Below are 57,671 nucleotides of genomic sequence, written 5' to 3'. Positions count from 1 at the left end.
GTAGGACCATCTCTACGGTACGGCGGCATGGTACTTGTTAGGAAAACCGGTCATGAACGGCAGTTGAGCGAGGGGCTCACAGCGACGTCGGCGCCGAACCCCGAGCGCCCCGGCATATGGTCGTGAACCGCTGCTGCCGCCCAAACCTCCACTTCACTTCAACTGTGTCGGCCCTAACACTTGCCTCCGAGCCCGCGATTGAGTCGCCCATAGCGGCTCATCATGTGGTCACCGCCGGGACAGCGTGGCCATAGCCGAAAGCGCCGGATTCGCACGTTTGTCACAGCCGGCAAAGTTTTTAATAAGACTCCAGGACAGCACCGGTTTGACTTCGCCGATTTGCGGCCTCGTCGCCCGAGACCTCTAGCCGGAGTTCGACGGCGTTGACAATACTGACCAGCCTCACCACAGTTGCCGCCGCAGCGATGGTGGGATCGAGGTTGTCGTCGATACCGTCCCAGATATTGTGCGGCAGCGATTTCTAGTCACATTGTTCCGCGACTACCAGCACCCACACTATGCCTTCGCAACAAATGTCGGTCGGGAACTCTCCACCTTCGGATAACCGGTCGCGTCATCAAAGGAGAGGCCATGACCAGAGAGATAGTCTTTGAGACCCCGGCGGGAATATTGAAGACGACCGTACGGCGGCTGTTGTGCGCAGGCTACACCGGGCGCACCAGGAGCCTGGTGGACGCACATATCGAGGAGCTCAAGGCGCTTGGCATTGGCACGCCGCCACACATCCCGATGCTTTTTCCCATCATTTCCTCGCTGCTCACCCAGGCCGAAGCGACCGAGGTCGTCGGGCCGAACACTGCGCCGGAAGTTGAGTATGTGCTGTTCCGCGAAGGGGGGCTCGACTATGTGACGGTGGGCAGCGACCAAACCGACTCGGTGATGGAGGGCAAGGCAGCCTGCCTTGCTAAAAACCTCTGCGAAAAATCCATTGCGCGGGTGGCTTGGCCGCTCTCCGAATTGCTCGATCACTGGGATGCGCTCGAGCTCAGCCTGGTCTGCAACGGCACGACCATGCAGCGCGGTCAGGTGGCTGCCATGTTCACGCCGGAGCAGCTTAGGGATTTTGTCAGCCAACATGATGGCGCGGAGCACGAGAACCGGATGATCTTCTCCGGCACCCTGGAAACCCACGGCCGTTACCCGGGCGGTGTCCAGGACCTCGAGCTCGAACTTCGCGATCCGGTCCTTGGCCGCAGCATCCGCCATGCCTACCGGGTGACCCCGCTGGACGAAATCTTTCCGGCGCCGGCCGAGAGCACCCGTTAGCGAAGGCACGGCCATGACCACCAGAGTCAGTCGATCATTGCGCAGCCAGCGCTGGTTCGGCCCCCTCGACTATTCCGCCATGGGAGCACGAGGACTTTTAAAAAATCAGGGGTGGCCGGAGGACCTATTCGACGGTCGCCCGGTGGTCGGAATCTGTAACACATGGTCGGAGCTCTCGCCCTGCAACGGCCACCTTCGCGACCTCGCCGAAGCGGTGAAGCGTGGCGTGTGGGAGGCTGGTGGATTCCCGCTCGAGTTTCCCGTAAGTAGCGTCGGGGAAACCCTGGCGAAGCCTACCGCGATGCTGTTTCGCAACCTCATCTCGATGGATGTCGAGGAGAGCATCCGTGCCCACCCAATGGACGGCGTGGTCTTGCTGTGCGGCTGTGACAAGACGACGCCTGCGCTCCTGATGGGAGCAGCGAGCGTCGATCTGCCCGCAATCGTGGTTTCAAGCGGGCCGATGCTGAGCAGCCGCTTCCGCGGCCGCAAGGCAGGCTCAGGCACGCATGACTACAAGGTGTTCACCGAATACCGAGCGGGCACAGTCAGTGCGGCCGAACTTCTCAACTTCGAGTGCATTGTGAACCGCTCGGCCGGCACCTGCATGACAATGGGGACCGCATCCTCAATGGCCTCAATGGTCGAGGCAATGGGGCTCAGCCTCACCGGCAACGCAGCAATCCCGGCAGTCGACGCGCGCAGGCGCCGACTTGCGCAGCTCAGCGGCCGTCAGATCGTGACGATGATTCATGACGACTTGCGCCTTTCGAAACTGCTGACGCGTGATGCTTTCGAGAATGCGATCATGGTCAACAGCGCCGTCGGCGGCTCAACAAACAGTGTCTTGCATCTGCTCGCTATTGCTGGCCGTGTCGGCGTCGATATCACACTAGACGACTGGGACCGCCTCGGAGCAGCAACACCGCTTTTGTTGAACCTCATGCCTTCCGGTGACTATCTGATGGAGGACTTCTTCGAGGCGGGCGGACTGCCGGCGCTCATGTCGGAAATCGCTGACAGCCTGCACCTTGCCGCCCCGGGATGTTGTGGTCGTACGATCGGTCAGCGCATTGCTGGTGCATGCAATTCTGATCCCGATATTATTCGACCTCGAAGCAAGGAGCTGCGACCATCCGGCGGCGTGGCGGTACTGCGAGGAAATCTGGCGGAGCGCGGTGCCATCATCAAGACCACCGCTGCAACGGACGGTCTGCTGAGCCACCGGGGGAAAGCCGTAGTGTTCGAATCGCTCGAGGATCTCGAGGCCCGTATCGATGATCCGCATCTCAACGTTGGGCCTGACGATGTCCTGGTGCTCCGTAACTGTGGCCCGCGCGGCTTTCCTGGCATGCCGGAAGTCGGCGCCATACCGATCCCCAGAAAGCTTCTGGCGCAGGGCGTGCGCGACATGGTGAGGCTGTCTGACGCGCGCATGTCGGGCACCTATTTCGGCACAGTGATACTACACATTGCGCCAGAGTCGGCGGTCGGAGGCACACTCGCGCTGGTGGCCTCCGGCGACATCATCGAGCTCGACGTAGAGCATCGCAGGCTGCATCTCGACGTGGGAGAAACTGAACTCGCGCGGCGGCGTGCCTTGTGGCAGGCGCCCCAGCCTCGCCTGCACTCCGGTTATGAGTCCCTCTACGTAAATACCGTCACCCAGGCCGACGAGGGGTGCGACCTCGACTTTCTGCGGGGCTGTCGCGGAGCTGATCCGCGCTGGGGCCTTTAGCTTCAAAACGCATTGCTCAGCGCCAGAACGAACGGCTGCGGTGATGCCGATAACCGCGAGAAGAGTTTGCGCAATCGGTCGACCCGTCCTTGGTTTCTCGATCGACGTTATGACCGGTAACATCCTCGTTTCGGGCAGGCCACGCGATGAGCTCTAGGTGGATTTCGTCAATGATGCGCAATGGCCTGAGCTGTTTGCCGGCAAGGTCTGCGAAGCGCCGGTCGAAATAGACGAGAGGCGGATGAGGCGACTGTCGACCGTCTTGTGGGGCCCTTAGTCACTCGGCGCGTGCCTCCACCGGGTGACCTAATCCGCATAAGACGGATCGTCTCGATCCAATTCACGGACCAAAGCTTCCCATTCCGGCACACCGAACGGCTTGCCGCCAAAGCCGGTATCGACCTCCTGCGCCATCGCCAGGATTTCGTCCTCAGGGGGGAAGATCAACTCGCCGCCGGTGGCTTGCGCAGCGATTTGGACGTCGCAGGCTTTGTCGAGATAATAGGTTAGTTGGAATGCCTCTGGAATCGTGCTGCCGACCGTAAGCAGGCCGTGATTTTCCAGGATCAACGCGATGTTCTTGCCAAGGTCCGCCCCCAAAGCCCGGCAATCATCATCGCTGCCGCCAAAGTGCCGGTAGGCGCTATATCCGATCCGATTGTGGAAATAGAAGGCAAATTGACTGGCAGGAAGAAGGCCCGACTTCAACATCGAAACCGCCACGCCGGCCCGGGTATGTGTGTGCAGCGAGCAGAACACGTCGGGCCGCGCTTTGAAGATTGCTCCGTGGATGGAGAAACCCGCCGCGTTCACATTAGAATGCGATCCTAAGTATCGACCTTGGGCGTCCACCGTAACGAGATTGGAGGCACAGATCTCGTTGAACAGAAGTCCGTATGGGTTCAAGATAAAGCGGTCCTCGACACCCGGCACACGAGCGGCAATATGAGTATTGATCGTATCCGTCATCCTCAGTCGATACAGTATTCTGTAGCAAGCCGCGAGTTGAACTCGGGTTGCCCATTCCGCGTCCGAGAACTCAAGTCTGGGTTTGTCGTGTTGCATCAAGCGATCCCCTTTGCGGTTACTGATGGTGCCATCCCAAGCAATTCGTAAGCGAAAACTCTGGGCGGATTAGTTGGACGCAGTTCGGATAGACCTTTAGCCAAGCGCCGGAGTTACGACTTTCCGTGGCTGTGGGATGGCAATGCTGCTGCGCATGTGCGGCATCAGCCACCACTCGATCTTGGACATTGCCCATTGGATCATCCACACGAGCAGAAGGTAAATCGCAGCGGCCAGCATCAGCGGGGTAAAGGGATCAAATGTTTCCGTGTAGATCAGCTTTGCCGTTCCGAGCAGATCCAAAATGGTGATTGTGCTGACAATTGCTGTGGTCTTCAGGAGCAGTATGAGCTCGTTGGTATAAGCCGGCAGGGCCAGCCGGAAGGCGCCCGGGGCCCTGACCAGCCAGAACGTCAGTACCTTTGACAGACCAAGCGATAAGCTGGCGTCGAGCTGCTCCTTCGGCACGAGTTGAAGCCCCGCCCGGAAGATCTCAGCCTGATAGGCAGCCGTATTTAATGTAAGGGCAAGAATGCCGCAGAACCACGGATCCTGGAAAAAGTACCACGCCCATGTCTGCCGAAGGGTCTCCGACATGGAGAAGGCGTAATAAATCAGAAACAGCTGCACCAGGGCGGGAGAACTGCGAAAAGCGAAAACATAGCTTGCAGCCAGAAATCTGATTGGCTTGCTAGATGAAAGGCCGCCGCCGATCGCCACCATCAGGGCGATCGGCAGGCTGAGAAGTGTGCAGGCGGCCATGATCACGAGCGTGTCCAGCGCGCCATGCAATAACCTCGGCAGCATATCGGCGACGGCCTCAAGCATTCCGAGCTTTCCCAAGGTCAGGCGCCCGCGCCCCATAACCTCGCCTTGTCCAGCCTTCGATCATATTTATCCCCAGCATCGAAAACCAGGTCATCAGCGCATAGCCGATGAGGACGGCGAGAAAGAACGGGAGGGGAGACCGGGTGGCCGCGGCGCCCAGATACGCAGCGCGGAGAAGGTCCACGACCCCGATCACCGACACAAATGATGTATTCTTCAAAATAGTAAGCCAGAGATTGGTAAGCCCGGGTAGCGCGATCCGAAGCGCCTGTGGCAAGACGACCAACAGGAAAGCTCGCGGCCTTTTCAAGCCAAGCGCACTGGCCGCGTCGGTCTGGCCAATCGGAACTGCGAGGATGCCGCCGCGGAACACTTCAATGGCGTAAGCAGCAGTCACCAGCGATAGAGCGACTGTTCCGGAAACGAACGGGCTAAAATCAATATACCCGGTGAAGCCGACCGGTCGTAACATGGCGGCAATGGCAAGGCTTCCCCCGAAATAGAGAATCGAAATAATGAGCAGCTCCGGCACCCCGCGGAAAACAACGGAATAGCTATGTGCCAAATAGTAAGCCGATCTGCTCTTGGAGACCTTCATCAGCGCGCCGAGCAGCCCCAGGACGATTCCGATCACGTACGAAAGAACCGCAATCGCAAATGTGATCTGCGCCCCGAAGAACAGTTCGTCGCCCCAACCTGTCGAACCAAATGTCAACAGCTGCGAGATCTCTGTCACCGCTCCGTCTTTCAGATTCTGCGTCAGGGAGGGCGGCGCACGCTTACTCTCGGCTCAGGCTGAACGGGAAATACTTGTCGTTTATTTTTTTGAAAGTTCCATCCGCATACAGGCCCTTCACCGCCTCGTTCAACACCCCGGCAAGTTCAGTATCGCCGGTCTTCACCGCGATCCCGACGCCCTGGCCGATCTTAAGATCGCCGATGACCTCGAAATCCTTGCCCTCGGGCTTACTCAGAATGCTGCCATAGACAATCGGCATCTGCTCGAACCATCCGTCACAGCGCCCGGCAACCAAATCAGTCCGAATGGCATCGGCGCCATCATAATATTTGATTGCAACATCTTTCAGGTTTTCCTCCAGATATTTTAGGCCACCGCTGTTCTTGAACATACAGAGCGTGCGGCCCTTCAATCCCTCCGGGGTCATCTTCATGTTGAGCCCCTTCCGGGCGATGAAAGCCCAGGGCGCGTGGTAATAGGCATCGGTAAACAGAACCACCTTCTTGCGTTGGTCGGTGATTGTCATGGACGATATGATCGTCTCGCATTTTCCTGCATAGAGCGCGGGAATGATGCCAGTCCACTCCTGGATCACCGGATCGCATTCCCTTCCGATCTTGGTGCATATCGCGCTCGCGATATCGACGTCAAATCCTTCCACGGCTCCGGCCGCGGTCTTGTAAGAGAACGGCGGCAAGTCCGCCTCCACGCAATAACTCAATGGCGCTGCGATCGCGCTGACGCAACCAAGCGCCAGCCCGCAGGCGACCACCGACCAAGTCAAGGCAGCCTTAAGTTGTTTCATTATTACTCCCTCGTGCGTTGTGATCGAAATTGACATGGCGCGGCCTCAGGTGGACGCTTCCATTCCAAACAAAGCCTACAATCTCACGCCACGCCACCAAATCCGGGCAACGACCTCAACGGACGAGGTTGGCATCCACACTTAAACAATATCTCAAGAAGATATATGGTGTCGACGCCAAAAATAGTGTTCATACCAAAATGATCTTTGTGCAAAGAGCCGTCGCCAGAGGACAACCGTGAGTCCCTCCCGAATTGAATTCGCCGCCGATTATCTGCTGAAAGTGCGTCGGGACGGCGGCAAGATCACTGACCTTCCGATCACTTGCCGGCCACAGTCGCTCGTCGAAGCATACGCGATACAGCGAAGCTTGCTGCGAAAGTTGGACACCGAACCCGCGGGCTGGTTCGTGGCGTTAACCAACGCCGATATGCAGAAGGTGCACGGGGCGACAATGCCTATCTATGGCCGTATCCTGAGGTCCAATGTTTTGTCCAGCCCTGGGAAGGTGCCGCTCTCCAGCGCCACGCGGTCGGCCACCGTCGAGGCGGAGTTCGCGTTTAGAATGGCTTGCGATCTACCTCCACGCGCAATTCCCTATTCTGAAGCGGAGGTGTCAAACGCGATTAAGTCGGTTATTCCGATTCTCGAGTTTGTCGACAGCCTCTATGAGAGCTTAACGGCGGTGGACGTTACCTCGCTGGTTGCCGATAACGGCGCGGATGGCTTCATCGTTCTGGGAAAGGAGACCGAGGAGCCTGCGTTTTGTGAACTTCTGGAACACCCGGTGCGCCTTACAATCAACGACCGATTCGTGGACGACGGCGCGATGGGTAACCCGATTCGCGACCTCGCATGGCTCTGCAATGACTTGATGTTGGGCGGTTCGCACCTTCGTGCCGGCGAAATCATCGGCACCGGAAATTGCCTCGGCAGTTACAGTTTTGGCAAGGCTGGGGATGTCGTCAATGCTGACTTTGGGCGTCTTGGTTCCGTCACCGCCGTATTGGGGAGCTAGATCGATGGACACTTGTCAAGAAGAGAGAAATGAGGCGTCGCGCCGGTGACACGCATGAAGAAGATCACAGGGGTAATCGCCGCCACCGTGACCCCTTTCGACTTAAGTGGGGACATTAATTTCTACGTCTATGACGCGCTGCTTGATCACATCGCCTCACAAGGGGTGAAGGCGATCGTACCCGCCAGCCTAACGGGGGAGTTCTTCAGCCTGACTTTCGAGGAGCGGACCGACCTTATGCGGTTCGCCGCGCGACATCGGCAGGCGGAGACCGTCCTTATTGCCTCAACGATCAGCATGAAGCCGGCGGAAACCCTTTCGCTCTGCAAACTTGCCGAGGAACTGGACTACGCGGCGCTGATCGTTGCGCCACCAGCCTTCTGCGCCCCGTCGCGCGATGAGATCGTCGCCTACTATCGCTGGATCGATCAGAATGTTGGTCTGCCAATCATCATCTACAACTTCCCAAGCAGACTAAATGCGGATGTCGACCTTCAGGTTCTGCAAGCACTTGCCGGTTGCAGAAATCTCATCGCCTACAAGGATACCAGTGGCGACATCGACCGGATGCATCAGGTGATCCTCTGCCCCGATCCCCAACTGGAACTGGTTTGCGGGCTCGATGCATTGGCGCTGGAAAGCTACGCCTGGGGGGCTAAGGCTATCCTCGGCGGAGCGGCGTGTTTTCTCGGCCGCCAGCACAACCGGCTCTTCGCTACCTGCGTGGAGGAACGGGACTTCGCCGCAGGCAAAGATCAGTTGCGCGCAATGTTGCCCCTGGTCTCGCTGATGGATCAAGGAGGGAAATATGTGCAGATGTGCCGGCTCGGATGCGAGCTGGCAGGCATTCCGGTCGGGGACGCTCGCAAACCGCTCCTGCCGCTTTCCGGACAGCAGAAATATGAGTTTATGAAGGCCTTCGCCGCGGCCACGGGAAACGTTGATGGGCAGCTCCTAGAGACGTTCGAGCGCGACCGGCCAGACCGCGCGCCGGGCGCAGCTGCAGATTGACCGCGGATGCGCCATCAAACTCCATCCGGCCTTCGCCAACGGAAGAAGGAGGCCAGGAGAAAAGAGATCCTTCAGGCTTCGAGCCGACTTTTTCGGCAGCACGGTTATACATCTACGTCCATGGAAGCGATTGCGGCTGCCGTCGATATATCGCCAAACACCATTTACAACTACTATCGAACCAGAGGACAGCTGTTGATCGCGCTGATCTCGGCGTCGGACGAATCTTTCTTCGCAGGCCTCTCCACGGTGTCGTCGCGGGCGGACCGCGCGGTCGATTGCATGGTCGAATTTCTGGAGTCGTTGGCAGCCCATAGCCTCGCCGAGATAGACCAGAATACCTGGAGGCATGCCATCGCCCAGACGATGGCGCATGAGGGTAGCGAAGATATCGGCGCGGATATCCGAGGTATCAACAAACGGCTGAAAATGTTTATCGAAAAAGAAGTCAAGAATCTCAAGAAACTTGGAAAATTACCTCCGGATGCCAAACCAACCCCCCTGGCCAGCATGCTGTTCGATTTTCATAGGATTATCTTCATTCGGCTTATTACGTCGGACGACCTGCCATGGAATTCCTATCGAGCAGTACTGCGCAAATATGTAGAAGCCGCGCTTCACGTGAAGATTTCACCTTGCGGAAATGAGTGATCATCATGCCCGTCCGGCTGAGTTTCAAAGGACGCCACCCGGCCTCGATATCGGATCTCCGGGCCTTGGCGGCGCGCCGGATTCCGCGGATGTTTTTTGATTATCTGGATGGCGGTACCGGCGCCGAACTCGGCCTTGCTACCAACAGACAGGCGCTGGACGCGGTAAAGCTGGTCCCTCGATTCCTGGGAAGCAACAGCCCATGCAGCGGTTCGACGACAATATTTGGACAGCGCTATTCGATTCCGCTCGGGGTATCGCCGGTCGGTGTGGCTGGCTTCGTCTGGCCCGGAGCCGAGCTGATGATGGCGCGACTGGCTGGCGAGTTTTGCGTTCCGTTCGTGCTCAGCATGGTCGCGACCGCCTCGATGGAGGATGTATTCGCTGCTGCAGGTTCGAATGCCTGGCTACAGGTCTATCCCACCCAAAATGGTGAGATCCTCTCCGACATCGTCCGGCGCGCCAAGGAAATCGGCTATCAGGTTCTGGTCGCCACAATCGATTCTCCGGTCATTTCGCGACGTGACCGGGACATCCGGAACGGCTTCGGCACTCCATTCGGCATAAGCCCTCGGACAATCTGGGATTTCGCCGTTCGCCCAGCCTGGCTTGCCGAAGTCTTCCGGAATGGGATACCCGAATGCGCGCTGTTTCGGCCATATGCACCGAGAGACGCCGGGACGTCTTTTGAACGGGTGGCTTTCGCCGAATCGCAGGTGCAGGTGGCGAGCTATACCGCAGATGGTTTGAGGCGGCTGCGCGAGATGTGGCCTGGCCGACTTGTGGTCAAGGGAGTGCTGTCGACTGAGGATGCCAATGTCTCGCTCGAGGCTGGAGCGGATGGGCTGATCATCTCAAACCACGGCGGCAGACAGCTGGATGCGGCGCCGGCCTCCATTGACGCGCTACTAGGTCTCGCCGAGCGCTTCGGTGCGAGATCGACCCTGATGCTCGACAGCGGCATTCGCAGCGGCCTCGATGTCGTCCGCGCCGTCGCGGCGGGCGCAGAAATGAGCTTCTCCGGGCGCACATTCTATTACGCAATAGCAGCTCTTGGAGCGGCGGGCGGCAGGCTGGCCATCGAACTTTTGACCGATGAGTACAGGCGCAATCTGGCGCAGCTTGGATGCTCGCCGAGGGACGCGCTCGTTGGCAGCGCGATTGTTGCCCTGGCCATACGCGGCGCCCAATCGGATCCGAGCACTGGGTAATGGCACTGTCGACTGAATGCAGCGATTTAGGATGTGAGGTATGAGGCGTGGCTACCGAAGGTAAAGTTGCAATCGTCACCGGCGCCGGGTCGGGGATCGGTCGGCATGTCGCACTTGCGTTCCTGCAGGACGGATATTCGGTGGTTCTTGCCGGCCGCCGCAAGGACGCATTGCAGGAGGTAGCCTCAGAGGCAGCCGATCTCGCCCGAACGCTTGTCGTTGCAACCGATGTTTCGGACCCAGCCGCTGTGAAGGCGCTCTTTGCTGAAGCCTTTCGAGCCTTTGGAAGAATCGATGTCCTGTTCAACAATGCAGGGATCAGTGCAGCTCCAATAGCGCTTGAGGATCTCACCCATGAGGAATGGGAGGCGGTGGTAAAGGTGAACCTAACCGGGAGCTTCCTGTGCACCCAGCAGGCCTTCCACTACATGAAAATGCAACGGCCAATGGGGGGCCGCATTGTCAACAACGGTTCAATCTCCGCCCAAGTACCGCGCCCGAACTCGGCCCCCTATACGGCCACTAAGCATGCGATCACCGGCCTCACCAAATCGACCTCTTTGGACGGCCGAAATTATAACATCGCATGCGGCCAGATCGATATCGGCAACGCTGCCACGCATATGACAACCGCGATGCAGGAGGGAACCCTGCAAGCGGATGGATCGACCCGGGTAGAGCCCACCATCGACCCGAAGCATGTCGCTCAGGCGGTGCTCTATATGGCAGGCCTGCCGCTCGACGCCAACGTGCAGTTCATCACCGTCATGGCGACCGGAATGCCATTCGTTGGGCGTGGATGACCGACGGCGAAGCCTCATAGCGGCGAGGGCACTTCAAGCTTAACGGCTAAATAGCCACCCTTATATCGTTGTTGGCTATCCGATCTCTGCGTATTCGGCACCGAAACCGTCTATTGCCACATGGAAGGTGAAATTTACTGTAGTTTCAATAGGTTCGTAGCCGATTTCACGGGTCAGTTGAAAGGGCTATAGAGTAGATGTCGTGCCTATCGGTATCTCGCGCGGCCCACCGAGCGACATCCGAACTCAAGAGCGTGTTGAAAAGCATGCGTTAGGTCTACTTCTCCGCGCCCTTCTCTTAGAAGCTGACAGTCTCCTCACGGCCCCGATGCGGTTACGGCAGATCAGCGTCTCAGATCTGAAGACTTCGCGGTCGACTTTAGAACCGGGCCGCTGACGTTCGAACCACTCACTTCGGCGAAGTTGGCTTCACAATTTTCTTAGTAAATCACACTCCCTGTATGATATTGCGCATTATATAAATGGAATTTCTTAAAGATCCCGGAAGAATCTCTGCGCTTTCGCTCATTGCCTTTCCTTCAGTAAAAATCACCAGAACCATTGGCGGCAATCCAGGAATTATCATGCGGGCAGCGTCGTGTGGGCGATAGCTGGATCGTGCCTCGCCTGTCCAGCCAGCCCAGCCGGCTTTCGACCACAGCATTGAACCGGGTGGCAAGCGATTGCCAAAAATAGCCCGTGACCTGTGATAGCGGCCGGTTTTGATGGGGTTTTCCCGTGAAATTGGATGGCCATGCGAATCAAGGGCGGGAGCCGTCAGCGTCTCATGGCAGGGACGCCTCTCGCCCCCGGCATCACTGCTGGATCGTCGACGTCACGGATCTGATCACCTCGGTCGCCATCGCGAATTCCTTGTCACGGCTTTCAATGCCGTGGCGGTGGGCCATCCAGTCGAAATCGGTATAGGCGGCATATACTGGGCCGTCCTGCGACTGGTAGACCAGCACGCGGACCGGCCAGTCGAGACCGGCGGTGAGTTTGGCGGTGATGAAGGTCGTTCGCAGCGCCGGGTTGCCGACATCACGAGGCGCGACGGACTCACGCTGTTGCCCGCCGCGTTGCCCAGCTTGGCCTGGTCGATGACGCCGAAGAACTGGACGCCCTTCTTGCCTACGTCACGCTTGATGCGCGCGACGGTCCCGGCGACGGAATAGCGGCTCTTGACGGTGACGATGCCGTCCTGATCATCCGCGCTGGCATTGCCGACCAGCGACGGTACGGCAAGGGTCAGGACGAGCGGGGTGGCGGCAAGCGCCGATCTGAAGTCCCGGTCCTGGCCATTGGCGGTTTGGACCTCTCCAGTGCCTTGCTCCTGGCCTCCGCCGAATTTGCCGTACACTACGCGATCGACCACGCCAAGGCCGAGATTTCGGTGAGAAGCGGCACCGGACCGAATTCCTCCGCTTATTGGGCTTTGCACGGCGCCGACCAGTTGCTTCACCACTTGACCTATGCGGCGATGATTCTCGCGGCGTTTCTCGTGAACAACACCAAGTCTAGATGTTTGATCCCGGACTTTGAGGGTGGAATCTTTCCCTTAGAATGGAGGGTAGCACTATAGGACAGGTTCGCCATGGCAGCACCACGACGACTGAAGCAATCCGTCGCGCAATACAGAAAAGCGAAGAGAGCCAGAGGACACTTCAATGTGCCCAGCTTCGGTCGTTGCTGAATGGCAGTTCTAGCCTGGATGAAGCACTTGCATATCTTCGCAAAGGGGACACGCTAGTGGTCACGAAGGTAGACCGACTGGCACGCACCACAGCGAACCTGTGGGGCGTGGTGCAGGGGTTGGAAGCGAAGGGTGTCAGCCTACGCATACTGAACCTCGGCGGCGAGACAATCGACACTGGCAGTGCCACTGCGAGGCTGATCCTCAACATATTCTCTGAGTTTGCTCAGTTCGAGCGCGAGATGATGCTGGAGCGACGCGGGAGGGAATCGCAAAGGCCAAAAGGTGAGGGCAAGTACAAGGGTCGCAAACCCACTGCACGAGCGAAGGCCACCGAGGCTCGCGCTCTATACGCTCAGAAAAAAACACACACTGAGATAGCCAAGGCTCTCGGGATTAGCCGAGCCTCTGTATATAGAGCGCTGGCAGAGGTGCAGTAGAAGCCAGAGGGTCGAATATGGGGCCGGTTGCTGACTATCCGGTTCTGGTCGCGAAATTGAGAAAGCTGACGTTCGGCCAACGACCTCAACTCAGTCATATGAGGAGTGCGAGGGCCATCCCACAAGCGGTCATAATTACATCGCCCTTCGATCATGAGAACGAAGAAAGAACTTCTTGTCCCGCGAAGTCAAGTCGACCGTGGCGGAATGGCTTCTGCGCCACAGTAGAGAGACGCCCGAGCCCGAGATCAGGCAAAGGTGCCGCGATCCCGCCGGCTCGCTCCAGCAGGTGAGCGCCGATCCTCTGGGTGCAAACAGCGAGGTTGCTTGAAACTGGCATGGGTGCTTACCAAGAGCACCCACACCGATGGCTCCGCACCGAGGAGCAGAGCCATTGGTTGCAAGTCGGCTCACAGCTACATCACAGCGAATATCGCTGTTGTGACGCTCACTCCGAGGATGGTGACGACCAACAACGTTCCTTCCACACGACGGAGAAATCGATCATCCAGGTCGTCCCGGTCAGGCAGAGAACGCATATTTTCCTCCTTTGAATGTATTGATAACAATTCAGGGAACAATATAAACCACCTGACGCGTGCCTGGATCGACCAGAACACGAGAGTTGTTCACGTATGCGTAGCGATAATTATAATTTGGAACGTCATACAAAGTAACGTCGCCAGGCAGGCTTGTCCCTATGGTCACCGTGCCGTTGAGCGGATAGGCCGTGGCGGGTGCCGATTGCACATACTGGGTGACTTGCAAGGGTGGATTGATCACCGCGCCAACGGCAGCACCCGCGACGCCCACAGCCGTATTGGCAATCCCCGCGGCCGCTCCAACGGCCCCACCCACCACAGCGCCGACGGGCCCACCGACGGATCCTCCGGCGGCGGCACCGGCAGCGGCTCCGTCAACCGGGCCGGGTCCTGTATTCAACCACTGGCCTCGCTGCGCGTAGAAGGGACGATCCTGATAATACTCGTCCCAGTATGTGGCTGTGTCGTAAGTAACGGTCGGCACCTCCACAGTACTGGGCGCCTCCGGGATCACGGCTCGAACATCTGTGGTCTGGTAGGCAAGATATCGACCATACGCCCAGCCGCGGGCGCCATCGAAGGTGACGTCGCACCAGCTCCTGCCCTGAAGACAGCCGTGGAAGATGACACTCTGCTGCGCGGGAATGGCAGTAACCACGGGGAAAGACGGATCAGGTCCCGCACGAAGGTTCAAATCCGCCGTCGTGAAAACCTCTGGTGACTGTGCGCTGGCCGGCAGCGACAGGGAGCCGAGAAGCGCCAGGGCCGTAATTGCAGTTCTGCTGTTCATTAACTCTCTCCTTCTTCGCCGTGGGAGCCCGGTCCGACTTCGGCGCCAGGGGTCCACGAACAGTTTTGTCGAAGGAGAAACGATCGAACCGGACGTCTATTCCCGACCCAATGATGTTTTTGCGAAATCACCTGAAGCTCGGTTTTTGGTTCTGCGTCTGCGTTAAAAATACACCCCGTGTGGAATAAGACCGAAGTCCAGCCGTTCTCCCAGCACAAGTCCTTTGAAGGAGAACGTTATGATCTCTCGGTTATTGACGAGTGTTGCAACAGTTGTGCTGCTCGGCACCGCCACGGTTTCAGCGCAGACACCTGTACAGAGCCCAAGTTCAGGCGGCGCCGGTGCGACACAGGGTGGAGCGTCCGCTCAAGGCTCCGTCCAGCAGGCACCGAGTGGTTCCGCCGGAACCCAGGCGCAGGGCGGCGCTACCAAGGGCACGATGAACAATCAGGGTGACGTTAACTCCAAGGCCGGCGTCGACGCGCAAGCCGGCACGGGTTCACAGACGCGCCAGACTCAGACGAAACAGGGCGAACAGGACCAGTCTGGCAAGAAGCGCCAGCAGAGTGCCACGGAGACAGACGGTACGCGAGGCAAGGATAAGACGAAGGACGCTGCCGGCGCGTCCCAATCGACAAAGGAGCGCTCGACCGAAACGACCTCGCGCGGGAGCGATGCGGACGACAAATCCAAGTCGTCCAGCAAGGACAACACCAAGTCTGAGGCGAAGGAGCGGAGCGCGAAAGCCGAAAGCCGCGACGTCAAGATCACCACGAAAGAGCGGACGGTGATCAAAAACACGATCGTGGAATCTGGCGTGAAGCCGGTGTCGAATATCGACGTGAACATTTCCGTCGGCGTGGCTGTGCCGCAATCCGTGGTTCTGCACCCGTTGCCGCCTCGGATCATCGAGGTCGTGCCAGCCTATAGATCCTACCGCTACTTCGTGCTCGCCGATGGCCGGATCATCATCGTCAATCCGACGAGCTACGAGATCGTCTACGTGATTGCCTGAGTCCCCATTTGAAAGGTTAAGCTTATGAAAATGAAGACAATTTCGACTGCCGTCGCGATGTTGATCGTAGGTGCTGGCGCAGCCGTGGCACAGGCCACCGTAGTCGTAGCCCCCGAACAGCAGACCGTCGTTCGGGAATATGTCACCAAGCATCGTGTATCCCCGGTCACCCTGCCTGGTTCCGTGACCCTGGCTGTCGGTGCGACTCTGCCGGAAGACGTGGAGCTGCACAGCTTCGAAGGCGTGGAAGGCGTCGGTGAATATCGATACGTGGTCGTGGGCAATCAGACCGTTCTCGTCCAGCCCGGCACGCGCAAGGTAGTGCAAATCATCGACTGATCACTCACCGGCCAGTTCGAGCGAGGAGCTGTTGGATCCAACAGCTCCTCAACTCGTTTCTGGAACTCACGGTCACCTTCCAGAGGATCACGCGTGAAACTGAGACCAATCCTCGTTTTCACCCTTGCTGCCGCCATGACGGCGGGGTTCCCCGGCTCTCTGCGCCTGCCGATCCCCGGTTCTGGCGGCGGCCTCTCGCTCGATATCGGCGCCAGCCCCGCCGAAGCGAAAGGCGGCAAGGGTGGAGGCAAAGGCGGCGGCCAGGGAAAGGGTGGCGGCCAGGGGAAAGGACAGGGAGGCGGCGGCGCCGGAAAGGGCAGCGGGGGGAACGGCAATGGCGGCGGCTTGGGCAAGGGGGGCAAGGGCGCCGGTGTAGGCAAGGGTGGCAAAGGCGCCGGAATGGGCAAGGGTGCCGGGAAAGGCCAAGGCTCAGGCAGCGGCAACGGGAACGGCAATGGCAATGGTGCAGGAGCAGCCGGTGTCTCTGCCACAGGCGCGGCAGGCACAACGACGGCACGCGGCCGTGAGGCAACGACCAGCGCCGCCACCAGCTCTCCCGCCCTGTCGATCAGCAGCGTCGCCGGTTTCTCGACGAGCCTCAGTTCGGCGTCCATAAATGCGGATGCGGCCTCTGGAGCGTTTGGTCCCGCGCGCGGAGGGCGGGTCATGTCGGTGGCGGACCGAGCTGCCGAGCGCCAGGGTCGTCCATTGCGGGCCGACAATGAAGTGGTCGCGAGCAATCTCTCGGAACAGGACCTCACGCGCCTTGCGAGTCGGGGCTTCACCGCCCAGCAGCAGACGGCCGGACAGCTTGGCCACAAGCTCGTCAAACTCCGTCTGCCCCAGGGGATGAGCCTCGGAGAAGCGCAGCGGGAGATCCGCACCGCCAATCCCACGGCGGGCATCGAAGACAATTCATTCTATTATCCGGATCAAGGTCCTCCCGAATGTGTCGGCCGGGGCTGCTTTCCGCGGTATCAAATCGCCTGGAGTCAGCGGTCCATCGAGAGCTGTGCGGCGCCGGTTGCCATTGGCATGATCGACACGGCCATTGATCCCGGCGCCTCGGCATTACGGGGGCAATCTCTCGAAATCATCAAACTCTCCCACAGCGATTCTGCATCCTCCACCGACCACGGGACAGCGATCGCAGCCCTCCTGATCGGGCGCGGCGGCGGCCCTTCTCCCGGCTTGCTTCCAAACGCGAAACTGGTCGCGGTGGATGCGTTCAGACGACAGCCGGGGATTGATGATCATGCCGATGTCGTGGGCTTGATCTCTGCTCTGGAGGCATTGGTCGAGCGCCGCGTCGGCGTCATTAACATGAGCTTTTCCGGTCCCCCGAACCCGGCGCTTCAATCTGCCATCAAGGAAGCCGCTGCCCGCGGCGTCATCTTCGTGGCAGCTGCAGGAAATGGCGGACCGGGTGCACGAGCATCATACCCAGCCGCCTACAATGAGGTCATTGCCGTCACTGCGATCGATCCATCGTTCAATGTTTATCCGTTTGCGACGACGGGCTCCTATGTGGATCTGGCAGCGCCCGGGGTGAATATTTGGACGGCGCAAGCTTCGCTGGAAGAGCAAACCCGCAGCGGAACCTCTTATGCCGCTCCCTTCGTCACGGCTGCCGCCGCGCTGCTCGCGGCAGGCCAAAGGTTCGATTCAGCCAGCATTCCCGTCAAGCTGAAGACGCGGGCCCAGGATCTGGGAAAGGCGGGACGTGACGACATCTTTGGTTTCGGATTGCTGCAGATGGCGGGTCTGTGCGACGAGCTCATCGCCTCGACTGATCAGGGTCTCACCCCGTCCTCTGTCCGGATAACCGCCGCGGGCGACTAGAGCGACTGCTCAGTCTCGGTTGACGCGGAGAAGTTCGCCTTCCTCGGCCGTGCGGTCGAGAGGAGCCCCGGCCCCGATGCTCTGCAAGAAAGCCTCGACGGGACCATTGTCACCGCTGGCGGGCTTATAGTCATTGGTGCTGCCCTGACGGAGATCGACGAGGGCGAGGGTCCAGCGGCGTTGATCGAGACACGCAACCGCTTGTGCGTTTGACGAGCCGCCCTCGAGACTGAACCAGCGGCACAACGCGCCTGCTTCGGTCTTGTAGCTGGCGAGCGGCCGCAAGGTGCCGAGCGCTGTCGCATCCTGCGATCCTGTGGGGAGGCGACTAAGCTGATCCTGGATCTCGCTTGCTTCGAGCCCGGCGAGAAGCCCCACTTCCGGCGTCCTGCCGACATAGGTTCTGTCGATCGCTGCGCCCACGGCACCCCCTAGGACCAATGCCACGGCCGCAGCGATTGGCCAGAAGGTCCTTCTATTCGGGGCATCATCATTCGCCGGCGGGGTGGTGAGCGGCTGGTTCGTTTCCGGCAAACTGTTCGGCGATGCGAGACGCGTTCGGATCGCTGCCTCGAGAACGGCGGGGACCGGATCGGCGGCCTGCGACGCATAGACGGATTTGGCCGCCCGACGACTTTTCACAAAGCCGAGGATCCGCCGCGCGATCTCTGGGTTCTCGCCGACTGCACACTCGACGTCCTGTGCCACGGAGGGTTCGAGCTCACCGTCGGCATAGGCCATCAAGATCTCGTCGCTGAAATCACCCTGCGACATCTGTTTTTCCATCCTCAGGCCTCACTTGCCGTCAATCGGTTCCTGTCAGCTTTAACAGCTGCTGGCGCGCGCGGGCGAGACGGCTCATGACTGTACCGATCGGAACGTCGAGAATTTCCGAAGCCTCGCGATAGCTCATTTCATCTCCACAGATGAGCAGGAGAACTTCTTGCTGCTCATGGCTGAGTTTCTCAATCGCCTGACGGACATCTTCCAGTTCGAACCGCGCCATGATGCCCCTTTCACCATCCTCCACCATCGCCCCTTCACTAGTCTCCGGATCCAGCGGGACCTCCCAGGCGTTCTTTCGGATTTGGTCGATCCAGTGGTTCCGCATAATTCGAAACGCCCAGGCATCAAAACGGGTGCCCAAAGTCCATTTTTCGGCAGATGCCAATGCCTTGAGGCAGGCACTTTGAACCAGGTCATCGGCAGCTGCAGAAGACTTGCACAGCACCAGCCCATACCGGCGAAGCCGGGGCAGCAAACAAATCAGCTCTTGTCCAACATGCTGTCTTGAAGCTGGCGTCGAGACACCGTCCAGGTGGGTCCCGTCTGCGGCCTTGTTCCCGAGGGATCGCATGCTGCTCCTTCTCTGTGCCTGAGCAATGGCTCGGATGTGGAGCTAATCGCGATGCATGCTTGAATCGTTCCCAGCAAATTGCAGAACAAACAGCATTCGCCGACAGGGTTCAGCAGGGTCTCGTCGAAACACTTTTATCCTGCGTTTGGGGGCCGTCTGCCTCGGCGCTCGCTTCATCGCCCTCGGACACTTTTCGTCTCGGCAACTCCCGTATCAGTCGGCGAACCTCCGCGAGCGCGCGGCTTCTTGAAAACTGTTTTTCATTTCCCGGAACATCAACTGTCATCTCATCCTCCGCGGACAGGCCAATGTTCAGAAAACGAACCAGGATCAGAAATATTCCCCGCCGAGGGCCGAAAGGGAGCTTTTCCAGACGCTCACGCGGCCACGACGTGTTGAGGTGCGACCGGAGCACGGCGGGCCGCACGGATCGTCTCGAGATTAAGCAGAAGTGATCGTCCCCCGACGGATGCCGGGGAACGCTTGCCGGCGGATGCCATTCAACCTTGGGACAGTTCACCAGCCGAAGGACAATGAATGAGCAATCGATACATGTTAGCCGCTGTTGTTGCCGTGGCCTTTACGGCGATGCCGGCGCGTGCCGCCGACCGGCCACCGACGGCCGACGAGCGCTCGAAGATCGAAAGCGTCTTGAAGGCAGAAGGCTTCCAGCGCTGGGACGACATCGAGTGGGACGATGACGGGTATTGGGAAGTCGATGACGCGGTCGCCCAGGACGGACGAGAATATGATCTGAAACTGAATGCAGAATACGCGATCATCGTTCGCGATCCCGATTGAGGCGGACCGAGCGCTTTCTCATGGCGGGCGGGTCCTGTGCGTGAGAGAAGCCGACCTTCCCAGCAAAAGCCAGCCTGTGATTCTCTATGCTTTTGGCTTCGCGGCCACCTTCATGTCCGCCGGCCGCGCGCATGGCGGCCTGGCTCAAGGCCAATGCGTGTTTGTGGGATGATTTCGTCGTCATCGGATATGAGCCGGGCTTGGGTGGCGCGGCGACCGAGCTGCGTGTGGTCCAGCGGGGCGAGGATGGCGTCCTGCACTAGGCAGGCGGTGTCGGCAGCGGGTTGTCAGAATGGCTGTCGAAGGGTCCCAAGGCACGATTGGACAGGACCACGAACGCCAGGCCGGTGATCAAAGGGGCTGCCCAGAAGGGCAGCGTCTGTTTCGGACTGCTTTCGCCATCTCAGATAGTGCTTCATACAGTATCGCAAGACGAGTCAGTCGACTCTGGGGCAGAGAATGTTAGGCGCGATACTATATAATCTGGCAAATCTGGCCCATTTTCGGGACCGTGAGACCAGAGCTCAGTTTTGGCCATATGCAATCTTTGTCTCCATTCTTGCCTTTATTGTTTCGGGAATCGTTATGTCGACAGCCCTTGACGGCAGCTTCGATCGATTCCAGCGTTTCGCTGCAGAGAACCCGGAGCTCGCAACCATCCACTCTGGACCCGCGGGGACCTCTATAAACATCAAAGGCTATCACCCGGAGTTGATGCCAGACCTGAACCTTATTCTCTCGACATTTGGGATCTCTGTCTTGGCCTTGGTTGGACTGCTTGCGGCAGCCGTGACACGACGGCTTCGAGACAGTGGCAGGTCAGGTTTTTGGGGCTGTTTACCCTTGCCGTTTTTAGCCGCTGCTTTCGTCCTGGTTCCAAATCTCTTACCGCCAGACGATTTCAACCTCACTGTGTTTATTTCGCTCTTTATCAATAACATTTTTTATTTGGGTGCCCTGGCGGTTCTGGTGTCATTTCTCGCGCGTCCGAGTTCGGCTTCCAGTGTCAGCAGAGAAGTTTAAGGCAGAAGATCTCTCTCTGCAGCTTCTCATCGCCAAGAAAAAGTGGGTGCGACCAACACGTCTACTCAGCGAACAATTTACGTTGCCTAAGCCAAAATCGCCGATTGGTCCGGCAGCGGTTCGACCATCAGCAATAGTCGTAAGTGAAGAGCGCTAATTTCTCTTTGGGTTCATGGAAAAGCAGAATGCTGTCTGCCCCGGCGTCTCGGTAGTGTCATGCTGGAACGTGCCAAAAGGCCCTGCTCAATTAAGTGTTGCAGGGGGTCCTCACAGCTCCACATTTTCTGCTTGTAATCCAAGAGTCTGATTGCCTTCGGATCCATACCACCAGTACCAGTGACGAAATGGCATGGGGGCTCAGGTGCGTAAATTATTGATGGGAGCATTCGCTGCTCTGCTGCTTACGGGTTGTGTTACAACCCAAGATAAAATTGTCAGCCGCGATCAATTCCTCGCCGAGGCCACTCGGTCATACACTGGTGTGTCAAAGGAACAGGTGATCCGGGCAGCTCAAGCCGTCCTCCTGCAGTCGGATGACGCAGATGATTGGGACTTTGGCTACACCACCAACGGCTTTACCGGCACCCGCAAGTACTTTGTGTACGCAGTCATTGCCGCGACCAGTGGCCGGGAGAAGTGGGAGTTCAACACGGAGCAGGTCGGCGGAGCAGTACAAGCCTCTCTGACCGTGAGTGACTTGGCAAATGTCGGCACCTATGGGACCTCTGTCGTCGAGATTAATCTCAATCGGATCTTGCTTCAGCGCCTGTTCTGGAAACGCGTGGACTATGTGCTCGGCCGGCGGCCTGATTGGGTGAGCTGTGATGAAGCAATGGCAGAAGCGCAGGCGGCAAAGGCTGATCCGGAAGTGCTGAGCGGCCTGTGCGGATTTACGAGCGAAGGCAAGAAGAATCCACCACCTCAGCGCATCGTAAACGTGACCAGCTAAAACAAACCCTTCCGTCCAGGACGCAATCAGAAGCCGCTGCCAATTGGATGTTCAAAAACGCGAAGTCGCCACATACTGCGGCTCGTGTGTCCTGTTGGTATGGGGGTTGAGACATGGGCTCGGCGGAGAAGACCCGCCGATACGCAGCGAACGCGTCGGGTTTTGGCGGAACTGGGCGCCTGCCCTACATGAACATGAAGGACCCAAGTGTTCCAGCGTCGGCGCGGCACCAAACGGAGCATTCCGGTGCACGATGGTTAGCACTTACGGAAACCATGCAAGAGGAGCAGTCTCCTGAACCGCCGACGCGTCCCTGTATCTAGTCGCACAGCCACTTTGCTTGAGAACGAATTGCGGAACCGTCTGCCGGCACCTGCAGCAGCCAGTACTTTCATCGTAAGAGACAATTTTTACTTTAGACCCTCAGATTTCCTTGGGGTCGTTTTATTTCGACTACCTAGGCATTAGTCAGTGGCAAATGCCACACCACTGGATCACAGGTTTCTCTATTACTGGGCGTCGCTGAGATTTGGAATGCCTTGCTGATCCACGATCGTGCATTGGCATATCAACGGTTTTGTTCTCATGTTAAGCTGCAGCTTGTTCTAGAGGGTCCTGGTGTTATGGGCCAGCTCAACTCAGATCCCCCGCTGCCCGCAAACACTCGAGACGCGGACGGTGTCGGACGGCGGAGGGACCAAGCGTTTACATCTCCAACCGTATCGCTGCCCAAGGGCGGCGGCGCGTTTAGGGGGATCGGGGAAAAATTCGCAGCAAACCCCGTAACGGGCACCGGCTCGCTTGCCCTGCCTCTTCCCCTCAGTCCTGGACGCTCAAGCTTCACCCCTCAAATCGCACTGACCTATGACTCCGGGGCCGGCAACGGCCCCTACGGCTTTGGCTGGAGCCTCAACCTGCCCAGGATCACTCGACGGACCGATCGCGGTCTGCCGACCTATGGTGATGGGCTTGACGGCGATGTTTTCATCCTGTCCGGGGCCGAAGACCTGGTCCCGGTCCTTGGCTCCGATGGCGCTTACTTCGAAGAGCAGAGGGACGGCTACCGCATCACACGCTTCCGACCCCGTACCGAAGGGTTGTTTGCGCGCATCGAATATTGGTGCCGGATCGCCGACTCGCGGGAGTCGCATTGGCGTTCCATCTCTTCAGACAATGTGACGACGCTCTACGGTGCATCGTCGGCGAGCAGAATCTCAGACCCCGATGATCCGACACGAATTTTCAGCTGGCTTGCCTGCGAGACTTTCGATGCCAAGGGAAACGCGGCTGTCTACCAGTATCTGCCCGAGGATATTCGCAACGTCGACTTTGACAGCCCCTGCGAGGCAAACCGAAGGGATGCTGACCGCACCGCCAATCGGTACTTGAAGCGGATTCTCTACGGCAACGCGACCTCCCGGCGGCGACAGGCGGATCTTTCACTCACGCGCTGGTGTTTCGAGCTGGTCTTCGATTATGGCGACCACGATGCGGTGAGCCCGACGGTGGAGCCCGACCGGCCGTGGCCGGTCCGCCCCGATCCCTTCTCCGTTTATCGCCCAGGCTTCGAGATCAGGACCTACCGGCGCTGCCAGCGTTTCCTGATGTTCCACCGATTTGCGGAGCTGGGAGCAGACGCTCAGCTCGTGCGATCCCTCGCTCTCGACTACCAAGACCTCCCCGATCCGGAGATGGCCGCACCCCGTGAAGAACTCGGGCACCCGGGGAGCACTCGCCTCGGGTCATTCCTTCGCCGCGCAGTCATGGCAGGCCATGCGGAAAGCGGGTTCTCCAAGCCGACGCCTCCCCTCGAGTTCAGGTATTCCCGCCCCACCATCAGCAACGAGACGCAAAGCCTGGATGCTTCAAGCGCTGCCGATCTGCCCTGGGGCGTCGATGGCATCCACTCCAGCTGGGTGGATTTGAACAGCGAAGGCATGCCCGGCGTTCTCAGCCGGCAGGGCGAGACCTGGTGGTACAAGCCGAATTTCGGCGCGGGAAAGCTGGGCGACCAGCAACCCGTGGCTCAGGCGCCTTCAGGCCGGTCTGGCCTCCGATTTCTTGATCTCGCCGGGGATGGGACGCTGGACGCGGTACAGCTCGAATGGCCCCAGGCCGGTTTCTTCGAGCGCGAAGACGAGGCTGGCTGGTCTGCCTTCACACCGTTTGCAAGCCAGCCGAATGTCGACTGGAGTGACCCCAATCTGCGCCTGGTCGACCTCACGGGTGATGGCCATGCCGATATCCTGATCACGGGGGACGAGGCGATTTCCTGGCACGCCTCGCTGGGCGAGGAGGGCTTCGGGCCCCGCCAGTCGACCCCGTTTGCCTCCGATGACTCCGCCGGACCGCGGTTGGTCTTTCACGACAGGACCGAGACGCTTTTTCTGGCTGACATGTCGGGCGACGGCCTCGCCGATCTGGTCCGTCTGCGCAATGGCGAAGTGACGTACTGGCCCAACCTCGGCTACGGGCGATTCGGCGCCAAAGTCACCATGGCCGGCGCGCCGACCTTCGATGCGCCCGAACATTTTAATCCCGGGCGCATTCGCCTTGCTGACATCGACGGCTCCGGCGTCACCGATATCCTCTATCTCGCCGAAGACGGAGTTCGTCTCTATTTCAACCGCGCAGGCAATGGCTGGACGCCACCCGTCATCGTGGGCGGTTTGCCTCCTATCGATGACGTGGCCAATGTGAGCGTCGTCGACCTCCTGGCCAATGGCACTGCGTGTCTGGTGTGGTCCCGCCCGCTGCCGAACCATGTCCAGTCTGTGTTGAGCTACGTCGATCTGATGGGCGGCTCGAAGCCCCACCTCCTGACCAGCTTCGAGAACAATCTCGGCGCCAGGACGGTGATCCACTACGCATCTTCTGCGCGGTTCTACCTTGCGGACAAGCAGGCCGGTCGGCCCTGGCTGACCCACCTGCCGTTTCCCGTGCATGTGGTTGAGCGCACTGAGGTCTACGACCAGATCAGCCGCACCCGCTTCACCACCCGTTTTGCTTATCATCACGGCCATTTCGATGGAAAGGAGCGCGAGTTCTGCGGCTTCGGAATGATCGAGCAGTGGGATACGGAGGAGTTCGGCGGCCTCGATCCCGACGGCACTCTGCCACCCGCCGCCAATGCCGACGCGGCCTCCCATGTCCCCCCCGTTCTGACGCGCAGCTGGTATCACACCGGCCTCTATCTCGGCCGCGATCGCGTCTCCAGCGCCTTCGCTGGTCTTCTCGACCCCATGGATGTCGGGGAATATTATCGCGAACCCGGGCTCACCGACGCACAAGCCCGCCTGCTGCTCCTCGAAGACACCGTCCTCCCTGCGGGTTTGACCGCTGACGAGGAACGTGAGGCCTGCCGAGCGTTGAAGGGGGGCCTTCTGCGCCGCGAGGTCTACGCGCTCGATGGCACCGACAAGGCACCCCACCCCTATTCCGTGATCGAACAGAATTTCGCCCTCCGGCTCCTGCAACAGAGAGGGTCCAATAAGCATGCAGTCTTCTTTGCCCATCCCCGGGAATCGATCGTCTATTATTACGAGCGCGACCCTGCAGATCCGCGGATCGCGCAGGCTCTAACACTTGAGGTCGACGCCTATGGCAATAGCCTCAAAACGGCATCCGTCGCCTATGGGCGCCGCCAACCTGACCCGGCGCTGGACCCAGCAGACCAGGAGGCTCAGGGCGAAGTCCACATCGTTCTTAACGAGACCGATGTCACCAACGCCATCGAGGACCCCGATGCCTATCGAAAGCCCGTTCCGGCCGAACAGCGTAGCTTTTCACTGACGGGGCTCGGCGCTCCAGGGCAAGGACACCGCTTCACAGCTGACGAAATCCTGGCCGCCGCCGTCACCGCTGCCACGCTCCCCTATCACCAGTCACCGACTCCCGGACTGGTGCAGAGCCGCCTGATCGAGCATGTCAGGACCCTCTATCGCCGAGATGATCTCGCCGGCCCCCTCCCCCTCGGCACGATCGAGCCTATGGCGCTGCCCTTCGAGGCCTATCGCCTGGCCTTGACGCCGGAGCTGGTCGCCCAGGTTTACGGACCCCGCGTCACCGAGAGCATGCTCCTGTCCGAAGGCCGCTATGTCCACAGCCAGGGCGACGATCTTTGGTGGATTCCCTCCGGCCGCGCCTTCCTGTCTCCGAATGACGCCGACGACGCTGCCGCCGAGCTGTCTCACGCCGAGGAGCATTTCTTCCTCGTCAACCGGTACAAGGACCCGTTCGGTGCGGTCACGACCATCACTTTTGACAGTTATGACCTGCTGATCCAGCACGTGCGGGATCCTTTGGGCAGCATCGTCACTGTCGGCGAGCGCGACACTGCAGGCGCTGTGGTCGTGCAGGGCAATGACTACCGCTTCCTGCAGGCGCGCCTGATCACCGACGCCAATGGAAACCGCTCCGCAGCAAGCTTCGACGCACTGGGTATGGTGGTCGGCACTGCGGTCATGGGCAAGCGCGACGAGGTTTCGCGACGGGGAGACCTGATCGATGGCTTCATAGCGGATCTCCCCGACGACATCATCCTGGATCACCTGACAAACCCGTTGGCGGACCCCCATGCCATTCTCCAGCGGGCGACGACGCGAACTGTCTACGACTTGTTTGCTTATGCCCGGACCAAGCACGAGGCCCGACCGTCGCCCTGCGTCCTCTACAGCCTTGTGCGTGAGACCCATGACGCCGACCTTGCTCCTGGAGCACTGACCCAAGTTCAGCACGGCTTCACCTATTCCGATGGCTTGGGACGCGAGATCCAGAGGAAAATCCAGGCCGAGCCCGGTCCTGTGCCGCGGCGTGATCCTCTCACCGGCTCGATTGTCGTCATCGACGGCGACCCTCAGCTCACAGACGAGAGCATCGCACCCCGCTGGGTCGGTACCGGCTGGACCGTGTTCAATAACAAGGGCTTCCCAGTCCGGCAGTTCGAGCCGTTCTTTTCCGATCGACACGGCTTCGAGGCTGATACGCGCGTGGGTGTCAGCACGATTCCCTTCTACGATCCTGTGGGACGTGTCGTCGGCACCCTGCGCCCCGACCATAGCTGGGACAAGGCAATCCTCGGAGCGTGGCGGCAGGAGATCTGGGACGTCAACGACACGGTTCTGACCGATCCGACCACGGATCCTGAGCTGCGCGATTTCATTCGGCACCTGCCGGAGGCGGACGACCTTCCGACATGGTTCGAGCAGCGCCGATCGGGAGCCATGGGCCCCCATGAGAGAGCCGCTGCGGTGAAGACGGCGAACCATGCCGCCACGCCCGCGGTTTCCTTCAGCGACTCACTGGACCGGACCTTCCTGACGATCGCTCACAACCGCTTCACGTTGACCGAGACCGATCCGCCGACTGAGGCGCTGCATTCAACCCGGATCGTCTTCGACATCGAGGGCAATCAGCGCGCGGTCATCGATACCCTGGGTCGCACCATTCTTCGCTGCGACTATGACATGCTCGGCCGCCAGCTCCACCATCAGAGCATGGATGCCGGAGCGCGATGGTCTCTGTCGGATGTTGCCGGCAAGCCGATCTATGCTTGGGACAGTCGCGATCACCGTTTCCGTGTGACCTACGACACTCTCCAGCGCCATCTCCAGACGTTCCTGTCCCGGAACGCCTCGTCCGAACAGCTCATCGGCCAAACGGTGTATGGCGAAGGCGAACCCGACCCGGAGACCCGCAACCTTCGCGGAAAGCCGTTCCAGTTCTTCGACCAGGCCGGACTGGTTATCAGCGAAGACTATGATTTCAAGGACAATCTTCTGTCGGCGCAGCGTCGCCTCGTGCGCGAATACAAAGCCGTCATCGACTGGTCGACAAGCCCCGAACTCGAGCCGGAGACCTTCACAAGCAGCAATGTCTACGATGCCCTCAATCGACCCGTGTCGGTCGCAGCCCCCGATGGAAGCGTCTACCGGCCCATCTACAGCGAGGCTAATCTGCTGCAGGCCGTCACCGTCAATATTCGGGGGGCTCCCGCACCCACCGCGCTGGTCACCAATATTGACCATGATGCCAAGGGCCAGCGCCAGCGCGTCGATTACGCAAATGGCGTCACGACGCGATATGAGTATGACCGGCTGACAGTTCTGCTGCGCCGGCTGGTCACCACGCGCGCGTCAGATCAAGCGGTCCTCCAGGACCTTGCCTATAGCTACGATCCCGCAGGCAACATCTCCGCGATCGACGACAGCGCACAGCCGACTCTCTACTTCGCGAACCAGAGTGTCGACGCGAGTACCGACTACACCTATGACGCTCTCTATCGACTCATACGAGCCGAGGGGCGCGAGCATATCGGTCAGACCTCGCAATCCTGGTCAAACTGGAACGATCAATCGCGGTCGCGACTGCCTCAGCCCGGCGACGGGCAGGCCATGCGCCGCTATGTCGAACGATATGAGTACGATGCCGCGGGGAACCTGCTGACTCTGGCCCATCGGGCGACAGATGGCAACTGGCAGCGCAGCTATGCCTATGAGGACCCGAGTCTGATCGAGCCCATTCGGCCAGGCAACCGTCTGAGCAGCTCGACCGTCGGGGGTCTCACCGAGACCTATGCCCATGATGACCACGGCAATCTCATCGCACTGCCGCATCTTGCCCTGATGCGCTGGACCTACAATGACGAACTCGCCGCCACGGCACGTCAGGCTGTGGCCAGCGGCGCACCGGAGACGACCTATTACGTCTATGACGCGAGCGGTCATCGAGTTCGCAAGATCACCGAGCGCCAGAACGGGACCCGCAGAAGCGAACGCATCACGCTCGGCGGATTTGAGGTCTATCGGGACTATGACGCCGCCGGACTTGCCATTAATTTGCAGCGCGAGACGCTGCATGTGATGGATGACCAGCGCCGAATTGCGTTGATCGAGACCCGCAGCCTCGGCAATGACGGGTCTCCGCAACAACTCATCCGCTATCAGCTCGGAAATCATCTCGGCTCCGCCAGCCTGGAACTGAGCGATGCCGGCGAGATCATCAGTTACGAGGAGTATACGCCCTACGGCGCCACCTCCTATCAGGCCGTCCGCAGCCAGACGGAGACTCCCAAGCGCTATCGCTTCATAGGATGCGAGCGTGACGAGGAAAGCGGGTTCTATCTCTGCGGAATGCGCTACCACGCGCCCTGGCTCGGGCGATGGGCCAGTTGCGACCCGGCCGGCCTTGCCGGTGGACTGAACCCCTATGCCTATGCCCACGGCAATCCGATCCGTTTTATCGATCCCCTCGGCCTTGAGCCCGAGCCCGTCAATTTGCCGGCCAACACACCCCAGGATGCGGAGGGCAATTATCTTATTCCCGGCGAAATCATAGAGATCGTCGACAAGGCGCCCGTCGTGGACGAGCTGGAGTCCGCCCGACGGCGGGGGCTCATAGACGTCGTCAGCCGAGAGGAGTTCGAACGCCAGATCCGGTTCCAGAACCGCGACAACAAAAGCGACTACAGCTGGCTCACCGGCCCTCCCGAGGAGTGGTACTGGACCGAGTTTCCCGAAGAAGCCCAGGCCGAAGCTGAGGCGAAATTTGATCAGGCCGTGAGCAAGGAATACAAGCGCGTCACCGACGACCTCTCTGTCAGCCTGTCCAAATCCTATCGGAGGATGGAGGCTGCCTATAATGTGGGCAGAGGCATTGCCATCGGCACCGGCGTGGCGGTCACGGTCCTCTTTGGCGGCGCTGCAGCGATCGCTGCCGAAAGCAGCCCGGCAACCTTTGCGTTCGCAGCCTCGGCCTATAATTCCACGCCCTTGGTCATCGGCGGCGCCCTTGTCGCCGGCATCGTTGCTCCGCCTGGAGTGGACGTCCCAGGACCGTGGGACGACGTTAGCAAGACCCTGAAGACCCTGGGCGTCTTCGAACAAGACGTTGCCAAATTCGCCAAGGGCGAGAAGGTCTGGGGACAGATCGAGAGGGGATCGGCGAAGGTTCTCGGCTATTTCCAGCTCGGCAAACGCAAGGTCACCGCCGGCGTCCTGGAGTTGAAGTCAAACGACGAGGGCGGCAACATGATCAGGGCCATCCTCACCTTCCGACAGCAGGCAACCGCCTTGGCGAAGCAACTGGGGGTGAAAACCCTGAGACTCGAGGCAAACACAGTCGTCAATACCAAGGAAGTCCCTGCCTACCTTCAGAAAATGGGCTTCAAGCCCTTCAAGAACGACGACTACTCATTTTTCCTGAACATCTTCTTCGATTGAAACCGGCCCTCCCTCCTTCGAAGGCCGGAAATACGGGAACATCGCAGGCTGACATCAAAGGGTGACCAGTCATGATCCGGCAGCTGACATCAGGCCCACTTTCCCTCGGCATGGGCGGCGACGCCGTCGCCCAGCTTCATCGCGCGGCCTCGGCGCTTGGCCGGACGATTCCCGGAGACGAGCGATCGGCACACATCATGGGCGCGGGCACGGTGGCCGTCATCCGGGCTCTGCAGACCGACCTCGGACTTCCGTCCAGCGGCATCGTCGACGATGCGACGGTGCGCGCGATCAATTCCAAATTGTCGACCTGGGCGCTCGACAAGCGTGTTGTGCTCGGCACGGTGCGCGACGCCAACGACAAGCCCTTCACGAAAGGGTTCGTCGAACTCTACGCCCAGATCTCGGGCCGCGAACAGGCGGTCGGCAAGTCGCCTCTTAACGACAGGGACGGCACCTACCAGATCACCTACCAACCGCCCACCGCCGTAACTGGGCGCGTCGATCTCCGCGTGGCGGTCCTTGGTGAGTCGGGTCTTCTGGAAACCATCCCGAGCGGGGCAAACATCCTCAGCGACGCCCGCGCCCGAGAGGTTGTAGATTTCATCCTCAGCGGTGCAAAGAATCGCGCCCTCACCGAGTTCGAACTGATGCAGGAGGAGCTTGCGCCCCTCTTGGAGGGCCGCGCTCCTGGAGACTTGACCGAAGATGCCACCGACCGCGGCGTGAGCCTGCTCGCGACCCGCAGCGGCTACTCCTCCGATCAGGTCGCTGCTTTCGTATTGGCCCACAAACTCAAGGACATGAATGCGCCGCCGGCCGTGGTCTATGGGCTTCTGACTCAAGGTCTGCCCCCCAATACGCAGGCGATGCAGTCCATGCATCCGGAATTGCGCCTCGGCGCCCTGCGGGCTGCGGTCGCCGAGGGAACCATCCCCGAGACGATCGATGGCCGGAAGACGGAGGAGTATCTCTCCGGCTTCGCTCCCGTCCCGACCAGCCAGTTATCGGCATTGCTGGGCCGCTCGCTCAGCCACGACGAGATCGGTAACTTCGCAAACCAGTATCTGGAGAGCCCGGATCCGTCGGAATTCTGGAAGCGGATCGAGAGCGATCCGGCATGGGCAAGCCGCGCCGCGGACCTGAAGCTGACGGTCCAGCTCGGTGCCCTCACCAACAATCACGTCCCGCTCGTTGCCGCACTCCGGGCAGTGCCGGGGCTGACCGAAGCTGCCGACCTCGCCCGGCTGACGGCCGAGGACTGGCAGGCCTTGATCCGCACTCAGGGTGTCGGTGTCCCAGCAGAGATGCCTGGAGCCGATCCCGACGACAAGGTAACCCTCTATGCGAACCAGATCCTCGCCCAGGTCGAAGCCGCCTTTCCGACGCGCTTTCTGGCGGAGCGGTTGGGGTCGTCTCCCGTCGCAGCCTTCCTAAAGGCCCAGCCGGCCTATGATCTGAGGACGACCTATCCCGCAGCCTTCTTTAAGGACACCCCTGCATCGGGTCCGACATTGGCGCCATCCGACCGGCAGCAACTGCAAACCTTGCAGCGACTCTATCGTCTGACCGGCAGCACTTCGGAGACTTTGGAGCTTTCCCGCAGCGGGCTCAAATCCGCTGAGAGCATCGCGCGGATCGATCGCCAGGTCTTCGCCCGGCAGCACAAGGACACTCTCTCCGCCGAACGCGCTGCGGTGATCCATCACCGGGCAGTGCGCGTTGCCGCCTTGGCGCTCGCACTCGCGGGCGAGAACGGCGCCCAGCTGAACCGAACCGGTATGCGTGCCCTGCCCCGCCCCGACCTCGAAACCCAGGCGCAGATTGCGGTCAACTCGATCCCCGATTGGGAGACCCTCTTCGGTGCATTCGATCTTTGCGCCTGCCAGGACTGCGCCTCCGTGCACGGACCCGCAGCCTATTTCGTCGATGTTCTCAAGTTCTTGGGCGACCGTGGTGTGAGAGATGCGCTGTTCGCGCGGCGTCCGGACTTGGGCGACATCGAGCTCACCTGCGAGAATGCGAACACGGCGATGCCGCTGATCGATCTCGTGAACGAGGTGCTGGAGGATGCCGTCGCCCCGCCGCCACCCTTTGCGCCCCAGACGTTGGATCCATCCCTCGAAGCCGAACTTACCGACGGCGTCGGGTCCCCTGCCCTGGCCGCTGCCTTCACGCCGCCACTGACACATGGGGTCCGTGTTGAGACACTTCATCCTGGCCGCCATTGGCGTGTCTGGGGCGACAGCTTTGCTTACGGGATTTCCAAGGACAATTCGGCCCTGACCGTGACAGCGCGCAGCAGGCAGACGACGGGCACGGCGGCGGAGCGGTTGGCCACCCATGCCTTCCGCAACAGCGCGGCCTACTCCGAACTCGCTGGCGCCGTCTATCCCTGGACGTTGCCTTTTGATCTTCACAGCGAAGAGGCGAATCTTTTCCTGTCGCATCTCGGAGTCACGAGGTCCGACCTGATCCAAGCCATGTCACCTCTGGCCGACCCCCCGAATTCATCCTCCAGCCTCAACGCCTCCATTGCCCGACTTGGCCTCACCGAGACCGAGCGTAAGATCATCGTCGATGAACCGCTCATGCCTCCGAGGACCCCGGAGGAGTTCTGGGGTCAGGCATCCCTGTCCGACCTCACCACGGTGCAACCCTTCCTCGATCGGTCCGGTTTGACCTATGCAGATTTGGTCGGAATGCTCAGCACTTGGTTCGTCAACCCGGATCGATCCGTCAAGATCGCTGCCAAGCCGGACGCACCGACCGACACCTGCGACACCTCAAAGCTCCAGCTCACCGGTTTGAGCGAGGCCGTCCTTGGCCGCATCCACCGATTCACGCGACTGTGGCGCCGGCTCGGCTGGGACATGCTCGAGCTCGACCGCGTGCTCGAGGCATTCTCCCGGGATCTGCTCTCTCCGGCGATCGACAACGAAGCGCTCATCCGGCTCGATCATTTCCGCTCCCTCGCCACGCGCCTGCGTCTGCGCCCGTCGCAAGCCCTCGCCTTATGGCAGCCGATCGGCACGGAAGAGCCCCGCTCGCTTTACCGAGACCTCTTCTACAATCCTTCCGTCTTCAAGCCTCAACATGAGGATTTCCTCCTCGATGCCGAAGGGCTTGATCTCGTCCACACGGATGCAGCCCTTGGCGATCACGCAGCCGCGCTGCAGGCGGTGTTCCGCCTGAATTCAGAGGGCTTTGCCCTGCTTGCCGCGAACACCGACGGCAAGCTCAGCCTGGCCAACCTATCCGCGATCTACCGTCACGCCGTTCTGGCACGGCAGGTGTCGCTTTCGATCCCAGACCTGCTCATCGCTCTCGATCTGACCAACCTCGATCCTTTCGACTCGGAACATTCCGAGCAGGCGCTTCAATTCCTGGATGCGGTCAAGGCAGTCGGTGGCTCAGGCCTGGGATGGGCTGAGCTTGATGATCTGCTGCGGCATCGGGCAAACCCAGCGGCCGCCTTCATTCCGCAGGATGAAGATCTGGTCCGGCAACTTGATGAACTGCGCACAAGCCTCCTCGCAATCGAGGCCCCGTCGGAGGAGGAACGTCTGCGTCGCCGTCAGGGCGCCCTCGTCGAGAGCATCTCCGCATTCATTGGGCTCGATCCCGTCATTGCCAGCGTCCTGCTGGAGCAAACCGTGCACGGTGTCGACACTGCTGTGCAGGTGCTCCTGGCTTTGCCTGAGATTACGGGTGTCCTCTCGCGTGCCGCAGCGGGTCGGCAGGTCGATGTCCTGGAGCAGGTGCTCAAGACTGCAAAGCTGATCCAAACCTTCAACAGTCCACCGGGCGCCATCCAGTGGCTGTTCCGGGAAAGTCCCTTCCTGATCTCGGCAGAACATCCAGCGCCAGGCCCGATCCCTTACGAGGCATGGTCCTCGCTGTTTCATCTTCAGCAGGTCCGACAGACCGCGGCGCTGGAGGACGCCGCGCTCACCGCGATCCTCCAAAGCCTGGATGCCATCGCGGCGGCTGCTGATCTGCCCGCACAGATCGCCTCCAAGACCGTTTTCGTCGAAACCCTTGTGACGTGGCTGTCCTGGTCCAAGTCCGATATCGAGACCTTGATCGGACCCTCGGGCGACATCGCCGATCAGGGCGTTCTCGGTGCGCGCCTTCCGCAGGACTTTCGCATCGGCCTCGTGGGACGCCTCGTCCGCGCGATGATGGTGCTCAAGCAGCTGGGAGTCCCGGCGGAACGGGCGCTTCAGTGGTGCACGCCCTCGATCGGCGAGGCCGAGGCCAAGGCGATCAGGGAGGCCGCCAAAGCCGGCCATGACGAGGAGAGCTGGCAGCGGCGTGCAGTGTCCATCCAAAATACCCTGCGCGACGGGCAGCGTGGCGCTTTGGTGGACTATCTCCTCGCCCGCCCCTCCACATGGTCCCCCGGCTTGGAAAAGGCCTCCGCGAGTGAACTCCTGGCCCATTTCCTCATCGATGTCGAAATGAGCTCCTGCCAAGTCAGCTCACGGCTAAAGCAGGCCATTGGTTCGGCGCAGCTTTTTGCCCAGCGGGCGCTCATGGGACTCGAGCCGGGCGTCGAGACGGCCGATCCGAAATGGTCGCAATGGAGCTGGATGAAGAATTTCCGGGTCTGGGAAGCCAACCGAAAGATCTGGCTCTATCCGGAAAACTGGATCGAACCCGCACTGCGCGACGACAAAAGCCCGTTCTTCAAGGAACTCGAAGACGAGTTGCTGCAAACAGACGTGACGGACTTCACCGCTGAGCAAGCCCTCCTCCACTATCTTCAGAAGCTCGACGAAGTCGCGCGCCTGGAGATCACCGGCGTCTACGAGGATCCGGAGCGCAAGACCCTTCATGTCTTCGGCAGAACCTTCAACACCCCTCATGGCCATTTCTACCGGCACCGGGATGCCGCGACATTGTCATGGTCGCCTTGGCAGAGGGTCGATCTCGACATCGAAGGCAACCATCTCATTCCGGTCGTGCTGAATGCGAAACTGATGCTGATCTGGCCGATCTTCAACGAGAAGGTCGCCGAGAAGCAGGTCGTCATGCCAGCCCCTGGCGGCAAGCTCGAGGCGGGCGACCGCTATTGGGAGATCCAGCTCGCATGGAGCGACTATCAGAACGGCACTTGGGCGGGCAAGAACCTCTCCGGGCCGGTCACCTTCACCGCCTATCTGGGGGAGGATGACGTGCTTTTCGGCCCCCGGGTCGCCGGCTTGCAGGACGTTGTTGCCATGGCCCGCAGAATGGACGACGACGGCCCCGTCATCATTGACGACGATCCGCCCGACGTCGACCCGGTCACGCCGCCCCCGCCTCCCCGCCCCACATCGAGCAATGGACCCAGGCGGCTCGTTCCCAAGGAACTCATCTCGTTCAAGGGTCTCGTCACCGGCGACATGCTCGTGGTTCGCGGATATTTGCGGCGAGACTATCGCCGCACTCCAGCCAGTGGGGATGCCCAGATCGCCTATCCCTTCGGCGAGTTCCGCTTCACCGGATGCCGCAAGATCGTGACCACGGCTCCGAATCCGCACATTGCCCGGCGCAATTTTGCCTTGGCGCCCAAAGGCACCAAATTCGATCATATGGCATTTACACAGACAGCGCCGGGCCTGGTACTTTACGATGGGACATTCCCGGTTTTTCCGTCGCACATCCTGCCGGAATTCCAAAGCAACTCCAACGAGCCGGCACCCGCGGGCACCGATCCGTCCGGCACCCTCGTGAACAAGCGAGACATTCCGGTTCTGAATGCAACGCCCTGGACGTTCAGGGTTTTGGCGCCACACCAGGATCTATGGTTCGTCGGCGACCGTCCCTTCTTCTTCGGCGATACGCGTCGCACCTTCCTTGCCACATCGACAGGGCGAACAAGCAAAAGAAACCCCATGGCCGAATGGGCCGGTGCCGACTTGGCGGTGGCCTGGCGCGGCGACTATTTCAGTCGGCAGCCCTTGCCTGACAACGACCTTGACCGGCCGGGCTCGGCCAGCGACACCCTGGCCCCTCTTGTCGCTCTCGTGCCTGGGCCCGGAGGCCGTCGGGTCGCCATGCGAATGCCCGCGGTCGATCTTACCCCTGCTTTCTTGGCCCAGACCCTGCTCCCGACATTCTGGACCAGCAGAACCTATCGCTTCGCAAACTTCCACCATCCCTATCTCTGCGATTTCGTGAAGACATTGGCCAGCCAGAGCCTCCCCGGCCTCCTATCGCTGGAGACTCAAACCGCCTCGGATCCGGCGTCGTTTGACGCCTATCAGCCGCAGGGCCGCGTGCTTCAGGACCATCCCATCGACGAGGTCGAGTTCCAGTCCGGCAGGGCTTATGAGCTCTACAATTGGGAGCTGTTCTTCCACATCCCGATGCTGATTGCCGATCACCTCGGGGCCAATCAGCGCTTCGAGGACGCCCTCCGCTGGCTTCAGTTCATCTTCGATCCGACGGCGGCCTCCGACGGTGCGGTCCCGCAGCGCTATTGGCGCACCAAGCCGTTTCACGACCGGCTGAGCGGTGACTACGCAGCCGAGGCGATCAAGTCGCTCGAACATTTGATCGCCTCCGGACCTTCCGAGGCTTTGGCCTCGGCCGTCGCGGTTTGGCGCAGCACGCCCTTCAGCCCTCACGCCGTCGCCAGGCTCCGCACCACCGCCTATCAGAAGACGGTGGTGATGAAGTATATCGACACTCTGATCGCCTGGGGGGATCAGTTGTTCAGGCGCGACACGCTGGAGGCCATCAACGAGGCCACTCAGCTCTATGTCCTTGCCGCCGATATCCTTGGCCGCCGACCCGAGATCATCGACCGGGCTCTCAGGCCCGCCGTCGAGACGTTTAACAGTCTGGAGCCAAAGCTCGGATCGCTCGGCAACGCGTTGGAAGAGATCGAGCTGCTGATCGCCGACCCCGGCGAAGACAGCGCCCCCTCGTCCTCTGCGCCGGACCCGGACCTTCCATCGGCCACGATCCTCTATTTCTGCGTGCCCGAAAACCAGAAGCTCGTCGGTTACTGGGGCACGGTCGCCGACCGGCTGTTCAAGATTCGCCACTGCATGAACATCGAGGGCCAGGTTCGGCAGCTGCCGCTGTTCGAGCCGCCGATCGACCCGGCTTTGCTCGTGCGGGCTCAGGCTGCCGGAATGAGCCTCTCCGACAGCCTGGGTGACCTGGCGATGCCGCTTCCGGCATACCGCTTTTCCGTGATGTTCCAGAAGGCGAGCGAGCTCGTCGGCGAACTTCGGCATCTGGCCGACGGCTTGCTTTCCGTGATGGAGAAACGCGACGCCGAAGCTCTCTCGACCCTCCGCGCCAGCCAGGAGCTCCGGGTCCTCAAAGCCGTCCGCGACATCCATGTGAGCCAGATCGAGGAAGCGGCCGCCAGTATCGCTGCATTGGAGCAGAGCCGACAATCGGCTCTCGCTCGCAAAGACTTCTATGAAAGCCGCGAGTTTACAAGCGCACTGGAGAAGGCAGCCCTGGGTCTCACTGCCGCCTCACAGGTCCCGTTGGGGGCGAAGGCTGCGGCCGAGGCCATGTCCATCGTCGTGCACCTCCTGCCGGACGTGAAGGCGGGCGCACCGACGACCGTCGGGTTCGAATTCGGCGGCAAGAACAAGGGCGCAAGCGGCGGCGCCTTTGCCGATCTCAAACAAACTCTGGCAATGCTGCTGAACATCGCGGCGTCCGCCACGAGCCGCATGGCGGAATATGACCGCCGTCAGGACGAATGGGATCTCCAGGCCCGGCTTGCCTCCCTGGACGCAGCCCAGATCGACAGGCAGTTGACCGCAGCCCAGGTCCGTCTCGCGATCGCCGAGCGCGAGCTGCGCAATCACGACCGCCAGATCGAGGATGCCGCCGATGTCAGCCGTCACTTCCATGACAAGTTCTCGTCCCAGGACCTCTATCAGTGGATGATCGGCCAAGTGTCGGGACTTTACTTTCAGATCTATCGCCTGACTTTCGACATGGCCAAGCGCGCCGAGCGTTGCTTCCAACACGAGCTGGGCCTCGCCTACGGTTCTACCGCATTCATTCGCTTCGGATATTGGGACAGCCTCAAGAAGGGGCTCATGGCGGGGGATCACCTTGCGTTCGATCTCAAGCGGCTTGATGGGGCCTATCTCGAAGGCAATATCCGGGAGTACGAGCTCACCAAGCATGTGTCGCTGCTGGCGCTCGCGCCGGAGCAACTGATCGCCCTGAAGGAGACCGGCCTCTGCGAATTCGAAATTCCGGAGTGGCTGTTCGACCTCGATACCCCCGGCCATTTTCGCCGGCGCATCAAGATGGTGAGCCTGACCATTCCGTCGGTCACGGGTCCCTACACGACCATCCACTGCAAGGCGACGCTCTTGAACAGCGCCTACAGACAGAGCACGGATGTCGCTGGCGGTTATGCGCGGCTGTCGATCGACGATCCCGCGGGACCGGACCCGCGCTTCATCGACGACCTCAAAATCCAGGAGGCGATCGTGACCAGTACCGGCCAGAACGATGCCGGATTGTTCGAGCCCTCATTGCGGGACGAGCGCTACCTTCCCTTCGAAGGCGCCGGCGCGATCAGCCGATGGCGGCTGGAGCTCCCGACCCATTACAAGACCTTCAACTATCATACGATCTCCGACGTCATCCTGCATATGAGCTACACGGCACGTGACGGGGGCCAGCAGCTGGTCGGAGCCGCTGCCGGTGCGGTGGCCCAATTCCTCGGGGACGCAACGGCCGCACCGCTGTTCAGGCTGTTCAGCCTGCGCCATGAGTTCTCTTCCGAATGGCATCGCTTCGCCACGTCTCCCTCACCGGGCACCCATGTCCTTACCGTGGATTTGGCGGGCTCGCGCTTCCCCTATTTCGTTCAGGGCCGATCGATCACCATCAGCAAGGCGGAGACGATCGCCAGCTCCCGGTCGACCACTCCGGTTCCTATCGCGATCGCGCCCGGCGAGAGTCCCCCTGACCTCACCCAGCTCTCCTGGACCGGCAGCGACGGCAGTCCAGGTCTCTGGTCCATTGCCACGGAGAGTGATCCGCGAACGATTGAGAACATCTTTGTCGTCGTTACCTACAGCGCGGCTTGACTACTGTAATAACGCAGACCTAGATCGACTGGGACCATGTGCCATTCGTGAGCGCAGCGCTGGCCGAAATGCACCTACGAAGGCTCAATCGCCTTTCGACAGCTGCGACATCCTTCGAGCCAGTCGCTGCACATCTGCCACCTCGTCCATGTGGTTGCGCAAGTATACTTCGCGGTCTTCCTGATTGTCCGCAAGTATGGCGTCGATGGTGCTCCGCTTCAGCCGCCTGCCAAAATCTTGCGGCGCGCGGTTTCCAATTCCTGACATGATGGCGATAATCAGTTCCCCGGTCGCCGGGGTGTAGCGAGCCGAGTTCCAATACCATCTCATTTCCTGATGCGGATCGTCCCAGTCGGGAATCTCTTCTGTGGTCACGCTGTTATAGCCACTGAAATCCCAGAACTGGACGCTGGGTAGAAGTTCGGCAACCTCCGCCAAGGATCTGAGCCAAGTCTCGTATAGCGGGTAGATGCCTTTCGCGATCATGGCTTCCAGTTGACGGGCATGAATGGGTGAAACGAAAACATCGATTTTCGCATTGATGCCGACATAGCGCAGGAGCAGATCCCTGAGCATTCCAATGCGACTTGGGTCATAGTCGAAATCTGCATAATGCCAGTCCCGCACCAGGAACTCTTTGACCAGGATCTCTGTGAAAGCCTTGCGATAGTCGAATTCTCGCCCCAGGCTAACCCTCTGAAATCCGTCATCGCGAATTTGTTCTGCTACCCCGCGTATATTCTCGTAAACCGTCTGCACCGCATCGATGACGGCATCTGGCGTCATCAATGATCGTGCATATACGGCCGGCATCCAATCCCCATCGAAGCCGGATTGACTGAAATCTCGGGTACTGGTTCGATCAGCCTCAAACATGGAAAAATCGAGGCCGATGATAACCCGTGTTGGCTTGCCATTGCTGAGTTCGAAGCGACCGACGGCGCTGATTTCTGCCATTGTCGCTGCCTTCATCGCAGCGTTGTAGGCGCCGTGGCCGGCAAAGGAGGCTCCATCGGGGTTCAAGCCCATAAGCGCCGATGTGCCGCCAAGGATGATGATGTCGTAGTCTTCACGCCAGAGCTGCAATGATTTCTCAACGCGGCCGCCGCCATCCAAACGCTGCGTCTTTTCAGCGTTGAACCTTGGGATCGAGACAATGTCGGTGAGGCCATAGGGGTCCACGATCGCGACAAAGGCAACGAGAAGACCATAGGTGGCAGCGACCCCCGCGGCGAACCAGCCCAAGCGTTTGCCTGTCCTGGCCCAGACAGGCTCGCGAGGAGCTGGGCCTCTGCCGCATGCGATGCCGGAGGTCTCGCGCGGGCGCTGCTCCCAAGTTCCCATTGCTTCCCTTCGCAGGAAGACCTCGTCGTGATGGTGCTCATTTTGCGGCGAGCTGGCTGAAGAAAAGCCAAGCATTGCCAACTCAGCGGCAAGTGCTTCCGGTGTAGCGCCATAGCGCCTCAGCGATCGACGGTCGAGTTCGACGATAACCGCGACGACCGGCACCTCCTGCAAAAGGCGGCGAATGCCATGCAACACCCTCTGCTCGAAGCCCTCTACATCAATCTTGATCATCGTATTGCGGTCACCACAGAACGAAGCAATCGCCTTGAAATCAGTGGCAATGTTTACCCCGTAAACGGAGATCAGGCCTGTTGTCTCGCCCACGGCTCCAACATGATCTTTCCCGCTATGGCCTGTCGTTCCGGCGGAGAACTCCATTCGTTGTGTGACGTCTGAGACCGCCATGGGGAGCGGCAGTATATTGTGCTTTCCATTCACCCGGATATTCTGGATCAAATAGCCAAATTGTTCCGGTGAGGGCTCAAAGGCTATGACAATCCCCTCTGGCCCGACCTGTTCTGCTGCCATGAGGGAGAACAATCCGGCGTTAGCGCCGATGTCGACAAAGCACATGCCAGGACTCAGCTTCGCGATTTGCTCTGGGACTGTGTCATACCTCCCGAGAATGCACAGCTGGTTGGTTCTATCACTCGAATTGACGTGCAAGCGCACACCAAGCCGCGACATCACCACATGCCCGTCGCAAAATCGCGCAATCAATCGGAAGATTTTGCCGCGCCGCAAAGCTCTAGGGGCATGAGCTGCATAAAGCTCTAAAACATATGCTGCCACGCGCGAGATGATCGGCAGGCGCGACAGAATTCCGCGGCGCGCCCCGATCACGTTGGTTGGTTCCGGATCATGGCTTGAGCCTCGATGCTTCGAGGCTCCCAGCCAACAGGAACACAGCATTCACAAATGTAGCACTACTGATCCAATTCTCTTCGGGCCAGGCGCCGCGACCGTCTTGTCCCTTGAGGAGGTCTTCGATCCGCGCCTCAGACTCTCCACGCGAAAGCGCCTCTGGCGCAGCGGGCCAAAGGGGTGCCTGTCCGAACGGCTGTCCTTGCACGACTCTCTGCAAAACAGTGAGGGCTTCGTTGATCCCCTTCTGACCTTTCATACTGTAGTGGCTCAGGAGGTCCGACGGGTCGTAGGTCAGCCTCTCCTGATTGTCGACATACAGCGGACGGTTTGTGCCCAGCTCGTAAAATCGTGCCCAGTCGCCGTCAGCGAGTTGAACGGATCGAAGCCAGCGCGCCGCCCTCCTGGCGGCTGCTAGAAACCGCCTGTCGCCGGTGCGTTGGTAAAGCTCGAGGAGACAGGTCACCGTGCCGGCTGTCTCTCGCGAAGCCACCGCAGGGGGCTCGAACTTACGCCCCCAGACTGGCTGCATAAGTGTGTTGTAAGTCTGAGCCCATCCTTCCTGGGGGGGAGGCAGTTGCGCCTTAAGCAAAAACTCACCGGCCCTCTTTGCGGCGTCGAGATAGACCGGATCGGCGAAATATCTTTCGGCAACGAGCAAAAGATGAACCATGTCCCCAATAAGATTGTCGTTCAGGATGTAGTAAGCGTCACCGCTGGGCTTCACATATGTGCGGGACCAGTCGTCCAACGATTTTGCTTGGCGAAGGGGTGGGAGATTTTCGGTAACTGGCCGCCTGTCGAACATGACCGGCCAAGCGCCGGCGGGATACTGGGCCTCAACAAGCCGCTTCAGTCCAAAGAGGACAGTGTCGTGAACGTGCTCATCATGGCCATCGAAGAGGCTGTCGAGCCATATCAGGAATCGCAGCGCGCTTTGCGTTGTATCATCGTCGAGAAGGGTGCGGTTGCGTGACCGGTTGTCCTGAATTGCCGCGCAGTCTTCGGGAGTTAGCCGTCTTGCGCGATAGCACCATTGAGTCTGTGCTGACGGGTCCATTTCAATAGGATTCGTCCAGCCTCCCGACAACAGCTGGGTCTCGATCAGTGCACTTGCTACGTTACGCGCTGCGCCGAGCCAAGCAGCATCGCCGGTGACCTCGTAGACCCGCAAGAAAGCCGCGCCAATCGCTGGCGTTCCAGGGGGCTGCACCCATCCCTCAGTCGGGCCCACCATACCCTCGCCCCTCCGCTGACGGAGATCGGTCGAATACTTCCATACATAGGAACCCCGCACCGATAAGCCCGCATAGAACGAGGCCGCTCGAACCAGGGCTTCGTGGACCTGTGTGCTTCGTACAGCCTCATCCGCATGAGCAGGTGAGGCGAGGAAAGCGACAAACAGGCCGATCGCGATCATCGCACGCAGAGCAGATGGCCATGCTGCGACTGTAGGAAAAATGGCCATCACTGCATCACTGCGTCCTCTGAATGTTGTGGAGCGCTTCCATGGAAGTTCGGCAGGACCAGTTGCATTGCTTGGAACAGGCCGCCGCAATCGCCGCGAACAGCACTTCTTTGCAGCTGAGAAATGGTTTGCCGCAAGATTGGCAAGGGCACCGGTGAAGGCACGGCTCCAAACACTCCCGGAACCGGGGGATCTACGCGCCGCTCGGAGGAATCGAAAAGCTCCTCAAACAGCTTTTCGCCGGGACGACTGCCGATGATTTCGATTTTCACGTCGCGATCAGGAGTGAAGCCCGCAAGCCGGATCATTCGGTGAGCGATATCAATGATCCGGATAGGCTCGCCCATATCCAACACGAAAATCTCACCTTGTCCGAGTTGCTTCTCCAGCCCATAGGCGGAGGCCTGCAGCGTCAGTTCCACCGCTTCCCGGATGGTGAGGAAGAAGCGCTTCATGTCGGGATGGGTCACGGTCAGCGGCCCACCCCTGGCCAGCTGGCTTTTGAACAGCGGGATCAGCGAGCCGCTCGATCCCAGCACATTGCCGAAGCGCACCGTCATGAAGCGGGGCGCGTCCATGTCGGCCACCCCTTCCAGGTCAAGAGCTTGGCAATAAAGCTCGGCAATCCGCTTGGTTGCACCCATGACGCTCGTCGAATTCACCACCTTGTCAGTAGAAATCTGAACCATGGCCGCAACGCCCCATCGCTTGGAGGCATCAGCCACATTCACGGTGCCACAGACGTTGGTCAGCGCGCCTTCACATGGATTGAGTTCGACCATCGGCACATGTTTAAGCGCAGCAGCGTGAAATACGAGCTCAGGGCGGTAGCGAGCGAACATTTCATTCACCCGTCCAACATCGCGCACATCGCAAAGATGAGCTGCACGCGGAACACCTGAAAAACGCTCGCCGAGGTCGAGATCGATTGCATAGAGGTTGAATTCGCAGCTATCCAGAAGCGTCAGATGTGATGGCCCGAGGGCCGCTAACTGCCTGGTCAGTTCGCTGCCGATCGAACCTCCGCTCCCCGTCACCAACACGCGTCGACCGGAAACGAAACGGTGCATGGCGGCGATATCGAGGGCTTTCTGAGGCCGTTCCAGAAGGTCGGTGAGTTCGATTGGCCGCAGCTCAAACTCCTGGCGCCTCAGCGGATTTTTGAGTTCAGTCGCAGAGCTCAGGCGCGAGGCGACCATGCCATGCCCATCGGCAGCTCGAATGAGCCGCTCTGCCCTTGTTCCCTCGATCGATGAAGGCGGCAGAGTGAAGATGAGATGGCGTGGCCGCTGCCCTCTCAAGTCGAGCTCGGTGAAAACCGCCTCAAAGTCCTCCGTCGTGCCGAGAACGGGCACACCGCGCAGAAGCGAGCCGATCTCGGCGTCTGAATCGTCCAGAAATCCAACGGGCCAGTAGGTGACATTCCGATCCCGTTGCAGGGCGCGAAGATAAAGATCGGCCTCATGCCCGGCCCCCACGAGCAGTACTGGCACGAGGGGTTCCCGTCGTTCGGCCGCGCGATGCGCGATATGCCGGAAGATCTTCAGATCATCTTGGCGGAAGGACAGCCTTACAGCGGCGAGTAAGGATCCCAGAATGACGATCTCGATTGCGATCGTCGATCGTGGCACGAAGGCAAGCCGCGAGTAGAAGAACATGCCGGTGACTAACGCCAGAGACACGATCACCACCGCGCGCAGAATGCCCAGGTAATCCGGAATAGACGCATATTTCCAGTTGCGGTTATAGAGGCCGACGCAGGGAAAAGTGACAGCGCAGATCGCAGTAAATGCGACGGTGATGGCAAAGAGGGCGTGAACCCGATCCGGCTCCGCAGCTACCTCGGCCGGGCCGACCCGAAGCGCCGTGGACAAAGCGAGCGAGAAGGCACTCATACTGAGGTCCGTGACGTAGAGGTGCCGATTGCGAATTGTGGCCCGTACGACGGAGCGTAACCTGTTTCGGGCGTTGCGATAAGCTAAGCTAGCCTGTCCTTTGCCGAGCCAATGCTGAACAAGTTTGCGGCTCCTTGCTCCGTCACGGAGCGTGTCGAGAAGGTCAGGCGCGCGAGCGGGGATCAGCGTGGATGAAGCTCTTTGACCTGTGGATATGTTTTCATCGACCATGGCAAGTCATCCATGATTTTATTCTTGGTTTATATGAAGAATAAAAGCCTTAGTAGTTTAGAGAGGATCTTCGTGGATGAAATCAGGATCGATTTTCTATTTCCCTGGCGGAGAGGTCGGAAACAGGAGGTCTTACTTTGCGAAATTTCAGATGAAATGGAAGGAGCCAAACCCCCATCGGGACGTCAGTTAAACCCCCGCCGCGGTTTCGGTATCTGCGTAATCAGCTAACTGAAAATCGAGGGGCTGGCGTCGATGGATACCTTGCCTGTGAGCCAGCCCGATAAGTCGCGGCCGACGAGGCGTTCCAATTTCTCGACATCGCCCGCGTAATGCCCAGCCAGCCGTTGCTTCAGGCTCTCTGACATCATGTCATAGGAGATCTCAGCGGCCAGCATGCCGTGCAGTCGGCGAAAGAGAGGCATCTGTCGCAGCGGCGCGGCTATGGGTTTGAAAGGTTTCAGCCACCGGCGCAGCCGAGGGTCAAGCATCGGCATCGCCTTGTCCTTCACCTTACCCTCTACTGCTGGTATCTGTCCGGCGCCGCCCAAACCTAAGAACCGCCGGACCCCCGCGATATGGTCCGGAGCGTTGCTGACGACCGTTTCATAGAACGTGACATACAGCTGATCGGCGGGGAAATGGTCATAGAATGGCTTAAGCTGCTCAAAGTAAAAGCCGGCCGTTAGCAAGCGTGTGTCCTGAGACACGCGGGGATTGAGATAGGCGTCGATATCGCGGCTGACCTCCCCTCGCCGATACATCATGCAGTAATCAGAATATGCCCGATCGACTGGATTTCGGAGCTGCGCGATGAGGCGGACCTCGGGTAACGCACGCGCGATCCTGCGGGCGGCCTCTGCGTTTTCAAGGTACGAATTTGACTTCTCCCCGATGAGCCGGGGTTTTGGGAGCTTTTCGAAATGTTTGAGATACCACTGCTCCCCTCGCTGAAACTCCCGGCTGAAATAGTGGAGCTCCGGTCCGGGCATGAAGATCGCGGGATCCCGTTGCAGCGAGTGCTGAAGCCAGGTGGTCGCACTCTTGGTAGCGCCGATGATCAGAAAATCGATGTCTTCAAACGTCATGGGACATTCCACCGAACGCGATGAAGATCGCCATGCTGCCGTTCGGACAACAGCGTGCGGTAGATCTTGCACACTGCGGCCACATGCGCCGCGGTGCTGTGGGTCGCAAGCACATGAGACCGTGCCGTCGCCGTGATCTGCTGGCGGTAGCTGTCATCCGTGAGCAGCCGATGGACCGGCAGGGCAAACTCCCACGGGCGGTCCGCCGGCACCAGATTTCCCGTCACTCCGTTCTCGATCGCTTCAGGGTTGCCGCCGTGATCCGTTGCCACAACTGGCGTTTCCAGAAACATCGCCTCGATCAGCGTACGGCCGAAGGGCTCACGAACGGCCGGCACAAGCAATACATCCACGGCCTGCATCCATGGCTCCACCGGCTCCCGGAACCCCATCAGCCTCACATGGCCTTCCACGCCGAGGGCGCGGGCGCGGGCGACCACGCGTTGATCGTAATCCGGGGCTTCACTCCCGGGCACGCCGAAGAGCAGCCCCATGACCGGCAGCTCTGGATATCGCGTGACGAACGCTGCCACTGCCTCAACGAACGCAATCGGACGTTTGCGGTCAATCAAGAGACCGAAGAAGCCGAGAAACCTTGTCTCCGGCGGAACTTTCAGCGCGTCGATCAGCATAGCTCGGGCCGCGGCCCGATCGCCCAGTGCCTTGGGGTGATCGAAGGGGCTGTGAACAATGGAGAGCTTGTGTCCAAGCTGGAACACCGGCCCCTGCGGGCGCGCAAAACGTGACACGGTGATCATGTGATCGGCAAAGACCGGGGCCAGCAGATTGGCGCCAACCGCATCCGGGTCACCGCGATGGTGCCAAAGGTGGCGAGCACCCGCCCATTTTGCCGGAAGTGCCCACTGGACATGGCTGCGGCCATCATTGGTGTGCACGATATCAACCGCATGATCCGTCAAAAACCGGGCCTGTGCGCGCGCATGGCGCAGACTGCGGGCAAAAGCGCGCAGCGTATCGGCCTGCTTGCCGCGCTTTGCCAGCGCCGGACCTGGCGCCGACACATAGGCGAGCCGCCGTTGCTGGAGGTAATCGGCCACCGGTCCATCTTCCTGGTGGAGCGCGATGAGGGGCTGAATGTCGTTCGCCTCGAGGGCTTCGACCAATTTTATCGCCGAGATATGGCTTCCTCCTATCTCGTCACCGATAAATGGAAAGCACACTGTGACGGGCGAGGGGCGCATTGCGCAGCTTTCAGCTGTGGTTGGCCTCATTGGAGCGAGGGTCACGCAGTGTGGCCAGTCAGGAAATTCGGAGCTTACCGCCACCCTTCTCCTGGTGTTTGGTGAGGACGGTCGACGAAGCGGCGGCAGCGATTGCCCCACGGGGAGGTTAAGGGACCATGCGCCTCGAACTGGCCACCTCACAGCCGGTCCAACGAGAAGAGGCAGCGGGCTCGGCAGTGGCCAGGAGCCTTCCTCGGATTGTGATGGTGCTCCCCTCCCTGGGGCCGGGCGGCAGTGAGGGCGTGGTGAGCACCATTGCCAGCCGCTGGGCCGAGCGCGGCTGGAGCATTACTGTTATATCTTTGGAGGCAGCGGAGACCGCGCCTTATTACCCGCTCTCGTCACGCGTCGTATTGCGTCGCCTCGGCGTACCCGTGGACAAGAACGGTATCCTGCGTGGTACCTACAAGGCTGCAAATCGCTTGCGCCTCCTGCGTTCAGAATTCCTGAGACTCAAACCCCACCTCGTGGTGAGCTTCCTGACCCGCACCAACATCCTCTCGGTCCTGGCGGCGGCAGGGTCCGGCATTCCAGTCGTCGTGTCCGAACGCAACAATCCGGAGGCCCAGACCTTCGGGCCGATCTGGTCCCGCCTGCGCCGCCTCACATATCCCCATGCATTCGGTCTCGTCACGATGACCCACGGAGCAATGGAGTCTTTCCCACCCAAGCAACGCCGGCGCAGCTGGGTGATTCCCAATCAGGTCAATGTGCCGTCTGACATCGTACCCAAACGCAGCGGGCGGATCATCGCCGCAGTCGGACGGCTTGTGCCGCAAAAAGGCTTCGACCTTCTCCTCGAAGCTTTCGGCCAAGTGGCGCCCTACCATCCGAAATGGTCCTTGACGATCTGGGGCGAGGGCCCGGAGCGCATCAACTTGACGATGCTCCGCGACGAGCTCGGCCTATCCGACCGCGTCCGCTTCGCTGGCGTAAGCGAACGTCCAGGGTCCTGGCTCGAGACAGCGGACGTCTTTGTGCTGTCATCGCGGTATGAAGGCTGGGGCATTGTGCTCATGGAGGCCATGGCGGCCGGCCTGCCGGTAGTGTCTTTCGATTGCAAGTTCGGACCCCGTGAGATGATTTCTCATGGGGAGGACGGCCTCCTTGTCCCGGCCGGCAATGTTACGGCGCTTGCCGCCTCATTGTCGCATCTGCTCGGAGACGAAAGCCTGCGCCGCAATCTTGGCATGCAGGCCGCCCTGTCGGCCAAGCGCTTCTCCAGCGACACCGTTATGAGCGCATGGGACAAAGTGGTCGACGATGCAGTCCGCTCGCGCGGGCTATCATGGACCGCTCCTCAACGCCGAGCGGTAGACCAGATTGAGACCGACGATCCAGATCGCCGCCATCACCACATGCGCTAGAGTGGCGCCCATCGCTCCTATTAATGGGATCATCGTGAGGGCAGTCGCATGAAAGGCGATTGTCGCGCCTGCAACAATCTTCAGCACGGATGTTTGCCTTCCCATGGCCAGCAATGCGGTTCGCACGGCGCTGCCGCTAAGCGTCATGGCGACGGCAATCATCTGCACGACAGCTAACGGCGCCGCCTCCACGAAGCTTGTTCCCACTGTCCAGGAGAGGACCGGCCGAATGGCGAGCGCAGTTGCTGATATCAATGCAACACCGAACACCGCCAACATGATTTCCACCTGCAGAACGGCCCGACGAAATTCGGCGTGCAACTGCTGCGCCCATAGTCGCGCAACGTCAGGATAGAGCACAGCCTGAACCTGCACACCCAACTGCAGCACCAAGCGGCCGAGGCGTTTGGCCATGTGATAGAGGCCTGCGGCGGCGGGGCCCGCAATCAAACCAACAAAGAGCGTATCGAGCTCATTGGCGCTTGAGCGTAGCGTGAGCTCCACATTGCTGCCGATGGTGAACTGCCACAATCCCCTAAACCGCTGAGTGACGCCTACAAGTTTGGTTGCAAATAGGTGTCGCACGCCCTGACGCCGCAGTTCCCAGAAGGCGAGACCGAGGAAGACGAGTGAGCCCAGGATCTGCGTGACGCCCCACACAGCCACGAAATAGGCAAGGCTCTCATTTCGCCATAAGCCGATCAAGCAGAGGAGCAGACGCAACAGGACGCTGGCCAGCGATCCATAGGCGACAATCCTGAACCGACCCGCCAACCGCATCACAGCTGTCGGAAATCCGTTGATGCAGAACAGCAGCACCGTCGCGTAGAGAAGCACATGGGTGAGTGCTTGTTCGCTGACCCCCACCAGCTGGCTTTGATCGGCCCCGCCCGACGGAGATGCAGGATCACCATAATCATTCCGGCATCGCCGGTATGATCTCGCGGCTGGCCCCGCTTGGAGGGACGCTTTCAGTCAGGACCAGAGAAGAGGGAGGGACCCATCTCCGGGCCTCGATACCCCGACGGCGTCGGAGACCATGGGGAGCGCCATGAGCGCGCCGATCCGGACAATCATCGTTGATGATCATCCCGTTGTACTGGCAGGCGCACGCGCTCTGTTGGAAAGCTCAGACGACATCGTCTGTGTCGGCGAGGCCAGTAACGGCACCGATGCATTGGCCCTGATCGAGGCAACCAAACCTGATGTCGCAATTCTCGATGTATCTCTGCCCGATATAAACGGACTTGTGCTGACGGAGCAGATCCTCCACCGCCACAGCAACGTCCATGTTGTCATTATGACGCTGCACCACGATCGAAGCTACGTACAGCGCGCCTTGCAGTCCGGCGCTAAGGGTTTTGTGCAGAAATGCTCCGCAGGCCAAAACCTCCTGCTCGCGGTCCGCACCGTCACGCTGGGCGGTCTGTTTTTTGACCCACCCACGGCCCTGGAGATGACCTCGCCGGGAGATGCTCATGCTGCGCTAGCAAAATCAGTCGATCCTCTTGGGCTCACCGCACGGGAACAGGACGTCTTGCGTATGGTGGCCTTGGGCTTCTCCAACAAGGAGATCGCCGCCCGGGCCAATATCAGCATCAAGTCCATTGAAACTTACAAGGCGCGAGCCACTGAAAAACTCCGCCTCCATTCCCGCGCTCAGATTGTTCGCTTTGCCATTACGCATGGCTGGATGACGGATACCACAGAGGGCAGCTAGCGCGATCTTGAGGAAGCCTGGAAATGCTCGCCACACCCTCCGAATGCATGGCACTCCTGCGCTGTCCTAAGACCGGATACCCTCTTCGGCGCAGCAATGACAAGCTGGTGGCGAGCAGTTTGGAGACTGATCCGCAACCCGAATATCCGATCATCGAAGACATTCCGGTCCTCATCGACTTCCAGAATTCGGTCCTGACGGCAGACGACGTCATCGTCAACGCCGCGGCCAGTGTTGTCGAGAGGCCCCGCTACAGCGGTGTGACCGCGCACATAAAGCGGCTCCTGTCTCCACACAAATCCTCCACCAGGACCAATGTCCGCCGCCTGATCACCGAATTGGAGGAGAACCCGAATCCTTCAAGTGTGCTTATTGTGGGAGGTGGCAGCATCGGCCAGGGCATGCAACCCATTTACGACCATCCGAGGCTGACAGTTTACAGCTTTGACATCTATCGCTCGAAGCTCACTCAATTCATTGCGGATGCTCATCAAATTCCCATGCCGGAAAGCTCCGTTGATGCCGTCGTCGTCCAGGCGGTGCTGGAACATGTTCTGCAGCCCCAAATGGTGGTTGACCAGATCTGGCGGGTGCTGAAGCCACGAGGGTTGGTTTATTCAGAAACCCCTTTCATGCAGCAGGTGCATGAGGGTGCCTTTGATTTTACCCGCTTCACCGAGAGTGGACACCGCTACCTGTTCAGGGACTTCGAATGCCTCGCCTCCGGCGCCAGTGGCGGCCCGGGTCTGCAATTCATGTGGTCCATGGATTATCTGGTTCGCAGCTTGTTCCGGTCGGAGAGAGCAGGCAAGGTCGCAAAGCTCCTGTTCTTCTGGGCACAGTATCTCGACCGCCTTGTGCCCCCGTCATACGCTGTAGATGGGGCAAGCGGCGTCTTCTTTCTGGGCCGAAAATCGCTCACCCGGCTGCAACCGTCGGAGATCATACCGTATTATCGAGGAGCACAGACCACGCAAGGCAGAGAAAACCTTTAGAATGTGATCGGTTGACGCCCGCGGACGGCTCGATCGCAGCTGGCGGTGGCGCCGAGCGAGATACTGGGCGACCGCCGGCGAGGGTCCTGGCAGCGCCGTAGAAAGCCCCGGGCCAGGCGTGACGGCTACTAGGAAGGCTGCACGGAAATACACCCCGATTTGGCTCAGATCAGGCCTGGCGCGCACGCAGGAAGGAGCGGCCCGGACCGGTTACGTTCGAGGGATGAGGGAAGCCACTTCCCGGTCGGAAGCACGCTCGCTCTCCGCCAGACCCGCCGCGACCCCCGCACGATCAGCCTCGGTCCGGTTCTGGCTCATCTTGCGCTTACCTTCCATCCGCGCAACCGGCATGCGCAGCCCCACGATGCCGCGAAGCTGCGACTGAATGAAGTCCGCGGGGGCATCCGAGACCGCCCAAGGCGATGACCGCTCGCTCTCGTGGAGAGTGGTCAGACGACGGACCGCCTCCAACAATCGAGCCGGATCGTCGAAGAACTCGACCGGACCGAACACATGGACCGCAACGTAATTCCATGTCGGGACGACCTTACCGGTCACCTGCTTCGTCTCATACCATGCAGGCGTCACGTAGGCGTCCGGTCCCATGAAGACAGCCAAGCCGTCACCGATCGGCGGGAGACGCCACTGTGGATTGGCTCGAGCAAGATGACCATAGATTACGCCCCGCTCACCCTCACTCTCATCGAGAAAGAGAGGCAGAGGCGTGACCATCGGTCCTTCGGAGGTCGCGGTCACGAAGTTTGCCAGCCGTGCCGCCTGGATCGTCGCCCTCAACATCCTGGGATCGTTATCGAGAAAAGCGGGAGGGATGTACATCGCAGAGCTCCTTGCATCTGCCGAACACATGCCCACAATCTGGCAATTCGGGAATGACCAGTTTGGAGGCGTTTTTGTGGTCCAGTTTGTGAAGGACGGTATCGGCTCCAGCATCATTGCCGCGATCAAGGCTCAGATACACGATGGTCACTACAAGCCCGGCGACCGCCTGCCATCGACCCGGGCCTTCGCAGCCGAGTGGGGGACTTCCCGCACGACTGTGACAGCGGCCTACAACCAGCTCATCGCTGAAGGTTATCTCATCACCAAACCAGGTGCCCGTGCGATCGTGTCCACTGGATTGCAGCGTGCTGAGCCGGCCTCACCATCCAACGATCGAGCATCCCATCGTCTCTCGGCCTTCGCCAGCCGGTTGCTGAAGTTCCCCATTTTGCCAGCGGGACAAGCCGCCCGCATTGCTGACTTCCGCTATGGGGATCTGTCGGGAATGGATTTTCCGATGCTGGCCTGGAAGCGGGCTTTGAACAAGGCGCAACTGCGGCGCACCCCGCGATTGCGGTATGGCGATCCGCAGGGACTGGCCTCCCTGCGCGTGGCATTGCAGGGCTATCTATGGAGGTCGCGAGGGATCAACTGTACTCCAGAGCAGATCATCGTGGTGAACGGCTCGCAGCAAGGTCTCGATTTATGTGCGCGCCTCCTGCTCGATCCTGGCGATTTCTTCCTGATGGAGAACCCAGGATATCTCCTGGCACGACAGGCTTTTGTTGCTTCTGGCGGCATCGAGATATCGGTCCCGGTTGACCAGGAGGGCCTTCGAACAGACGATCTGCCTGCGGCCCGGCTTGCCTATGTAACCCCATCTCATCAGTTCCCGCTCGGGGGTGTGCTTTCAGCGACCCGCCGCAGAGCTCTTCTTGCATGGGCCAAACAGACAGGCGCGTGCATTGTCGAAGATGATTATGATGGCGAGTATCGCCACGATATCGCTCCCATTCCACCTCTCCAGACCTTGGATCCAGCCCGAGTGATCTATGTGGGAACTTGCTCGAAGACACTCTCGCCGACGCTTCGGCTCGGCTATTTAGTCGTGCCGACACCCTTGCGCCGAGCCTTCACGGACGCCAAGCGTCTGACAGATCGCCATACGCCCCACCTTGAGCAAGAGGCCTTGGCTGACGTGCTGGCGAACGGTGCCTATGATCGCCATGTGCGCCGTGTCCGACGCCGAAACGCGGAACGACGCGAGGTACTCTTAAAATCGCTGGCTGATCATCTGGGCCCGTCGATTGTGACCGAGGGCGCAGGGACTGGGCTTCATCTCGTTATCTGGTTCAAGAATTTTGCCGCCGACCGAGAAGGCGAAATTCAGGCACTATCGCATGCGGCCGGCACCGGCCTCCATCCAGTGTCGACGCTCTATCACCCCAGCGCTCCCCGACCCGCTCAGGCCGGATTCATAATGGGATATGCCGGCCTGAGCCACGACGCGATTATGCGGGGGATTGGGGCCTTGGCGACCGCCATTGCCGCGCGCTGAACTGAATGTTTGCCACGCTCTATCCCGCAATTGATGTCTTGCTGTTGAGGCCGGCTGCGGACGGGCGGCTTTTCTCTAAGCTGCGGAACAACCGCATTTTCACCGCTGCCGCTCCGGCGGCAACTCACGACCCCATCTTGGACGTTGGCAATCAATTCGCGGAACCCCAAAAGCTGCATGGCCAACTCGCAATATTGTGCTGCGGGCTCACGCCGTCCGAGGGCGCGTCAAGGGGTGAACTATTCGGGCGGATGTCGCTCTCCGTGATCCGCATCAGCGCCCCTGGATGTCGGTGTCGTCTGGGACGATGCGGTGGTCTCGGCTTGGAAGAACCACGCCTTGGCGATCTCCGTGGCCACAATGTATGCGCCGACGATCGCCACCACGGCGGTCAGTTCCGTAGCCGACAGCGGCACGAAGCCGAAGAGTCCACTGACTGCGCGGAGGAAAGGAATAGCAAAGGTGGCGGCGGCCGCCGCAAGTGTCGACCACAGAAGCAAGCGGCTGGGCGCGCTGCGGAAGACGGGTTTGTGGGTGCGCAGGACCAGAACCACCGCCAATTCCGTCAGCAGCGAGATCATGAACCATGAGGTCTGAAACAGCGCCTGTCCCGCATGGAAAACATAGAGCAGGACACCGAAGGTCAGCAGATCGAAGACCGAACTGATCAGTCCGAAAACGATCATGAAGCGCTGGATGTCCCGGAGGTTCCAGCGCTGTGGACCGGAGACGCGCTCGGGGTCCACATTGTCACTGGATATCGCAAGGGACGGAAGATCCGAGAGGAAATTGTTGAGCAGGATCTGCTTGGCCGCCAATGGCAGGAACGGCAGAAAGGGTGCGGCCAGCGCCATGCTGATCATATTGCCGAAGTTCGCGCTGGTTGTGATGGAAATGTATTTCAGCGTGTTGGCGAAGGTCCGCCGCCCGTCCTCGATGCCCTGACGCAGTACGTCTAGGTCACGGCTCAGCAGGATGATGTCAGCGCTCTCGCGCGCCACGTCGACGGCCTCTGCGACCGAGATGCCGACATCAGCGGCATGGAGTGCCGGTGCGTCATTGATGCCGTCTCCCAGGTAGCCGACAGAATGTCCGGTGCGCTGGAGGGCGCGCACGATGCGCTCCTTCTGCTGCGGATCGATCTCGACGAAAAGATCCGTGCGCGGCGCGAGGTGCCACAGCGCCTCGTCCTTCATCCCCGCCACCTCCTCGCCGGTCAGCATTGCTCCTACATCCAATCCCACGGCCTCGGCCATATGAGCGGTGACATGGCGGTTGTCGCCGCTGATCACCTTGATGGCGATGCCGAGCTGGGCGAGGTTCCGGATGGTCTGCTTTGCCTCGGGCTTGGGCGGATCGAGGAACATGAGGAAGCCCCGAAAAACCATCTCGCGCTCGTCCGCGCGGTCATAGTCAGGTTGCGCGGCAACGCTGCGCGTGGCCAGCGCCAGCACGCGAAACCCTTGCTCGCCTCTCTCCTTGAAAACCGTTTTGAGGTCTGACCGTGTGGCGGCATCCAGCATCACCTCGGTACCGTCGCGGTCAAACGTAGTACAGATGTCCAGCACCTCACCAAAAGCCCCCTTGGTGACGAACAGATGTTGGCCGGGAACATCCTTTTGAGCCACCACGATGGTCAGACGGCGGCGTACGAAGTCATAGGGGATCTCGTCGATCTTAGTCAGACCAGCGGTGCTTAGCCCGGCAGCCTCTCCAACCGCGACAATGGCGGCGTCCAGCGGGTTCTCGATGCCGGTTTCGAACGCGGCGTTTACATAGGCAAGCTGCCGCACCGCGTCCGATGGGCGATGTGTTGCATCGAGAACCTCGCACAGGACTATGGTGCCTTCGGTCAGCGTCCCGGTCTTGTCGGTGCACAGGACCGACATGCTGCCAAGGTTTTCGATCGCATCAAGGCGCCTCACGATGACGCCGCGCTTGCTCATGGCGCGAGCGCCTGCCGACAGTGTGACACTGATGATGGCCGGCAAGAGTTCCGGTGACAACCCCACCGCGAGCGCCGCGGCGAACAGGAGTGATTCCATCACCGGGCGATCGAGCAGGAAGTTCACCGTCAGAACGAAAAGGACGATGAGGACCATTACCCGCATCAGCAGATAGCCGAACTGCCTTACCCCGCGCGCGAAATCCGTCTCGGGTTGGCGCGCCCGCAACCGTGCGGCGATGGTGCCGAATTCCGTCCGCCGCCCTGTCCTTACGACCAGAACTCTGGCCGTGCCGCTGCGCACTGAGGATCCCAGAAAGACAGTATTGGTCCGCTCCGCAATGGGCGCTTGGGCAGCGATAATCCCCGGTCGCTTCTCGACGGGAAAGGACTCGCCCGTCATGCTGGCCTCGCTGACCAGGAAATCCTGTGCCTCGATCACCAGCCCGTCTGCCGGGATCAGGTTTCCTGCCGACAATAGGATGACGTCGCCCGGAACGATTTGCGACACGGGAAAGACTCGATCCATCCCGTCGCGCAGGACCCGGGATGTCAGAGTGAGGCTTCTCTTCAGTTCTTCTACCGCCGTTGAGGCGCGATATTCCTGAAAGAAACTGAGCAGCGAACTGCCCAGCACGATCGCAAGGATGATACCGGCATCGACCCATTGCTGCAGGATCAGCGAGATGGTGGCGGCAAAAACGAGGATCAGGACCAGAGGGCTTTCGAACTGCCGCAACAGCAGTCGAAAGGCGCTCAGACGCGTCGCATCTTCGACGCTGTTGGGGCCGATGGTGGCAAGCTGCGCGGCCGCTTGGCCTGAGCTGAGGCCGCCGCGCCCGCTGCCCAACGCCGCCGCCATGTCAGCGGCATCCTGGTGCCAGTAGCTTGTGTCACCCGCGGCATCGGCCATGGGAAGCCCCCACACATTGGGCGCGGGATATGCCAAACCTCCGGCACCATCTCGGCAACAGTACCGAATACTGCGCCACAGGTCGTCATGGTGCAATCCTACGCTTCAAAGTCGACGAGCGAAGAGCGTCGGCGTCATTGGGGATCCGGCCACGGGGACTGCCTGTAATACACTCCCTTATAGACGAACAGCGACCTAAGCGGAACTGCAGCTTCAGGAATCGCCAGCCCCGCCTGGTTTCGCCCTCGAACAGAGCGGTACTGTTCCCACCTTGAACGCCGCCACAGACATCGCATCGGCCCGTTACCCGGGCTCGTCTCAGTGCAAGCTTCGGATAACCTGGAGCCACAGTGTCCAGGCTTTCTGTCCGGCACCATCCGCAAGCGAATGGGGATGAAGGGCTCCAAGCTCCAACCGCTCGAAGATCGCTTGCCCCGGCTCGCGACCTGCCCCCGCGGCGAGCTCACCACCCAATGGCAGAAGATCTTTGACCATCTTCCGCCTCGGGGGGTGAAGCGGCAGGTGCTGGAGCGAGCAATCGCCTACGAGCTCCGAGCCAAGGCCTTTGGCGGCCTCAGTCGCAGATCACTGGCGTCTGAAGGCAGGTAAGGCGGGGATCAACCCGTAACTGCTCCAGCCGTCCTTCATCAGAGCAGACTGAATGGTGGGCCCGGCAGTCATACCCGAGATCAGCAGGATCAATGGGTTAGAACACAGCACGGCGGCCGCTGAGCCCGCTTACACCTGCTGATTTCTTTGGCCTTTCAGCACTTTGTTCTAACTTAAACCGGACACGACTGCCTGCAAGATTGGGCTGTTCTATTCGTGGACGTGCAAGCTCTGCTGACACGCCGCTTTGATCAAAGCAGAGTCCTGCAGCGCGGCCGCCTCCGACCAGTCCGCCCGCATCCAGACATCGCGCTCCTCCGCCGTGGTGAGGATCACCGGCATGGCTTTGGGGTGGATGGGCGCCACCTCTGCATTGGGCTCCGTGGTCAGGAAGCCATAGAGGTCGCAAC

39 protein-coding genes and 2 pseudogenes are annotated in these 57,671 nt (G+C 60.1%); 23 read left to right on the top strand and 18 right to left on the bottom strand.

What is annotated here, in order from left to right; genetic code table 11:
- The first annotated feature begins 591 nt into the window (after positions 1–591).
- Both FKM97_RS24565 and FKM97_RS24560 read left to right on the top strand, forming a co-directional pair.
- Positions 592–1,287 carry a DUF2848 family protein gene (locus FKM97_RS24565; protein ID WP_144295104.1) on the top strand — a complete coding sequence of 232 codons (696 nt, stop codon included), beginning with the start codon at positions 592–594 and terminating at the stop codon, positions 1,285–1,287.
- 13 nt (positions 1,288–1,300) lie between these two features.
- Positions 1,301–3,025, top strand: coding sequence for an IlvD/Edd family dehydratase (locus FKM97_RS24560; protein ID WP_144295103.1), 1,725 nt, complete (start codon positions 1,301–1,303; stop codon positions 3,023–3,025).
- Between the two features lie 306 nt (positions 3,026–3,331).
- Here the strand turns inward: FKM97_RS24560 and FKM97_RS24555 are convergent, their stop codons facing one another.
- The 4 genes from FKM97_RS24555 to FKM97_RS24540 form a co-directional block, all read right to left on the bottom strand.
- The gene (locus FKM97_RS24555) at positions 3,332–4,090 is read right to left on the bottom strand and encodes a class II aldolase/adducin family protein (protein ID WP_144295102.1); all 759 of its coding nucleotides are present in this window, start codon (positions 4,088–4,090) and stop codon (positions 3,332–3,334) included.
- A 96-nt stretch (positions 4,091–4,186) separates the two neighbouring features.
- Positions 4,187–4,918 (bottom strand): ABC transporter permease, encoded by a 732-nt coding sequence (locus tag FKM97_RS24550; protein ID WP_170241134.1) that lies wholly within the window; start codon positions 4,916–4,918, stop codon positions 4,187–4,189.
- The gene (locus FKM97_RS24545; protein WP_170241133.1) at positions 4,911–5,654 is read right to left on the bottom strand and encodes an ABC transporter permease; all 744 of its coding nucleotides are present in this window, start codon (positions 5,652–5,654) and stop codon (positions 4,911–4,913) included. The genes FKM97_RS24550 and FKM97_RS24545 overlap by 8 nt, the downstream gene beginning before the upstream one ends.
- A gap of 43 nt (positions 5,655–5,697) precedes the next feature.
- Entirely contained in the window at positions 5,698–6,462 is a 765-nt protein-coding gene (locus FKM97_RS24540; RefSeq protein ID WP_170241132.1) for a transporter substrate-binding domain-containing protein, read from the bottom strand.
- Between the two features lie 238 nt (positions 6,463–6,700).
- Here FKM97_RS24540 and FKM97_RS24535 point away from each other — a divergent pair, with 238 nt between their 5' ends.
- Genes FKM97_RS24535 through FKM97_RS24515 form a run of 5 tightly spaced genes read left to right on the top strand, consistent with a single transcriptional unit; the run spans position 6,701 to position 11,156 of the window.
- Positions 6,701–7,480, top strand: a complete 780-nt coding sequence (locus FKM97_RS24535) for a 2-keto-4-pentenoate hydratase (RefSeq protein ID WP_144295098.1) — start codon at positions 6,701–6,703, stop codon at positions 7,478–7,480.
- 54 nt (positions 7,481–7,534) lie between these two features.
- Positions 7,535–8,491, top strand: a complete 957-nt coding sequence (locus tag FKM97_RS24530) for a dihydrodipicolinate synthase family protein (protein WP_144295097.1) — start codon at positions 7,535–7,537, stop codon at positions 8,489–8,491.
- Between the two features lie 6 nt (positions 8,492–8,497).
- Positions 8,498–9,142, top strand: a complete 645-nt coding sequence (locus tag FKM97_RS24525) for a TetR family transcriptional regulator (RefSeq protein WP_144295096.1) — start codon at positions 8,498–8,500, stop codon at positions 9,140–9,142.
- Between the two features lie 5 nt (positions 9,143–9,147).
- Positions 9,148–10,353, top strand: coding sequence for an alpha-hydroxy-acid oxidizing protein (locus FKM97_RS24520; RefSeq protein ID WP_144295095.1), 1,206 nt, complete (start codon positions 9,148–9,150; stop codon positions 10,351–10,353).
- Between the two features lie 47 nt (positions 10,354–10,400).
- The gene (locus FKM97_RS24515) at positions 10,401–11,156 is read left to right on the top strand and encodes an SDR family oxidoreductase (RefSeq protein ID WP_144295094.1); all 756 of its coding nucleotides are present in this window, start codon (positions 10,401–10,403) and stop codon (positions 11,154–11,156) included.
- A gap of 815 nt (positions 11,157–11,971) precedes the next feature.
- Here FKM97_RS24515 and FKM97_RS27110 read toward each other — a convergent pair.
- Positions 11,972–12,208: pseudogene (locus FKM97_RS27110) on the bottom strand (DUF302 domain-containing protein); the annotation flags it as partial.
- Between the two features lie 634 nt (positions 12,209–12,842).
- On the opposite strand from FKM97_RS27110, the gene FKM97_RS24505 reads away from it, so the two are divergent.
- Both FKM97_RS24505 and FKM97_RS26475 read left to right on the top strand, forming a co-directional pair.
- On the top strand, positions 12,843–13,289 hold the full coding sequence (locus FKM97_RS24505) for a recombinase family protein (protein WP_281290144.1): 447 nt from the start codon (positions 12,843–12,845) through the stop codon (positions 13,287–13,289).
- Positions 13,290–13,464: 175 nt separating this feature from the next.
- Entirely contained in the window at positions 13,465–13,620 is a 156-nt protein-coding gene (locus FKM97_RS26475; protein WP_170241130.1) for a hypothetical protein, read from the top strand.
- An 85-nt stretch (positions 13,621–13,705) separates the two neighbouring features.
- On the opposite strand, the gene FKM97_RS27005 is transcribed toward FKM97_RS26475, so the two are convergent.
- The gene (locus FKM97_RS27005; RefSeq protein ID WP_281290143.1) at positions 13,706–13,828 is read right to left on the bottom strand and encodes a hypothetical protein; all 123 of its coding nucleotides are present in this window, start codon (positions 13,826–13,828) and stop codon (positions 13,706–13,708) included.
- 31 nt (positions 13,829–13,859) lie between these two features.
- Positions 13,860–14,621, bottom strand: a complete 762-nt coding sequence (locus tag FKM97_RS24500) for a DUF1236 domain-containing protein (RefSeq protein WP_144295092.1) — start codon at positions 14,619–14,621, stop codon at positions 13,860–13,862.
- A gap of 238 nt (positions 14,622–14,859) precedes the next feature.
- Between FKM97_RS24500 and FKM97_RS24495 the strand changes: the two genes are divergently transcribed.
- The 3 genes from FKM97_RS24495 to FKM97_RS24485 all read left to right on the top strand — a co-directional run bounded on the left by FKM97_RS24495 (position 14,860) and on the right by FKM97_RS24485 (position 17,817).
- A complete protein-coding gene (locus FKM97_RS24495; RefSeq protein WP_144295091.1) occupies positions 14,860–15,636 on the top strand; it encodes a DUF1236 domain-containing protein in 777 nt (258 codons plus the stop codon).
- A 24-nt stretch (positions 15,637–15,660) separates the two neighbouring features.
- Positions 15,661–15,975, top strand: a complete 315-nt coding sequence (locus tag FKM97_RS24490; protein WP_144295090.1) for a DUF1236 domain-containing protein — start codon at positions 15,661–15,663, stop codon at positions 15,973–15,975.
- 93 nt (positions 15,976–16,068) lie between these two features.
- Positions 16,069–17,817, top strand: coding sequence for a S8 family serine peptidase (locus tag FKM97_RS24485; RefSeq protein WP_144295089.1), 1,749 nt, complete (start codon positions 16,069–16,071; stop codon positions 17,815–17,817).
- Between the two features lie 9 nt (positions 17,818–17,826).
- Here FKM97_RS24485 and FKM97_RS24480 read toward each other — a convergent pair whose 3' ends face one another.
- Together FKM97_RS24480 and FKM97_RS24475 are read right to left on the bottom strand one after the other, a co-directional pair.
- Positions 17,827–18,591 carry a hypothetical protein gene (locus tag FKM97_RS24480; RefSeq protein WP_144295088.1) on the bottom strand — a complete coding sequence of 255 codons (765 nt, stop codon included), beginning with the start codon at positions 18,589–18,591 and terminating at the stop codon, positions 17,827–17,829.
- A 31-nt stretch (positions 18,592–18,622) separates the two neighbouring features.
- Positions 18,623–19,078 carry an RNA polymerase sigma factor gene (locus FKM97_RS24475; protein WP_428977942.1) on the bottom strand — a complete coding sequence of 152 codons (456 nt, stop codon included), beginning with the start codon at positions 19,076–19,078 and terminating at the stop codon, positions 18,623–18,625.
- 633 nt (positions 19,079–19,711) lie between these two features.
- On the opposite strand from FKM97_RS24475, the gene FKM97_RS24470 reads away from it, so the two are divergent.
- The 6 genes from FKM97_RS24470 to FKM97_RS24450 all read left to right on the top strand — a co-directional run bounded on the left by FKM97_RS24470 (position 19,712) and on the right by FKM97_RS24450 (position 39,237).
- Positions 19,712–19,975 (top strand): PepSY domain-containing protein, encoded by a 264-nt coding sequence (locus FKM97_RS24470; protein WP_144295086.1) that lies wholly within the window; start codon positions 19,712–19,714, stop codon positions 19,973–19,975.
- A gap of 131 nt (positions 19,976–20,106) precedes the next feature.
- Positions 20,107–20,238: a hypothetical protein gene (locus FKM97_RS27000; protein WP_281290141.1), complete on the top strand. Its 132-nt coding sequence runs from the start codon at positions 20,107–20,109 to the stop codon at positions 20,236–20,238.
- A 196-nt stretch (positions 20,239–20,434) separates the two neighbouring features.
- Positions 20,435–20,998 (top strand): DUF805 domain-containing protein, encoded by a 564-nt coding sequence (locus tag FKM97_RS24465; RefSeq protein ID WP_144295085.1) that lies wholly within the window; start codon positions 20,435–20,437, stop codon positions 20,996–20,998.
- Positions 20,999–21,359: 361 nt separating this feature from the next.
- A complete protein-coding gene (locus tag FKM97_RS24460) occupies positions 21,360–21,947 on the top strand; it encodes a membrane lipoprotein lipid attachment site-containing protein (protein ID WP_144295084.1) in 588 nt (195 codons plus the stop codon).
- A 623-nt stretch (positions 21,948–22,570) separates the two neighbouring features.
- Positions 22,571–30,166: a SpvB/TcaC N-terminal domain-containing protein gene (locus FKM97_RS24455; RefSeq protein WP_144295083.1), complete on the top strand. Its 7,596-nt coding sequence runs from the start codon at positions 22,571–22,573 to the stop codon at positions 30,164–30,166.
- 71 nt (positions 30,167–30,237) lie between these two features.
- Positions 30,238–39,237, top strand: coding sequence for a Tc toxin subunit A-related protein (locus FKM97_RS24450; protein ID WP_144295082.1), 9,000 nt, complete (start codon positions 30,238–30,240; stop codon positions 39,235–39,237).
- 84 nt (positions 39,238–39,321) lie between these two features.
- Here the strand turns inward: FKM97_RS24450 and FKM97_RS24445 are convergent, their stop codons facing one another.
- From FKM97_RS24445 to FKM97_RS24425, 5 genes are all read right to left on the bottom strand, one after another.
- Positions 39,322–41,427, bottom strand: coding sequence for an FkbM family methyltransferase (locus tag FKM97_RS24445; protein ID WP_170241129.1), 2,106 nt, complete (start codon positions 41,425–41,427; stop codon positions 39,322–39,324).
- A gap of 16 nt (positions 41,428–41,443) precedes the next feature.
- Positions 41,444–42,916 (bottom strand): hypothetical protein, encoded by a 1,473-nt coding sequence (locus FKM97_RS24440; protein WP_144295080.1) that lies wholly within the window; start codon positions 42,914–42,916, stop codon positions 41,444–41,446.
- On the bottom strand, positions 42,916–44,811 hold the full coding sequence (locus FKM97_RS24435) for a polysaccharide biosynthesis protein (protein ID WP_246105257.1): 1,896 nt from the start codon (positions 44,809–44,811) through the stop codon (positions 42,916–42,918). Before FKM97_RS24435 ends, FKM97_RS24440 begins: the two co-directional genes overlap by 1 nt.
- A gap of 458 nt (positions 44,812–45,269) precedes the next feature.
- Positions 45,270–46,130, bottom strand: a complete 861-nt coding sequence (locus tag FKM97_RS24430) for a sulfotransferase family protein (protein ID WP_144295078.1) — start codon at positions 46,128–46,130, stop codon at positions 45,270–45,272.
- Positions 46,127–47,254, bottom strand: a complete 1,128-nt coding sequence (locus FKM97_RS24425) for a glycosyltransferase family 4 protein (RefSeq protein ID WP_170241128.1) — start codon at positions 47,252–47,254, stop codon at positions 46,127–46,129. The genes FKM97_RS24430 and FKM97_RS24425 overlap by 4 nt, the downstream gene beginning before the upstream one ends.
- Before the next feature lie 323 nt (positions 47,255–47,577).
- Between FKM97_RS24425 and FKM97_RS24420 the strand changes: the two genes are divergently transcribed.
- Positions 47,578–48,741: a glycosyltransferase family 4 protein gene (locus FKM97_RS24420; RefSeq protein WP_246105260.1), complete on the top strand. Its 1,164-nt coding sequence runs from the start codon at positions 47,578–47,580 to the stop codon at positions 48,739–48,741.
- Here FKM97_RS24420 and FKM97_RS24415 read toward each other — a convergent pair.
- Positions 48,661–49,608, bottom strand: coding sequence for a lipopolysaccharide biosynthesis protein (locus FKM97_RS24415; RefSeq protein WP_246105256.1), 948 nt, complete (start codon positions 49,606–49,608; stop codon positions 48,661–48,663). The two genes, FKM97_RS24420 and FKM97_RS24415, sit on opposite strands and share 81 nt — an antisense overlap.
- Positions 49,609–49,792: 184 nt before the next feature.
- On the opposite strand from FKM97_RS24415, the gene FKM97_RS24410 reads away from it, so the two are divergent.
- Together FKM97_RS24410 and FKM97_RS24405 are read left to right on the top strand one after the other, a co-directional pair.
- Positions 49,793–50,461, top strand: coding sequence for a response regulator transcription factor (locus tag FKM97_RS24410; protein WP_144295075.1), 669 nt, complete (start codon positions 49,793–49,795; stop codon positions 50,459–50,461).
- A gap of 23 nt (positions 50,462–50,484) precedes the next feature.
- A complete protein-coding gene (locus tag FKM97_RS24405) occupies positions 50,485–51,456 on the top strand; it encodes a class I SAM-dependent methyltransferase (protein WP_144295074.1) in 972 nt (323 codons plus the stop codon).
- 210 nt (positions 51,457–51,666) lie between these two features.
- On the opposite strand, the gene FKM97_RS24400 is transcribed toward FKM97_RS24405, so the two are convergent.
- Positions 51,667–52,293, bottom strand: a complete 627-nt coding sequence (locus tag FKM97_RS24400) for an FMN-binding negative transcriptional regulator (protein WP_144295073.1) — start codon at positions 52,291–52,293, stop codon at positions 51,667–51,669.
- A 76-nt stretch (positions 52,294–52,369) separates the two neighbouring features.
- Here FKM97_RS24400 and pdxR point away from each other — a divergent pair, with 76 nt between their 5' ends.
- Positions 52,370–53,794, top strand: a complete 1,425-nt coding sequence (gene pdxR / locus FKM97_RS24395) for a MocR-like pyridoxine biosynthesis transcription factor PdxR (protein WP_246105255.1) — start codon at positions 52,370–52,372, stop codon at positions 53,792–53,794.
- 239 nt (positions 53,795–54,033) lie between these two features.
- Here the strand turns inward: pdxR and mgtA are convergent, their stop codons facing one another.
- On the bottom strand, positions 54,034–56,652 hold the full coding sequence (gene mgtA / locus FKM97_RS24390; RefSeq protein WP_144295072.1) for a magnesium-translocating P-type ATPase: 2,619 nt from the start codon (positions 56,650–56,652) through the stop codon (positions 54,034–54,036).
- A gap of 393 nt (positions 56,653–57,045) precedes the next feature.
- Between mgtA and FKM97_RS24385 the strand changes: the two genes are divergently transcribed.
- Positions 57,046–57,261, top strand: coding sequence for a DUF2924 domain-containing protein (locus FKM97_RS24385; protein WP_170241127.1), 216 nt, complete (start codon positions 57,046–57,048; stop codon positions 57,259–57,261).
- 210 nt (positions 57,262–57,471) lie between these two features.
- Here the strand turns inward: FKM97_RS24385 and FKM97_RS24380 are convergent.
- Positions 57,472–57,671 (bottom strand): annotated as a pseudogene (locus FKM97_RS24380) (hypothetical protein); the annotation flags it as partial.

The organism is Rhodoligotrophos appendicifer (assembly GCF_007474605.1).
Lineage (GTDB): Bacteria > Pseudomonadota > Alphaproteobacteria > Rhizobiales > Im1 > Rhodoligotrophos > Rhodoligotrophos appendicifer.
The sequence above is the reverse complement of the archived record's forward strand: the minus strand, read 5'-3'. Positions and strand labels throughout refer to the sequence as shown.

Bases quoted from the DNA above. Each gene is read 5' to 3' on its own strand.
- FKM97_RS24565 (WP_144295104.1), top strand. From the start codon at position 592: ATGACCAGAGAGATAGTCTTTGAGACCCCGGCGGGAATATTGAAGACG.
- FKM97_RS24560 (WP_144295103.1), top strand. From the start codon at position 1,301: ATGACCACCAGAGTCAGTCGATCATTGCGCAGCCAGCGCTGGTTCGGC.
- FKM97_RS24555 (WP_144295102.1), bottom strand. From the start codon at position 4,090: ATGCAACACGACAAACCCAGACTTGAGTTCTCGGACGCGGAATGGGCA.
- FKM97_RS24550 (WP_170241134.1), bottom strand. From the start codon at position 4,918: ATGCTTGAGGCCGTCGCCGATATGCTGCCGAGGTTATTGCATGGCGCG.
- FKM97_RS24540 (WP_170241132.1), bottom strand. From the start codon at position 6,462: ATGAAACAACTTAAGGCTGCCTTGACTTGGTCGGTGGTCGCCTGCGGG.
- FKM97_RS24530 (WP_144295097.1), top strand. From the start codon at position 7,535: ATGAAGAAGATCACAGGGGTAATCGCCGCCACCGTGACCCCTTTCGAC.
- FKM97_RS24525 (WP_144295096.1), top strand. From the start codon at position 8,498: ATGCGCCATCAAACTCCATCCGGCCTTCGCCAACGGAAGAAGGAGGCC.
- FKM97_RS24520 (WP_144295095.1), top strand. From the start codon at position 9,148: ATGCCCGTCCGGCTGAGTTTCAAAGGACGCCACCCGGCCTCGATATCG.
- FKM97_RS27005 (WP_281290143.1), bottom strand. From the start codon at position 13,828: ATGCGTTCTCTGCCTGACCGGGACGACCTGGATGATCGATTTCTCCGT.
- FKM97_RS24500 (WP_144295092.1), bottom strand. From the start codon at position 14,621: ATGAACAGCAGAACTGCAATTACGGCCCTGGCGCTTCTCGGCTCCCTG.
- FKM97_RS24495 (WP_144295091.1), top strand. From the start codon at position 14,860: ATGATCTCTCGGTTATTGACGAGTGTTGCAACAGTTGTGCTGCTCGGC.
- FKM97_RS24490 (WP_144295090.1), top strand. From the start codon at position 15,661: ATGAAAATGAAGACAATTTCGACTGCCGTCGCGATGTTGATCGTAGGT.
- FKM97_RS24480 (WP_144295088.1), bottom strand. From the start codon at position 18,591: ATGTCGCAGGGTGATTTCAGCGACGAGATCTTGATGGCCTATGCCGAC.
- FKM97_RS24470 (WP_144295086.1), top strand. From the start codon at position 19,712: ATGAGCAATCGATACATGTTAGCCGCTGTTGTTGCCGTGGCCTTTACG.
- FKM97_RS27000 (WP_281290141.1), top strand. From the start codon at position 20,107: ATGGCGGCCTGGCTCAAGGCCAATGCGTGTTTGTGGGATGATTTCGTC.
- FKM97_RS24465 (WP_144295085.1), top strand. From the start codon at position 20,435: ATGTTAGGCGCGATACTATATAATCTGGCAAATCTGGCCCATTTTCGG.
- FKM97_RS24455 (WP_144295083.1), top strand. From the start codon at position 22,571: ATGGGCCAGCTCAACTCAGATCCCCCGCTGCCCGCAAACACTCGAGAC.
- FKM97_RS24450 (WP_144295082.1), top strand. From the start codon at position 30,238: ATGATCCGGCAGCTGACATCAGGCCCACTTTCCCTCGGCATGGGCGGC.
- FKM97_RS24440 (WP_144295080.1), bottom strand. From the start codon at position 42,916: ATGGCCATTTTTCCTACAGTCGCAGCATGGCCATCTGCTCTGCGTGCG.
- FKM97_RS24435 (WP_246105257.1), bottom strand. From the start codon at position 44,811: ATGAGTGCCTTCTCGCTCGCTTTGTCCACGGCGCTTCGGGTCGGCCCG.
- FKM97_RS24430 (WP_144295078.1), bottom strand. From the start codon at position 46,130: ATGACGTTTGAAGACATCGATTTTCTGATCATCGGCGCTACCAAGAGT.
- FKM97_RS24420 (WP_246105260.1), top strand. From the start codon at position 47,578: ATGGTGCTCCCCTCCCTGGGGCCGGGCGGCAGTGAGGGCGTGGTGAGC.
- FKM97_RS24410 (WP_144295075.1), top strand. From the start codon at position 49,793: ATGAGCGCGCCGATCCGGACAATCATCGTTGATGATCATCCCGTTGTA.
- FKM97_RS24405 (WP_144295074.1), top strand. From the start codon at position 50,485: ATGCTCGCCACACCCTCCGAATGCATGGCACTCCTGCGCTGTCCTAAG.
- FKM97_RS24400 (WP_144295073.1), bottom strand. From the start codon at position 52,293: ATGTACATCCCTCCCGCTTTTCTCGATAACGATCCCAGGATGTTGAGG.
- mgtA (WP_144295072.1), bottom strand. From the start codon at position 56,652: ATGGCCGATGCCGCGGGTGACACAAGCTACTGGCACCAGGATGCCGCT.
- FKM97_RS24385 (WP_170241127.1), top strand. From the start codon at position 57,046: ATGAAGGGCTCCAAGCTCCAACCGCTCGAAGATCGCTTGCCCCGGCTC.